This window comes from Kineococcus gypseus (assembly GCF_050871305.1).
GTDB classification, from domain to species: Bacteria; Actinomycetota; Actinomycetes; order Actinomycetales; family Kineococcaceae; genus Kineococcus; species Kineococcus gypseus.
Genome location: NZ_JBJLRD010000039.1, coordinates 1 through 42,547 on the forward strand (window position 1 = coordinate 1; position 42,547 = coordinate 42,547).

Below are 42,547 nucleotides of genomic sequence, written 5' to 3' on the forward strand. Positions count from 1 at the left end.
GCGGCGGCCGGGGCCGCCGCACCGCGCGGTTCACCGGGAGCTCACTCGCCCTTCAGGCGCCCGGCGATCGTCACGACGCGGGTGGCCATGTGGTCCAGCGCGTTCAGCTCGGCCTCGCCCAGCGGGATGTCGTTGCCGCCGCCGGTGACGTGGCTGACGCCGTAGGGGTTGCCGTCGACGAACTTCAGCCCGTCGGTGTACCCGGGCGGGACGATGATCCCGCCGAAGTGGTAGATCGTGTTGTACAGCGCGGTGAGGGTCGTCTCCTGCCCGCCGTGGGCGGTCTGGGAGGTGGTGAAGCCGGCGTAGACCTTGTCGGCGAGCAGGCCCTGGGCCCACTGCGCGCCGAGGGAGTCGATGAAGATCTTCAGCTGGCCGGCGACGTTGCCGTAGCGGGTGGGGGAGCCGAACAGGACCGCGTCGGCCCACACGACGTCGTCGGCGGTGGCGCCGGGCGCGCCCTTGGCCGCCTCGGCCTCGGCGGCCTGCGCGTCGGTGGCCGCCTTCTCGCCGCCGGTGGACTGGCGCTCGACCTGGCGCAGCCGGACCTCGGCGCCGGCCTTCTCGCCGGCCGCGGCCAGGCGCTCGGCCATGGCGCGGGTGGTGCCGGTGGCCGAGTAGTAGACGATGGCGAGCTTCACGCTCACGGTGACCCTCCTGAGTGGTTGAATCGGCAACTAGCCGGTGGTGACAACGTAGCCGTCAGGACCCCGTCCCGTCGAGCACCCGCCCGCCGGGTGGGGTATGACGGGCGCGTGGCCCACCGCAGCAGGATCGGCGACGCGCAGCCTCCCGCCAAGGACTGCGCCGTGTGCGGGCGCACCATCACCTGGCGCCGCGCGTGGGCGCGCGACTGGGAGCAGGTGCGGTACTGCTCCGACGCGTGCCGGCGCCGCGCCCGCGGCGCCGGCGCGGCGGTGGACGCGCGCCTGGACGCCGCCCTGGCCGAGCTGCTGGCGGCGCGGCCCGCCGCGGCGGGGGTGGACCCGGACGAGGTGGCCCGCGCGGTCGGCGGGGAGGAGTGGCGCGCCCTGGCCCAGCCGGCCCGCGCCGCGGCCCGCCGCCTGGTCGCCGCCGGCCGCGCCGACCTCGTGCAGGGCGGGCGCGTCGTGGACCCCTCCACCGCGCGCGGTCCGCTGCGGGTGCGCGCGCGCTGAACCGCGCGGTGGCCGGGCGGATCCCCTCCGCCCGCCCGGCCCCTCCGCGCCGCCGGTGCGCGCGCCCGCCGCGGCGGCGCCGGGCCTCAGGCCGCGATCGCCGCCACGGGGGGCGTGCGCGCCGCGCGCCGCGCCGGGAGGACGGAGGCCAGCACCCCGGCGAGGGCGGCGACCACGATGATCCCGGCGATCCGCGCCCACGGCACGTCGAGCACGACCGGGCCCGCCGCCGCGAGCACCGCGGCGGTGCCCGCCAGCCCGTAGGCGGTGCCCAGCGCCACGCCCAGCGCACCGGCCACGCCGGCCACCAGCAGCGCCTCCCACGCCAGCAGCGCGCGCAGCTGCCCGCGGGTCAGGCCCAGCGCCCGCAGCAGGCCCGACTCCTGCCGGCGCTCGAGCACCGACAGCGCCAGGGTGTTGCCCACCCCGAGCAGGGCGATGACGACCGCCACCGCCAGCAGGCCGGTGACCACGAGCAGCATGGTGGTCAGCACCTGGTCGAAGGACTCGCGCACCGCCACCACGCCGCTGACGTCGCTGCTGGGCAGCGCGGCGGTGACGACCGCGGTCACCGCGTCGACCGCCCGGCCCTGCCCGGCCGCGTCCAGGGAGTCGTCCAGGCGCAGCCACGCGGCGCGCACCGCCGCCGCCGGGTCCGCGCGGCGCAGGTCCGCGGCCGTGGCCAGCAGCCCCTGCTCCGAGTCCGGCGCCACGACGACCCGCAGCGGCACCGGCGAGCCGCCCCCGGCCGAGGCGGTCACCTCGTCGCCGTCCGCCAGGCCGAGGACCTCCGCGGCGTGCCCGGGGACCACCAGCTCGCCGGGGCCGGGCACGGGGGCGCGCTGCTGCGAGCGCACCACGGTGCCCGCCTCGGCCGGCTCGACCCCGCGCACGCCCGTCGTGCCCAGCGCGCCGAGGGACACCTCGCCCTCGAGCACCGGCACCGCGCGCGCCACCCCCGGCACCTCGCCGAGGCGCTGCAGCAGCGCGTCGTCCAGGGGCTCCTCCCAGGAGGAGACGACGACGTCGGTGGGGTAGCCGGCCTCCAGCAGGTCCCCGGCGGTGGCGCGCGTGGAGGAGGCCCCCACCACCATCGCGGTGGTCAGCGTGACGCCGATGAGCAGCGCGGTCGCGGTCGCCGCCGTGCGGCGCGGGTTGCGCACCGCGTTGCCGGCGGCCAGCCGGGCCGGCACGCCCGCCCCGCGCACCAGGAGCCCGGCCAGCCCCACGACGGCGGGCACCGCGCGCCGGGCGAGCAGGACCACGCCCACGAAGCTGACCGCGCCGGCGAGCACCGCCGGCTGCAGCAGGCCCCGCGAGGCGCACCAGGCCAGGGCCGCCGCCGAGGGGACGGTGAGCACCGCGCCCGCCACCAGGCGCAGCACCCCGCCGCGCGAGCGCACCGGTGCCGGCGCCAGCGGGCGCAGCGCGGCCAGCGGCGCCACGCGGGTCGCCGCGCGGGCCGGGGCCAGCGCCGCCAGCACCGTCACGGCGCTGCCGAGCACCACCCCGACCGCGAGGGCGTGCGCGGGCACGTCCAGCGTCCCCAGGGGGATCGGCGAGCCCGCGTCCGCCGCGACGCGCGAGACGACCGCGGCCAGCCCCACCCCGGCGGCGGCCCCGGCCAGCGAGGCCAGCACGCCCACCGCGGCCGCCTCCAGCAGCACCGAGCGGGCGCTCTGCCCGCGCGTGGCGCCCACGCAGCGCAGCAGCGCCAGCTCGCGGGTGCGCTGGGCCAGCAGCACGGCGAAGGTGTTGGCGATGACCAGGCCGGCCACCAGCACCGCCACCGCCCCGAAGACCAGCAGCACCGCCGTCAGCGCGGCCGCGTCCCCGGTGAAGGACGAGGCGACGTCCTCGGCGGCCTCCTCGCCGGTGCGCACGACGAGCTCGCCGGGCGCGCCGCTCAGGGCGGCGGCCACCGCGCCGGTCAGCTCCGCGCCGTCCGCGCCCGGCGCCGCCGCCACGCGCAGCCGCGCGGGGTCCAGCGCGCCCCAGGTGCGCAGCTGCCCGTCGGTGGCGAACACGCGCCCGTGCAGCCCCGCGGTGGGGTCGCCGGCCAGGTCCACCACGCCGACCACGCGCACGGTCCCGGTCAGCTCGGCGCCCTCCTCCCCGCCGGGCGGGTACCAGGAGACGTCGAGCACGTCGCCGACCGCCGCGTCGAGGCGCTCGCTGACGGCCACCTCGCCGGGCGCCTCGGGCAGCCGCCCGGCGTCGACGCGCTCCCAGCGCAGCGGACCGGGCGCGGTGACGGCGCCGGCCTGCGCGTACGAGGAGCCGGTGCGCCCGGGCAGGCGCACCTGCACGCCGCTCTCGCGGTCGGCGGAGACCTGGGCGGCGCCGGGCAGGGCGCGCACCCGCTCCTCGGCGGCGCCCAGCGCCGGGCCCGCCACCGCGGGGTCGAGGTCCTCGCCGGCGGTGACCACGGCCGTGCTGGCGACGAAGGGGGCGCCGACGGCCCGCAGCAGGCTGGCGCCGGCGGAGGAGTTCAGCACGAGGGTCGCCACCACGAACGCCACGGCGATGACGACGGCCAGGCAGGAGGCGAGCACCCGCCCGGCGTGGGCGCGCAGCTGCGCCAGGGTGGTCCGCAGCACGGTTCAGTCCCCCAGGGTGCGCAGCGCGCCGAGGACGTCGTCCGCGGTGGGGGCGCTCAGCCCGCCCGCCAGCCGGCCGTCGGCCAGCAGCACCACGCGGTCCGCGTAGCCGGCCGCGACCGGGTCGTGGGTCACCATCACGACGGTCTGCCCGAACTCGCGCACCGCCGAGCGCAGCAGGCCCAGCACCTCCGCGCCCGCGCGCGAGTCGAGGTTGCCCGTCGGCTCGTCCGCGAAGACCACCTCCGGGCGCGGCAGCAGCGCCCGCCCCACCGCGACGCGCTGCTGCTGCCCGCCGGAGAGCTCCGAGGGCTTGTGCCGCAGGCGCTCGCGCAGCCCCAGCCGGGTGACGACCTCGTCGTGCCAGGCCCGGTCCGGCGCCCGGCCCGCCAGCTGCAGCGGCAGCACGAGGTTCTCCCCGGCGCTCAGCACCGGCAGCAGGTTGAAGGACTGGAACACGAAACCCACGCGGTCGCGGCGCAGGCGGGTCAGCTCGCGGTCGCGCAGCGCGGTCAGCTCCGTCCCGCCGAGGAACACCCGCCCGGCGGTGGCGGTGTCCAGGCCGGCCAGGCAGTGCATGAGCGTGGACTTGCCGGAACCGGAGGGGCCCGTGATGGCCGTGAACTCCCCGCGGGCGAACTCGACGTCCACCCCGGCCAGGGCGTGCACGGCGGCGTCGCCGCGCCCGTACGTCTTGCGCAGCCCCTCGGCGCGCACGGCCGGGACGCCGGCGCGCAGCACCTCCGGGGAACGGGTGGGGCGTGGTGCGGGCACGGGGGTCTCCTCGCGGGTCGGGGCGCGCCGGCACCGCCGGCGTCGCAGCGACCGTAGGGAGCCGGTCCGCACCGCCGCGTCGCGCGCGGAGGTGATCCCGCGGTGGCCCCGGGGTGGGACCACGGGTGGACGCGCCCGCCCCGCGTCCGCCCGTGGTCCCACCCCGGGCGGGGCGCCGGCGGCGCGCTCAGCCGGTGCCGGTGCCGAAGAGCAGGCCCAGCCCGTAGGTGACCGCGGCCGCGGCGAACCCGATGGCGAGCTGGCGCAGCGCCCTGCGCAGCGGCGGCGCCCCGGAGAGCACCCCGACGACGGCGCCGGTGGCCAGCAGCGCCAGGCCCACGAGCCCGGCCGCCACGGCGACGGCGAGCGGCCCGCTCAGCCCCAGCAGGTACGGCAGCACCGGCACGACCGCGCCGGAGGCGAAGAACGCGAAGCTGGAGGTGGCCGCGCCCAGCCCGGTGCCCACCGCCTCGTGCTCGTCGCCGTCGCCGGGAGCGGCGCCGGCCGGCGCGCGGTGCACCGGGCGCAGCCCGCGCAGGACCTCCGCGGCGTGGGCCTCGGCCTGCTCCTGCGGCACCCCGCGCGCCCGGTACACCAGGGAGAGCTCGTTGGCGTCGACGTCGAGGGCGGCGACGGCCTCGTGCGCGTCCGGGTCCGGCGTGGAGGCCTCCAGCAGCTCGCGCTGCGAGCGCACCGAGACGTACTCGCCCGCGCCCATCGACAGCGCCCCCGCCAGCAGGCCGGCGATCCCGGCCAGCAGCACCGTGCGGGTGCCCGCGCCGGAGGCGGCGAACCCCAGCACGAGCGAGAGGTTGGAGACCAGCCCGTCGTTGGCGCCGAAGACCGCGGCGCGGAAGGTGCCCGACAGCCGCGCGCGCCCCCGCGTGGCCAGCGCGCGCACCACCTCCCCGTGGATGCGCTCGTCGGCGGCCATGGCCGCGGTCGCGTCGGCGTCGCGCGCGTAGGGCGAGCGGGCCTCGGCGCGCTGGACCAGCGCCAGGACGAACACCGAGCCGAAGTGGCGCGCCAGGAACCCCAGCACCCGGGTGCGCGCGTCCCCGCGCACCGGCGGGCCCGCCTCCTCGCCCAGCAGCGCCTCCCAGTGCGCCGCGTGCCGCTCCTCGGCCTCGACCAGCCCGAGCAGCACCTCGCGCTCCTCGCCGCGGCGGCGCCCGGCCAGGTCGCGGTACACCGCCGCCTCGGCGCGCTCGTCGGCCAGGTGCCGGCGCCAGCGGCGCAGCGTGCGGGGGTCGCGGGTCCCGGGGGTCCCGGGCGGTGCGTCGCTCACGCGGCGAGTGTGCTCCGGCGCCCCGCCCGCCGCCCTCCCCGGCGCGCCCGGGCCGGCGCCGGGTCCAGCGCCGGGATCAGCGCGCGTCGCGCAGCACGTCGCCGGGCTGCACCAGCCCGGCGGTGTAGGCCAGCACGACGGCCTGCACCCGGTCGCGCGAGCCGGTCTTGGCCAGCACCCGGCCCACGTGCGTCTTGACGGTGGCCTCCGAGACGACGAACCGCGCGGCGATCTCGGAGTTCGTCAGGCCGTGCGCCATGCACTCCAGCACCTCGCGCTCGCGCGGGGTCAGGTCCGGCGGCAGCTCGCGGTGCGCGGCGGGGGCGGCGGCCGCGTCCCGGCGCAGCATCGGGCCGACGTGCTGCAGCAGCCGGCGGGTGGAGCTGGCCGCGATGACCGCGTCGCCGGAGTGCACGGTGCGCACGGCCGCGAGCATCTCCTCCGGCGGCGCGTCCTTGAGCAGGAAGCCGCTGGCGCCGGCGCCGATGGCGGCCACGACGTACTCGTCCAGGTCGAACGTCGTCAGCACCACCACCCGGGGCGCCTCGCGCCCCTCGGGCCGGGGCGCGGCGGTGATGCGGCGGGTGGCCTCGATGCCGTCGACGCCGGGCATGCGCACGTCCATGAGCACCACGTCGCACGGCGTGCCGAGCACGAGCTGCACGGCCGCGAGGCCGTCGGAGGCCTCGCCGACCACCTCCAGGTCGGGCTGGGAGTCGATGACCATGCGGAAGCCCGCGCGGACGAGCTGCTGGTCGTCGACGAGGACGACGCGGACGGCGGGCACGGGGACCTCCGGGGGTTCGGGCGGGACGGTTCGGTTCGGGCGGGCGGTCCGGGGGAGCCGTCACGGCGCGCGCGGCAGCGTGGCGCGCACGCGGAAGCCGCCGCCGGGCCGGGGCCCGGCGGTGACCGAGCCGCCGTGCAGGCGGGCGCGCTCGGCCATGCCCACCAGCCCCTGCCCGCCGGCGCCGGCGTCGGGCACCAGGGCGGCGGCGCCGCGGCCGTCGTCCTCGACGCCCAGGCGCAGCGCGTCGGGGTCCCAGCGCACCTCCACGCGCGCCCGGGCGGCCGGGCCGGCGTGCTTGAGGACGTTCGTCAGCGACTCCTGCACGATGCGGTAGGCGGCCAGGCCCACGGCGCGGGGCAGCTCGCGCGGCTGGCCGACGACCTCCAGCGCGACGTCGAGGCCGCTGGCGCGCACCTGCTCGACCAGGTCCAGCACCTGCGAGGCGTCCGGCTGGGGCGCGCGCTCGTCGCCGGGGCCCTGGCGCAGCACGCCCAGCAGGTCGCGCATGTCGGCCAGCGCCTGCCGGCCGGTGGCGGAGATCGTGCCCAGCGCCTGCGCCGCCGCGCCCGGGTCCGCCGCCGCGGCGTAGCGGCCGCCGTCGGCCTGCGCGATGATCACCGAGAGGGAGTGCGCCACCACGTCGTGCATCTCGCGGGCGATGCGCTGGCGCTCGGCGGTGGCCGCCAGGCGGGACTCGTTCTCCCGCTCCACCTCCAGCAGGCGGGCGCGCTCGACGAGCGCCAGCTCCGTCTGGCGCGAGGCGCGCCGCAACCGGCCCAGCAGCCAGGTCGCCACGACCAGGACGGCGATGAAGAGCGCCGCGGCGAACGTGGTGACCGGGTCGGCGTGCTCCAGCAGGTAGTAGCGCACCGGGGCGACCAGCGCGCCGAAGAGCCCCAGCAGCAGCCCGCCGCGCGAGGCCCACGGGGCGGCGTAGGCGGCCAGGGAGTACAGGGCCACGAGCACCGCGACGTTGGCGAACTGCGGCACGTCCGTCAGCACCGTCTGCAGCAGCCCCGCGGCGGCGACGAGCCCGCCGCTCAGCTCCGGCTGCGCGCGCCGCAGCGCCAGCGGCGCGCACATGAGCACGTTGACCAGCACGGCCCCCGAGCCGCCGACCACGGCGCCGGCGGAGACCGCGGCGCACACCAGGGTCAGGGCCGCGGCGGCGAGCGCGTCCACGAGCAGCACGTGGGCGCGGGGCCAGGCCACGATCCGGTCGAACACGTTCTCCTGCGGCACCGCTCGAGCGTAGGAGCCGGTGCGCGCGCGCGTCGTCCGACCGCGGGAGCAGCCGCGCCTCCACCCCGGGGCGGAGGGCGCCGTCCACCCCGTGAGACGCCGGTCCCGGATGCCGGACGCGCCGGCCGACGGCTCCGCTAGCCTCGCGGGCATGGCGGACACCCTGCGGCTCGCGGTCATCCCCGGCGACGGCATCGGCCAGGAGGTGACGGCCGAGGCGCTGAAGGTGCTGCACGCCGTCCTGGACGGCACCGGCGCGAAGGCCGAGACCACCGAGTACGACCTCGGCGCGCGGCTGTACCACCGCACCGGCGAGACCCTGCCGGACTCCGTGCTGCAGGAGGTGCGCGGCCACGACGCGATCCTGCTCGGCGCGGTGGGCGACCCCGGCGTGCCCAGCGGCGTGCTCGAGCGCGGGCTGCTGCTGGAGCTGCGCTTCGCGCTGGACCACTACGTGAACCTGCGCCCCTCCAAGCTGTACCCGGGGGTGCCCTCGCCGCTGGCCGCGCCAGGCGAGGTCGACTTCGTCGTGGTGCGCGAGGGCACCGAGGGCCCCTACGTCGGCAACGGCGGCGCCCTGCGGGTGGGCACCCCGCACGAGATCGCCACCGAGGTCAGCGTGAACACCGCCTTCGGCGTCGAGCGCGTCGTGCGCGACGCCTTCGCCCGCGCCGCCGCCCGCCCGCGCCGCAAGCTGACCCTGGTGCACAAGCACAACGTCCTCGTGCACGCCGGGCACCTGTGGCGGCGCACCGTCGAGGCCGTGCACGAGCAGTTCCCCGAGGTGGCCGTGGACTACCTGCACGTCGACGCCGCGACCATCTTCCTGGTCACCGACCCGTCCCGCTTCGACGTGGTCGTCACCGACAACCTCTTCGGCGACATCCTCACCGACCTCGCCGCCGCCGTCACCGGCGGCATCGGCCTGGCCGCCTCCGGCAACGTCAACCCCGACCGCACCGCGCCGAGCATGTTCGAGCCGGTGCACGGCTCGGCCCCCGACATCGCCGGGCGGCAGCTGGCCGACCCCACCGCGGCCGTCCTCAGCGTCGCGATGCTGCTGGAGCACCTGGGCCTGGCCGACGCCGCCGCCCGCGTGGACGCGGCCGTCACCGCCGACCTGGCCCGCCGCGCCTCCGGGGAGGTGGCCGGCCCGCGCAGCACCGCGGCCACCGGCGACGCCCTCGCGGCGCTGGCCGCCGGCTGACCCGCCCCGCCCCCCGGGCGCCACCCGCCCGGAGTACCGTCGACCGCACCGTCCCACCGCCTGCGAGGAGCCGAGCGTGAGCGCCCCCACGACCGAGACCCCGACGAGCTTCCCCGTCCACGCCTCGGCCGCCCCGGTGGACCCCGCGCGCCGCGCGGAGATCCTCGCCGACCCCGGGTTCGGCCGGTACTTCACCGACCACATGGTCACCGCCACGTGGACGCGCGGCACCGGCTGGCACGACACCGCCGTGGTGCCCTACGGCCCCCTGCAGCTGGACCCGGCCGCGGCCGTCCTGCACTACGCGCAGGAGGTCTTCGAGGGCATGAAGGTCTACCGGCACGCCGACGGCGGCGTGTGGTCGTTCCGCCCCGGGGCCAACGCCGCGCGCCTGGCCCGCTCCGCGCGCCGGCTGGCCCTGCCGGAGGTGCCCGAGGCGATGTTCCTCGACGCCGTCACCGCCCTGGTGCGCACCGACGAGGCGTGGGTGCCCGGCGGCGGGGAGTCCTCGCTGTACCTGCGCCCCTTCATGGTGGCCACCGAGGCGTTCCTGGGGGTGCGCTCGGCGCACGAGGTGAAGTTCCTGGTCATCGCCTCCCCGGCCGGCAGCTACTTCAAGGGCGGGGTCACGCCCGTGTCGATCTGGCTGTCGGAGGACTACACCCGCGCCGCCTTCGGCGGCACCGGCTCGGCCAAGTGCGGCGGCAACTACGCCGCCAGCCTGGCCGCGCAGGACGAGGCGCACGCCAACGGCTGCGACCAGGTCTGCTTCCTCGATGCCACCGAGCGCCGCTACGTCGAGGAGCTCGGCGGCATGAACCTCTTCTTCGTCCACGACGACGGCACGATCGTCACCCCGGAGCTGACCGGCACGATCCTGGAGGGCATCACCCGCTCGTCCATCCTGCAGCTCGCGCAGGACCTCGGCCACGGGGTCGCCGAGCGCCGCGTGAGCATCGAGGAGTGGCGCGAGGGCGTGGCCTCCGGGCGCATCACCGAGGTCTTCGCCTGCGGCACGGCGGCCGTGGTCACCCCCGTCGGCCGGCTGGTCTCGCGCGACGGCGAGCTCGTGCACGGCACGGGCACCACGGGCGAGGTCACCTCGACGATCCGCCGGCAGCTGCTGGACGTGCAGTACGGGCGCGCGCAGGACCCGCACGGCTGGATGCGGCGCCTGGCCTGAGCGGCCCGGCCCCGGTGGCGCGCCCCGGCGCGCGGGCGCGCTCCGGGGCGGTCACTAGGGTGGCCGCATGCGCATCGCCAGGTTCTCCTCCGCCGGTTCCGACCCGCGCTACGCCGTCGTGGAGGGCGCGCCGGGGCGGGAGGAGCTGCTCGTCGTCTCCGGCGACCCGCTGTTCACGCCGCTGAGCCCGACCGGCGAGCGGGTGCCGCTGGCCGACGCGCGCCTGCTCGCGCCGGTCATCCCGCGCAGCAAGGTGCTGGGCATCGGGCGCAACTACGCCGCCCACGCCGCGGAGCTGGGCAACGAGGTGCCCGCCGAGCCGCTGGTCTTCACGGTGCCCAACACCTCCGTGGCCGGGCCGGGCGACCCGCTGCCGATCCCGGAGTGGGCCGGCGAGGAGCTGCACTACGAGGGCGAGCTGGCGGTGGTGGTGCGCCGGCTGTGCAAGGACGTGCCCCGCGAGCGGGTGGGCGAGGTCGTCTACGGCTACACCGTCGCCAACGACGTCACCGCGCGCGGCCTGCAGGAGGTGGACAAGCAGTGGTGGCGCGCCAAGGGCGCCGACGGCTTCACCCCGCTGGGCCCGTGGATCGAGACGGAGCTGGACCCCTCGGACGTGCGCATCGTCACCCGGCTGGCCGAGGGCCCCGGCGAGGAGGGGCGCGTCGTGCAGGACGGGCGCACCTCGCTGATGGTCCACGACGTCGCCGCGATCGTCGCGCACGTCTCGCGCGCCATGACGCTGCTGCCGGGCGACGTCATCCTCACCGGCACCCCCGCCGGGGTCGGCCCGGTGCGCGCCGGGCAGCGCGTGGACGTCGAGGTCGAGGGCATCGGCACCCTGTCCACGCCCTTCACCGCGCCGCAGGCCTGAGCGGCCTCACTAGGCTGGCGGTGCCATGACTGAGACCGCTCCCGCCCCCGCCGCCCCGGCGCCCGGCTCCTCCGGCGTCCGGGTCCGCTTCTGCCCCTCGCCGACGGGCACGCCGCACGTCGGCCTGATCCGCACGGCCCTGTTCAACTGGGCCCACGCCCGCCACACCGGCGGCACGCTCGTCTTCCGCATCGAGGACACCGACTCGGCGCGCGACAGCGAGGAGAGCTACGAGCAGCTGCTCGAGGCGCTGCGCTGGCTGGGCCTGGACTGGGACGAGGGCGTCGAGGTCGGCGGGCCCCACGAGCCGTACCGGCAGAGCAGGCGCCGCGGGATCTACGACGACGTGGTGCGCCGGCTGCGCGAGGCCGGGCACCTGTACGAGTCGTACTCCACCGCCGAGGAGGTCGAGGCGCGCCACGAGGCCGCCGGGCGCTCGAAGGCGCTCGGCTACGACAACGCCGACCGCGACCTGACCGGGGAGCAGGTGGCGGCGTTCCGCGCGCAGGGCCGGCAGCCCACGCTGCGCCTGCGCGTGCCGGACGAGCGCGACTACTCCTTCGACGACCTCGTGCGCGGGCGCATCGAGTTCAAGGCCGGCTCCTTCCCCGACCCCGTCCTCGTGCGCGCCAACGGCGAGCCGCTGTACACGCTGGTCAACCCGGTCGACGACGCCCTCATGGGCATCACGCACGTGCTGCGCGGGGAGGACCTGCTCAGCTCCACCGCCCGCCAGATCGCCCTGTACGAGGCGCTCATCGACATCGGCGTCGCGCGCTCCGTGCCCCGCTTCGGGCACCTGCCGTACGTCACGGGCGAGGGCAACAAGAAGCTGTCCAAGCGCGACCCGGAGTCGAACCTCTTCCACCACCGCGAGCGCGGCTTCGTGCGCGAGGGCCTGCTGAACTACCTGGCGCTGCTGGGCTGGGGCATCGCCGAGGACCGCGACGTCTTCTCGCTGGAGGAGATGGTCGCCGCCTTCGACGTGGCCGACGTCAACGCCTCCCCGGCCCGCTTCGACCTGGCCAAGGCCGAGGCGATCAACGCCACCCACCTGCGCATGCTGGAGCCGGAGGACTTCCGCGAGCGCCTGGTGCCCTACCTGCGCGCCGGCGGGGTGCTGCCGCAGGCGCCGAGCGAGGAGCAGCTGGCCCGGCTGGCCGCCGCGGCGCCGCTGGTGCAGGAGCGCATGACCCTGCTGGGGCAGGCCCCCGGCATGCTCGGCTTCCTCTTCACCGCCGACGAGGACCTCGTGCCCGAGGAGGACGCGCTGGCGGCGCTGCGCCCGGAGGCGGCGGACGTGCTCGACGCGGCCCGCGCGGCGCTGGAGGAGCTGGGGGAGTGGACCACCGCGGCGATCGAGGCCGCGCTGCGCGCCGCCGTCGTCGAGGGCCTGGGCGTCAAGCCGAAGTTCGCCTTCGCCCCGGTGCGCACGGCCGTGACCGGCCGGCGCGTGTCGCCGCCGCTGTTCGAGTCGATGGAGATCCTCGGGCGCGCCTCGTCCCTGGCCCGGCTGGGGGCGCTGCGCGCGCGGCTGTGAGGTGCGCCGGGCCCGCCCGCGGCGCGACGGGCGGGCCCGGAGGGCTCAGGAGCGGGGCGCGCCGGCCGATTTGGGCGGGGGCGTCGCGACCCGGTAGAGTCTGCGACGCACCCGGGCGGCCCGCCGGCCGGGAGATCGCCATGGGGTATGGTGTAATTGGCAGCACGACTGATTCTGGTTCAGTTAGTCTAGGTTCGAGTCCTGGTACCCCAGCGCGCAGCACGGTCGGTGACGAGCAGGGGTTCGACACCGGGCTGCTGAGCGAGCTAGGGCCCCGTTGTGTAGCGGCCTAGCACGCCGCCCTCTCAAGGCGGTAGCGCGGGTTCGAATCCCGTCGGGGCTACTCCAGCAGATCACGGCTCGCGCCGTCGGTCCGTGCTGGTCGTGCCCGCCCCCTCGGGGCGGGTGAGCTGGGGCCCCGTTGTGTAGCGGCCTAGCACGCCGCCCTCTCAAGGCGGTAGCGCGGGTTCGAATCCCGTCGGGGCTACTCCCGGAGGCCCCCGGTCGACGACCGGGGGCCTCCTGCCGTTCCCGGGGGCGATCGGCGCCCCTCAGCAGGCGGCGCAGTGCCCGTCTAAGCCGTGCGCCGCCGGCTCGTCGGTGACCGACCACTGCACCGTCGGGCGCCCCGCCGTCCTGAACTGCCCGCCGCGCACGTCCACGTCGCGCGGCCACCCGGCGGGGGAGTCCTCCCAGCCCTCCTGGCGCCCGTAGAGGGTGCGGTCGAGCAGGTGGAAGCTCCAGGACATCGCCTCGGTGCCCCGGCCGGTGGTCCACCAGGTCTCGTAGACCTCCTCGCCCCGGCGCACGTAGCACGCCAGCAGGCCGAAGCCGCGGCCGTCCACGAGGGCGTCGCTGCCGCCCGCGGAGTACCAGGGCAGGCGGTTGCCCACGAAGTCCGCGTACCGCCTGCTCTCCTCGTAGCCGCCCTCGCACACCACCGCGAGGGTGACGTCGCGGGCGTGCAGGTGCTGGGGGCGCTGCACCTCGGCGGTGAGGAACGTGCAGCCCTCGCACTGCCCCTCCGGCGGCCGGCCCTCGTGCCACATGTGGAAGTAGACGACCAGCTGGCGCCGGCCCTCGAAGACGTCGAGGAAGGGCACCGGCCCGTCGGGGCCGACCACGCGGGCGTCGTCGGGCACGCGGGTGACGGGCAGGCGCCGGCGGGCGGCGGCGATCGCGTCGCCCTCGCGGGTGTGGGCCTTCTCGCGCACGAGGAGCTCCTCGCAGGCGGCGAGCCAGGTGTCGCGGTCGACGACCTCGGGCAGGGCGGTGGTGGTGAGCGGTTCCAGCGGCAGGCGGACGGCGGGCACGGCGGTCTCCTCTCGGGCGGTGCGACCCGGGCGGTTCGGCTCGGTCGTCCCTGGTGACCGCCCGCACCGCCCGGACTCATCGCCCACCGCGCCGGGACCTCCCGCACCGGCGGGCTCAGCCCCCGGCGGGCGCCGGCTGCGCGGGCAGCTCGGCGGGGCGCAGCGCGGCGGTGAAGGCCTCGGCGGTGGCGAGCACCGCGTCGGCGTGCCGACGCCCCGGGTGGCGCCCGAAGCGCTCGGCCGGGCCGGAGACGGACACGGCGGCCACCACGCGCCCGGAGGGCCCGCGCACCGGGGCGCTGACCGAGGCCAGCCCCGGCTCGCGCTCGCCGCTGGAGTGCGCCCAGCCGCGCCGGCGCACCCCGGAGAGGGTGGCGGCGTCGAAGCGGGCGCCCAGCAGCTCCACCGAGAGCCGCTCGGGGTCGTCCCAGGCCAGCAGCACCTGCGCGGCGGAGCCGGCCGCCATGGTCATGGACGCGCCCACGGGGACGGTGTCGCGCAGGCCGTGCGGGCGGTCGGCGGCGGCGATGCACACGCGGTGCTCGCCGTGGCGGCGGTACAGCTGCGCGCTCTCGCCGGTGCCGTCGCGCAGGGCGCCCAGCAGCGGGCCGGCCGCGGCCACCAGGCGGTCCTCGCCGGCGGCGGCGGCCAGCTCGGCGTGGCGGTCGCCGAGCACGAAGCGGCCCTGCAGGTCGCGCCCGACGAGGCGGTGGTGCTCCAGGGCGACGGCCAGGCGGTGGGCGGTGGGCCGGGCCAGGCCGGTGGCGGTGACCAGCTGCGCCAGGCTGGCCGGGCCGGCCTCCAGGGCGGCGAGCACCTGCACGGCCTTGTCGAGCACGCCGACTCCGCTACTCTTGTCCACGGAGCGATACTGGCGTCTCAAGCTCTGAGACGCAAGGACCGGTGGACCTCCTGCTGCCGGCGATCCCGGCGCGGTGGTCCGGTGCGGACGAGGGGGGAGCGACGTGGGACGCACGCTGGCGGAGAAGGTGTGGGACGAGCACGTCGTGCGCCGCGGGCGGGACGGCGAGCCGGACCTGCTCTACATCGACCTGCACCTCGTGCACGAGGTCACCAGCCCGCAGGCCTTCGACGGGCTGCGCCTGGCCGGGCGCGGTGTGCGCAGGCTGGACCTGACCATCGCCACCGAGGACCACAACACCCCCACGGCCGGCATCGACCTGCCCATCGCGGACGCCACCTCGCGCACCCAGATCGAGACGCTGCGGAGGAACTGCGCCGAGTTCGGCGTGCGGCTGCACTCCCTGGGCGACGCCGAGCAGGGCATCGTGCACGTCGTCGGGCCGCAGCTGGGCCTGACCCAGCCCGGCATGACGGTGGTGTGCGGCGACTCGCACACCTCCACCCACGGCGCCTTCGGCTCCCTGGGCATGGGCATCGGCACCAGCGAGGTCGAGCACGTGCTGGCCACCCAGACGCTGCCGCTGAAGCCGTTCAAGACCATGGCGATCACCGTCAACGGCACCCTGCGGCCCGGCACGACCGCCAAGGACGTCATCCTCGCGGTCATCGCGGAGATCGGCACCGGCGGCGGGCAGGGCTACGTCCTGGAGTACCGCGGCGAGGCGATCCGCTCCCTGTCGATGGAGGGGCGGATGACCATCTGCAACATGTCCATCGAGGCCGGCGCCCGCGCCGGCATGGTGGCCCCCGACGAGACCACCTTCGCGTACCTGGAGGGCCGCCCGCACGCGCCCACCGGCGCCGACTGGGACGCCGCCGTGGCGCACTGGCGCACCCTGCGCACCGACGACGACGCCGTCTTCGACGCCGAGGTCGTCCTGGACGCCGCCGACCTCGAGCCCTTCGTCACGTGGGGGACCAACCCCGGCCAGGGCGTGCCGCTGTCCGGGTCCGTGCCCGTCCCCGAGCGCATCGGCGACGACGAGGTGCGCGTGGGCGTCGAGCGCGCCCTGGAGTACATGGGCCTGGCCGGCGGCACGCCCATGCGCGAGATCGCCGTGGACACCGTCTTCATCGGCTCGTGCACGAACAGCCGCATCGAGGACCTGCGCGCGGCCGCCGACGTGGTGCGCGGGCGCACCAAGGCCGAGGGGGTGCGCGTGATGGTCGTGCCCGGCTCGGCGAGGGTGCGCCTGCAGGCCGAGGCCGAGGGCCTGCACGAGGTCTTCCGCGAGTTCGGCGCCGACTGGCGCCACGCGGGCTGCTCGATGTGCCTGGGGATGAACCCCGACCAGCTCGCCCCCGGCGAGCGCTGCGCCTCCACCTCCAACCGCAACTTCGAGGGCCGGCAGGGCAAGGGCGGGCGCACGCACCTGGTCAGCCCGCTGGTGGCCGCCGCCACCGCCGTGCGCGGCACCCTGTCCTCGCCCGCGGACCTCGAGCCCGTGGCGGGCGCCGGCGCCCCCGCCGGCGCGCTGGCCTGAGACCCGACCCGACCGCAGGAGGAACCCGTGGAGAAGTTCACCGTCCACCGCGGCGTCGGCGTCCCGCTGCGCCGCACCGACGTCGACACCGACCAGATCATCCCCGCCGTCTACCTCAAGCGGGTCACCAAGACCGGCTTCGAGGACGCGCTGTTCGCCGCCTGGCGCGGCGACCCCTCGTTCGTGCTGAACCAGGAGGCTTACCGGGCCGGGTCGGTCCTCGTGGCCGGGCGCGACTTCGGCACCGGCTCCAGCCGCGAGCACGCCGTGTGGGCGCTGCGCGACTACGGCTTCAAGGTGGTCATCGCCCCGAGGTTCGCCGACATCTTCCGCGGCAACGCCGGCAAGCAGGGCCTGCTGGCCGCCGTCGTCGGGCAGAGCGACGTCGAGCTCATCTGGAAGGCCCTGGAGGCCCACCCCGGCACCGAGGTGACCGTCGACCTGCTCGAGCGGGTCGTGCGGGTCGACGACTTCACCGCCCCTTTCGAGGTCGACGAGTACGTGCGCTGGCGCCTGCTCGAGGGCCTGGACGACATCAGCCTGACCCTGCGCCACGCCGACGACATCACCGCCTTCGAGGCGGCGCGCCCCTCCTTCAAGCCGACCACGCTGCCCGCGCGCACCGGCGCCTGAGCGCTCCCACCGCCGGCCCCGGTCCCGCTGCGCCGCAGCCGGGCCGGGGCCGCGGTGCGCCGGAGGCGTTGCGGCGCAACGGCTCCCACCGCGAGCGCCCGGTGCCGCCCCGGGGCGCCGGCACCGGGCGCGGGCGCGCGCGCCGGGGGCGGCGGGACCGCCTGCGGCCGAGGGCCGCCGGGGGCTGCGGCCGCCGAGTCGGTTGCGGCGCAACGACTCGCCGCAGCGCGCCTGGTGGACTGCGGTGATCGCGGGTCGTACCGTCGTACCCGTCGGGCTCCAGCTCGGCCGCGCGCGGACCCTCGCGCGAGGAGTGTCAGCACGACGCACCGGAGGCCCTTCGTGAACAAGTCGGAACTGGTCGAGGCGCTCGAGACCCGCCTCGGCGGCAGGAAGCAGGCGACGGCGGCGGTCGAGGCGCTCGTCGAGACCATCACCGTGGCCGTGGCCAAGGGCGAGAAGGTCGCCATCAGCGGCTTCGGCACCTTCGAGAAGCAGGCCCGCAACGCGCGCACCGGCCGCAACCCCCGCACCGGCGAGGCCGTGAAGATCAAGAAGACGTCCGTGCCGCGCTTCCGGCCGGGCACCTCCTTCAAGGAGGTCGTCTCCGACGCCAAGGCCCTGCGCGCCTACAGCGCCGCGCTGAAGGAGAAGAACGGCGCGCCCGTCCCGGCGAAGAAGGCCGCCCCGGCGAGGAGCGCCGCCCCGGCGTCCACGGCCGCCCCGGCCCCGGCCACCACCACCGCGCGCGGCACCGCCCGCGGGGCCGCGAACCCCACCGCCACCGCCCGCGCGACGACCGGGCGCACCTCCCCGGCCGCGCGCCCGGCCACCGCGGCGGCGAAGAAGGCGGCACCGGCGAAGACCGCGCCGGCGCGCACCACCGCCGCGAGGAGCACCGCCGCCAAGACCGCCGCGAGCGGGACCACCGCGGCCGGGACCACCACGGCCCGCCGCGCCGCCAAGAAGGCCTGACACCGCCCGGCCGGCGCCGCGCAGCGCCGGGCCCGCACGCACGACGCCCCCGTCCCGGGTCCACCGGGCGGGGGCGTCGTGCGTGCGGGTCAGTCGCGGAACGTCTCGATCCGCGCGCCCAGCGGGGTCAGCCGCTCGGCCAGCTGCTCGTACCCGCGGGCGATGATGTCCACGTTGCGCAGCACCGAGGTGCCCTTGGCCGCCAGCATCGCCAGCAGCACCACCACCGCCGGGCGCAGCGCCGGCGGGCACAGCACCTCCGCGCCGGACCAGCGCGTCGGGCCCTCCACCAGCACGCGGTGCGGGTCGAGCAGCTTCACGCGCGCGCCCAGCCGGTTCAGCTCGGTCAGGTAGATGGCGCGGTTGTCGTAGACCCAGTCGTGCACCGTCGTGGAACCCTCGGCGCCGGCGGCGATGACCGCGAAGAACGGCAGGTTGTCGATGTTCAGGCCCGGGAACGGCATGGGGTGGACCTTGTCGATGGGCGCCTTCAGGTGCGAGGGGTGCACCGTGATGTCGACCAGCCGGGTGCGGCCGTTGGCGGCGCGGTACTCCTCCGACAGGTCGTAGCGCAGCCCCATCTCCTCCAGGATCGCCAGCTCGATCTCGAGGAACTCGATGGGCGCGCGCGTCACCGTCAGCTCGGAGTGGGTGACGATGGCGGCGGTCAGCAGGCTCATCGCCTCCACCGGGTCCTCGGAGGGGGAGTAGTCCACGTCCACGGCGATGTCCGGCACGCCGTGCACGACGAGCGTGGTGGTGCCGATGCCGTCGATGCGCACGCCCAGCTGCTCGAGGAAGAAGCACAGGTCCTGGACCATGTAGTTCGGGCTGGCGTTGCGGATCGTGGTGACGCCGTCGACGCGGGCCGCGGCCATGAGGGCGTTCTCGGTGACGGTGTCGCCGCGCTCGGTCAGCACGATGGGGCGCCGCGGGCGCACCGCGTCGTCGACCGTGGCGTGGTAGTGCCCCGTGGTGGCCGTCACCGACAGCCCGAAGGGGCGCAGCGCCACCATGTGCGGCTCGACGGTGCGGGTGCCCAGGTCGCAGCCGCCGGCGTAGGGCAGCTGGAACTCGTCGTACCGGTGCAGCAGCGGGCCGAGCATCATGATGATGCTGCGGGTGCGCTTGGCCGTCTCGGAGTCCATCGCGGCCAGGTCCAGCGCCTGCGGCACGTCGAGGACGAGGTCGGCCTCGTTGACCCACTCGTAGCGCACGCCGATGCTGGCGAGCACGTCGAGGATGCGGTGGATCTCCAGGATGCGGGCCACCCCGCGCAGCGTGGTGCGCCCGCGGTTGAGCAGCGCCGCGCACAGCAGCGCCACGCCGGCGTTCTTGCTGGACTTCACGGCGATGCTGCCGGAGAGCTGGGTGCCGCCGTGCACGCGCAGGTGGGTAGGGGCCGGGCGCCCGATGGAGACGAAGTCGTCCTGCAGCGCGTGCCCGACGCGCTGGAGCATCTCGATCGTGACGTTCTGCTGACCCTGCTCCATGCGGTGCACCGCGCTCTGCGAGGTGCCCAGGCGCTCGGCCAGCTGCACCTGGGTCAGGCCCCGGTGCTTGCGCGCGTCGCGGATGAGCGTGCCGATCTGGGTGAGGTGGTCACCCGTCGGCGGGGTCATCGGCTCGGTGGAGATCGCCATGCGCGCCACCGTATCTCACATGTGAGATAAAGCCGCGCACAGGTGGTCCGTCGGTGTGTCGCGCGTGTCCTAGCGTGTCACGCGTGCCGACCCACCCCCGCTCCTCCCGCCCGCGTGTCGCCGCACCCGGGTCCGCCGTCCCCCGCGCCGCCGTCCCCCGCGCCGCCGCCCCGCGGGTCGCCGTCCTGGGGGCCGGTGCCTGGGGCAGCGCCTTCGCGCTGGTGCTCGCCGACGCCGGGTGCCGCGTGGCGCTGTGGGCGCGCCGCCCGCAGGTGGCCGAGGAGCTCGCCCGCCGCGGCACCAACAGCGCCTACCTCGGCGACGTCGTGCTGCCCGGGGCCGTGGCCGGCACCGCCGACGTGGCCCGCGCGCTGGACGGCGCCGACCTCGTGGTGCTGGCCGTGCCCCTGCAGCGCCTGCGCGAGCGGCTGGGCGAGTGGCGCCCGCTGCTGCCGCGGGTGCCCCTGCTGTGCCTGGCCAAGGGCGTGGAGGCCGGCACGGGCCTGTTCGGCACCGAGGTCGTCGCCGACGTCACCGGCGCCGGCCCCGAGCGGCTGGTGGCCGTCTCCGGCCCCAACCTCGCCGCCGAGGTCGCCCGGCGCGAGCCGGCCGCCACCGTCGTCGCCTGCGCCGACCCGCAGGTGGCCCGGCGCGTCGCGGCCGCCTGCACCTCCCCGGCCTTCCAGGCCGAGCCCAGCTCCGACGTCGTCGGCGTGGACGTGGCCGGGGCGGTGAAGAACGTCGTCGCCCTGGCCGTGGGCATCGCCGAGGGCTCCGGGCACGGCGCCAACGCCCGCGCCGCCGTGCTGACCCGCGGGCTGGCCGAGGCCACCGGCCTGGGGCTGGCGCTGGGCGCCCGCTCGGCCACCTTCGCCGGCCTGGCCGGCGTCGGCGACCTCGTCGCCACCTGCGGCTCGCCGCTCTCGCGCAACCACCGCGCCGGCGTCGCGCTCGGGCGCGGCGCGGGCCTGGCCGAGGCGCTCGCGGCCGCCGGCGGCACCGTCGAGGGCGTCACCTCCGCCCCCGCGGTGCTCCAGCGCGCGGCCGCCGCCGGCGTCGAGGTGCCCCTGACCGCGCAGGTCGCCGCCGCCGTCAGCGCCGGGGCCGCCCCCGCCGGGCTCGCCGCCCTCCTGGCCGGCTGCGCCGCCACGGCCGCCTGAGCCGCCCGGGCGAGCCGGGCGGGCGCGCGGGGTCAGCGCGCGGCGGCGTCCAGGGCCTGCGAGAGGTCCTCCCACAGGTCCTCGAGGTCCTCCACGCCCACCGACAGCCGCAGCAGCTGCTGCGGCACGACGTCCGGCTCGCCGGCGTGCCGGCGGCGCCGCTCGACGAGCGACTCCACCCCGCCCAGGCTGGTGGCCGGCACCCACAGGCACACCGCGCCGACCACGGCGTCGGCCGCCGTCGCGCCGCCGGCCACCTCCACGGAGACGATCGCGCCGAAGCCGCGCATCTGCGTGCGCGCCAGCTCGTGGCCGGGGTCGTCCGGCAGCGAGGGGTGGCGCACCCGCGCCACCGCCCGGTGCCCGCGCAGGCGCAGCGCCAGCTCGGCCGCGCTGCGCTGGGAGCGCTCCAGGCGCAGCGGCAGCGTGCGCAGCCCGCGCAGCGCCAGGAAGGCCTCCATGGGCCCGGGGATCGCCCCGTGCAGGGTGCGGTGGCGCCCCAGCCGGGCCCGCAGGTCCTCCGAGCGGGTCACCACCGCGCCCAGCAGCACGTCGGAGTGGCCCGAGAGGTACTTCGTGACCGCGTGCACGACCACGTCGGCGCCCAGGTCCAGTGGCCGCTGCAGCAGCGGGGTGGCGAAGGTGTTGTCCACCACGACCAGGGCGCCGCGCTCGCGGCCGGCCGCCGCCAGCGCGGCCAGGTCGGCCACCTCCAGCAGCGGGTTCGTCGGCGACTCCAGCCACAGCACCGCCGGCCCCCCCACCGCGGCCAGGCCCGCGCGCACGGCGGCGACGTCCGTGACGTCGACCGGGTGCACCCGCAGCCGCCGCTGCTCGGCCAGCAGCGCCAGCAGCGCGTGCGTGCCGTTGTAGGCCCCGCGCGGCACCAGCACCGTCGCGCCCGCCGGCGCCAGGTGCAGCGCGGCGGCCACCGCCGCCATCCCCGAGGCGAAGGTCAGCGCGCCGCCGCCCTCCAGCGCGCCCAGCGCCTCCTCCAGCGCCTCCCACGTGGGGTTGCCGAAGCGGCCGTACCCCAGCCCGCCCTCGCCCAGCGCGTCGCCGCCGCCGACGTACGTCGCGCTCAGCGAGACGGGGGTGTTCAGCTCGCTGCCGGCCGCGCGCGGCGGCCGGCCGGCCACCACGGCCAGCGTCTCGGGGGACAGGGCGCGCGGGGCGCCGGCGGGGGAGCCGCCCCGGGAGCCGGGGGCGGGGGTCGGCGCGTCGTTGACAGGCACGGACGAACCCAACCACACCGCCGGTAGGGTGCCCGCCGATGAGCACCCAGGTCACCGGCAAGCCGCGCGTCGCCGTCCTCTTCGGCGGGCGCTCCTCCGAGCACGCCATCAGCTGCGTGACGGCCGCCGGCGTGCTCGCGGCCATCGACCGCGAGCGCTACGACGTCGTCCCCGTGGGCATCACCCGCTCCGGGCGCTGGGTGCTCGTGCCCGACGACCCGGCCGCGCTCGCCCCCGCCGACGGCGCGCTGCCCGAGGTGCCGGCGGCCGGCACCCGTGTCGCGCTGACCCAGGAGGTCTCCGAGCGCGGCCTGCAGACCCTCGGCGAGCCGCCCACCGGCGTCGCGGCCCTGCAGCACGTCGACGTCGTCCTGCCGCTGCTGCACGGCCCCTTCGGCGAGGACGGCACCCTGCAGGGGCTGCTGGAGCTCTCCGACACCCGCTACGTCGGCTCCGGGGTGCTCGCCTCGGCCGCCAGCATGGACAAGCAGGTCATGAAGGTCCTGCTCGAGGGCGCCGGGCTGCGGGTGGGCCCGTGGACCAGCTTCCACGCCCGCCGCTGGGCCGCGGACGAGGCCGGCTGCCGCGCCGACGTCGAGGCGCTGGGCTACCCCGTCTTCGTCAAGCCCGCCCGCGCCGGCTCCAGCATCGGCATCTCCAAGGTCGACGGCCCGCACGCCCTGGCGGCCGCCGTGGCCGCCGCCGCCGCCCACGACCCGAAGGTCGTCGTCGAGGCCGCCGTGCACGGCCGCGAGATCGAGTGCGGCGTCCTGGAGGACGCCGACGGCGGCGAGCCGCTGACGAGCCTGCCCGGGGAGGTCGAGGTCGTCTCCGGCCACGACTTCTACGACTTCGAGGCCAAGTACCTCGACGAGGACGGCGTGCGCCTGACCTGCCCGGCCGACCTGCCCGAGGACGTCGTGGCGGCCGTGCGGCGCACCGCCGTGCGCGTCTTCGAGGCGATGGGCGCCGAGGGCTTGGCCCGCGTGGACCTCTTCGTCGACGTCGAGCGCGGCGAGGAGGGCGTGGTGGTCAACGAGATCAACACCATGCCCGGCTTCACGCCGCGCTCGATGTTCCCGCGCGCCTGGGCGGCCACCGGGGTGGGCTACCCGGAGCTGGTCGACCGCCTGCTGCAGCTGGCGCTGCGCCGGCCCACCGGGCTGCGCTGACGCCCGCGCCCGCCGGCCCGCGGGCGCCTCACACGCAGCGGCGGGTCTGCTCGATCGCCGAGACCGGCGCGGCCAGGTCCACCAGCACCCCCGCCGCGCTGGTGGCCGCCAGCCCGTCGCCGTAGCGCACGGTCACCTCCACCGCCGGGTCGCGCCCGTACGTCAGGAAGCGCACCGCTCGCTCGCTCGCGGCGTCCTGCACCCAGTCCACGGACGTCGCCTCGTCCGGGCCCACCGGCAGGCACGGCTTCGTCGTCGGGCCGATCACCGCCGCCCCGCAGCGCAGCACCACCCGCTCCCCGCCCCACGCGGCCACGCCCGCGGCGCCCTGCGCGGTGGCGGTGAAGCCCTCCAGCTGCCGCGGCAGCGCCGCCAGCAGCCGGGCGCACGCCGGGTCGCCCGCCGCGGGGGCCGCCTCGACCCCGCCGCGCCCGGAGGCGAACGCCCACGCCGAGGCGGCCACCAGCAGCACCACGGCGCCCGCCACGGCCACCCGGCCCGGGCGCGGGGCACCGTCGCGCGCCCCCGGCTCGGCGCGGGGCCGGCCCGGCGGCTGCGCGGGCGGCTCGGTGGGCGGCTCGGTGGGCGGCTCGGTGGGCGGCTCGGTGGGCGGCTGCGGGGTCCCGGCGGTCATCGCCGCTAGTGTGACCGGGCCGCGCGGCCCGGTGCCGCGCGGGTGCCGGGCGCCGCGGCGCGGACCGGCGCGGGAGCGGGGGAGCCGTGCGGGCCGGGGACGCGGGTCGGGGCGCGGGCGGCGACGCGCGCCTGCGGGACCTGGACGAGGCGCGGCTGCTGGCGCGCCTGCTGCCCGTGCTGCCCGTGCGGGCGCTGCTGGGGCCCGGCGACGACGCCGCCGTGGTCGCCGCTCCCGACGGGCGCGTCGTGGCCACCACCGACACCCTCGTCGAGGGCTTGGACTTCCGCCGGGGGTGGTCCACCGGCGCCGACGTCGGCTGGAAGGCCGTGGCGCAGAACGTCGCCGACGTGGCCGCGATGGGCGCCACCTGCACCGGGCTGCTGATCGCCCTGGGCCTGCCCGGCGACCTGCCGGTGGCGTGGGTGGACGACTTCGCCGCGGGGGTCGCCGCCGCCTGCGCGGCGCTGGGCGCCGTCGTCGTCGGCGGGGACCTGTCCGGCGCCTCCGAGGTCGTCGTGGCCGTCACCGCCCTGGGCGACCTGGGCGGGCGCGCGCCGGTGCTGCGCTCGGGGGCGCGCCCGGGCGACGTGGTGGCGCTGGCCGGCGGCGCGCCGGGGCGCTCGGCGGCCGGGCTGGACCTGCTGCGCGCCGGCCGCGGCGGGGAGGGCGGGGACGACGGCGCGGTGGCGGAGCTGCTGACCGCGCACCGGCGCCCCGTGCCGCCGGTGCAGCTGGGCCCGGCCGCGGCCCGGGCGGGGGCCAGCGCCCTCATGGACGTCAGCGACGGGCTGCTGCGCGACGCCGGGCGCATCGCCGCCGCCAGCGGCGCCGCGCTGGAGCTGCACCTGGCCGGCACCGCGCTGGGCGGGTCGGCGGCCGCCCTGGCGGCGGCCACGGGGGTGGGCGCGCCCGCGGCGCTGGCGTGGGTGCTCACCGGCGGCGAGGACCACGGGCTGCTGGCCTGCTTCCCGCCGGGCGCGCGAGCGCCCGAGGGGTTCCACCCGGTGGGGCGGGTGCTGGCGCCCGGGCAGCACCCGGTGCTCGTCGACGGCGCGCCCTGGGCGGGCGCCGGCGCCGGCTGGGACCACTTCGACGGGCGCTGACCCGGGCGGGCGCTGACCCGGCGGGCGCTCACCCGGCGGGCGCTCACCCGGCGGGCGCTCGAGGGCCCCGGACGCACCGCGGGGCCGGTCGGTCCGGACCGGCCCCGCGGGGTGGAACTCGTGCTGCGCCGAGGGTCAGCGCGTGACCTTGCCCGCCTTCAGGCAGGAGGTGCACACGTTGAGCCGCTTCGGGGAGCCGTTGACCGTGGCCCGCACGCGCTGGACGTTCGGGAGCCACATGCGGTTGGTCCGCCGGTGCGAGTGCGAGACGCTCTTGCCGAAGCCAGGGCCCTTGGCGCAGATGTCGCAGGTGGCAGCCACGGGGTACTCCTGGTGATCGTGAGGGTGGAGGGCGGCGGCCCCGACGGGCGCCGACCGGTGGCGGGTCGTGCCCGGACACCGGCATCCACCATAGCCGAGCCGCGGGGGTGCGGGCGAACCGGCCGCGCGGGCGGTGCTGCTCCCTCCGGGCGGTCCGCGCCCGCAGCGCTCCAGGTGGCCCGGCCGCCGCCCGATGGGGAGGCGTGCGAGCAGCCCGCCGGACGGCGCGTCCCCGCAGCCCCTGGTGGGCGCCGCGGGACGGCGTGGCGAGCACCCGCGCCGCCGGCGTGCTCGCCCTGGTCGGCGCGCTCTACATGCTGCTGACCGGCCTGCTCGTGCCGCAGGCGCTCGGCGACGCGCCCGGCGCGCTGGCCGCGGTGGTGGCCGCCGCGTGCGCGCTGGCGCTGGTCAGCGCGGTGCCGACCCTCCTGCCGCACCGCGCTCCGGCCTCGAGCGCGGCGGTCCTCGGGCTCCTCGGCCTGGCGGAGATCGTCGTCCTCAACCTGCACACCCGCGACGTGTCCTTCAGCGGGCAGGTCTTCCTCGGCTGGCCGGCCCTGTACGCCGCCTACCACCTGCGCCGCGGCGCCGCCTGGACCACCACGGCGCTGTGCCTGGTGGCGCAGGTCGGCGTGCTGCTCACCCTCGACGGCTGGGACCGCGTGCAGCAGGACAGCCCCGCCTGGGCCACCACCTTCGCCGCGGTGACGTGGCTGACCTCCACCTGGCGCGACCGGCACGAGGCGCTGCTGGCCCGGCTGCGCGCCGAGGCCGCCGAGGACGCGCTCACCGGCCTGGCCAGCCGCCGCGCCTTCGACCGGGCGCTGGCGCGGCACCTGCAGCGCGGCACCGTCGGCGCCCTGCTGCTCGTCGACGTCGACCGCTTCAAGCAGGTCAACGACGAGCACGGGCACGCCGCCGGCGACGCGGTGCTGCGGGTGGTCGCCGACGAGCTGCGCGCCGTCTGCCGCCCCGGGGACGTCGTCGCGCGCCTGGGGGGCGACGAGCTGGCCGCCCTCCTCCTGGACGACGCGCCGCGCGCGCCGGGGACGGCGTGCCCGCTGGCCCGCGAGGCGGCCGAGCGCTTCCGCGCCGCCGTCGCCGGCCTGCGCGCCCCGACCGCCGACGGGCGCCCCGGCCCGCGCCTGAGCGTCAGCGTCGGCCTGGCAGGGCCCGGCGCGCCCGGCGAGGGCCCCGCGGCGCTGCTGGCGCGCGCCGACGCCGCCCTCTACGCCGCCAAGCGCGGCGGTCGCGACCGCGTCGTGGCCGGTCCCGCGCAGCCGTCCGCGCAGCCGTCCGCGCGCCCGTCCGCGCAGCCGTCCGCGTTGCTCCGGGGCGGCGTCGGGGGCGCGCAGTAGCCTGCCGCCGTGGACGAGCTGGACGCACCGCTGTCCGGCCGGCTGACGGCGCCCGCCGCGGCGCTGCTGGCCAAGGAGCTGGGCCTGGAGACCGTCCGCGACCTGCTGTGGCACCTGCCGCGCCGCTACGCCGAGCGCGGGCAGCTCACGCCCATCCGGCAGCTGACCGCGGGCGACGACGTGACGATCGTGGCGCGGGTCGTGCGCACCTCCCCGCCGCGGCGCATGCGCAACCGCGACGGGGCCCTGCTGCAGGTCGTCCTCGGCGACGGCCGCGACACCGTGGGGCTGACCTTCTTCGCGCGCAGCGTGCGCCAGTTCGCCCACCACGAGCGGCAGCTGCGCGAGGGCCGCACCGTGCTGGCCTCCGGGCGCGTGGAGGTCTTCAACGGCGCCTGGCAGCTGGCCCGGCCCGACTACCAGCCCCTCGACGACCACTCCGAGGACGCCGCCGCGCTGGCCGACCGCCCCGTGCCGCTGTACCCGGCCACCGGCAGGGCGCCGAGCTGGAAGGTCGCCAAGGCCGTGCAGACGGTGCTGGACGGCACGAGCGCGGTCCCCGACGTCCTGCCGCCCGAGGTCGTCGCCGCGGCCGGGCTGGCCGGCCCGCTGGAGGCGCTGCGCGCGGTGCACGCCCCGCGCGACCGCGCCGACGTCGCCCGCGGGCAGCGCCGGCTGCGCTACGAGGAGGCGTTCGTGCTGCAGACCGCGCTGGCGCAGCGGCGCGCCGGCGCCGCCCGCGAGCCGGCGGTGCCGCGCGTGCGCCGCGCGGACGGCCTGGCCGCCGCCTTCGACGGGCGCCTGCCGTTCCCGCTGACCGGCGCGCAGGTGCGCGTGGGCGAGGAGATCGCCGCCGACCTGGCCCGCGAGCACCCCATGCAGCGCCTGCTGCAGGGCGACGTCGGCTCCGGCAAGACGCTCGTGGCGCTGCGCGCGATGCTCACCGTCGTCGACGGCGGCGGGCAGGCCGCGCTGCTGGCGCCCACCGAGGTGCTCGCCTCCCAGCACCTGCGCTCGACCACCGCGGCCCTGGGCGACCTGGCCGCCGGGGGCCTGCTGGGCGGGCACGCCCCGGCCACGCGCGTGGTGCTGCTGACCGGCTCGATGGGCGCGGCCGCGCGCCGCGAGGCGCTGCTGGCCGCGGCGAGCGGGGAGGCCGGCATCGTCATCGGCACCCACGCCCTGCTCGAGGAGCACGTGCGCTTCGCCGACCTCGGCCTCGTCGTCGTCGACGAGCAGCACCGCTTCGGCGTCGAGCAGCGCGACGCGCTGCGCGCGAAGGCCACCAGCGTCCCGCACCTGCTCGTCATGACCGCCACGCCCATCCCGCGCACCGTGGCCATGACCGTCTTCGGCGACCTGGAGACCTCCGTGCTCGACGAGATGCCGCCCGGGCGCGCGGAGGTGACCACCGTGGCGGTGCCCATGCAGAACGAGGCGTGGGTGGACCGCGTGTGGCGGCGCGTGGCCGAGGAGGCGGCCCTGGGCCGGCAGGCCTACGTGGTGTGCGCGCGCATCGACGGCTCCGACGACGGCGCGCGCTCCGACGACGGCGGCGAGGGCCCCGGCGACGGCGACGGGCCCCCGCCCGAGGACGGCGAGAAGCGCCGCCCCCCCATGGCCGTCTCCGAGGTCGTCGAGGTCGTGCGCCACCACCCGGCCACCGCGCACCTGCGCACCGAGGTGCTGCACGGGCGCCTGGCCCCGGTGGAGAAGGACGACGTCATGCGCCGCTTCGCCGCCGGCGAGGTCGACGTCGTGGTCTCCACCACGGTCGTCGAGGTGGGCGTGGACGTGCCCAACGCCAGCGTCATGGTCGTCGTGGACGCCGACCGCTTCGGCGTCTCGCAGCTGCACCAGCTGCGCGGGCGCATCGGCCGCGGCGGGCTGCCGGGCACCTGCCTGCTCATGACGGAGGTCGAGGAGGCCTCCCCGGCCGGGCAGCGACTGTCGGCGCTGGTCGCCACGCGCGACGGCTTCGAGCTGGCCCGCCTGGACCTCGAGCAGCGCCGCGAGGGCGACGTGCTGGGCGCGGCGCAGTCCGGCAAGCGCTCCTCGCTGCGGCTGCTGGGCGTGCTCAAGGACGCCGACGTCATCGCCGACGCCCGCGCCGCCGCCTCGGCCCTGGTCGCCGCGGACCCCGCCCTCGCCCGGCACCCGGCGCTCGCGGCGGCCGTCGCCGACCGCGTCAGCGGCGAGACCGAGCGCTTCCTGGAGCGCGCGTGACGCGCATCGTGGCCGGCGCCGCGGGCGGGCGGCGGCTGGCGGTGCCGCCGGGGGGCACCACCCGGCCCACCAGCGACCGCGTGCGCGAGGCGCTGTTCTCCGCCCTGGAGGCGGCCGGGGCGGTGGACGGCGCGCGCGTGCTGGACCTGTACGCCGGCTCCGGCGCGCTGGGCCTGGAGGCCGCCAGCCGCGGCGCGCGCGAGGTGGTGCTGGTCGAGGCGGCCCGCGCCGCCGCGCGGACCGCCCGCGCCAACGCCGCCGCGCTGGGCCTGCCGGGGGTGCGGGTCGAGCACGAGCGCGTCGAGCGCTTCCTCGCGGGCGCGGGCGCGGGCACCGGCGGCGGCTGGGACCTGGTGCTGCTGGACCCGCCGTACGCGGTGGACGAGGACGCCCTGGCCGCGGTGCTGGCCGCCGTGGACCCGCTGCTGGCCGAGGGCGCCGACGTCGTCGTGGAGCGCTCCGCGCGCAGCCCCGAGCCGCGCTGGCCGGCCGGCTGGCCGCCGGCCCGGCTGCGCCGCTACGGCGAGACGGGCGTGTGGACGGTGCGCCGGTAGCGTGCGCGCCGTGACCGAGGCCACCGACGCGACCCCCCCGCCCGCGACGGCCCCGCCCGCGACGGCCCCGCGCCGCTGCGTGTGCCCCGGCAGCTTCGACCCGGTGACCCTCGGCCACGTCGACGTCGTGCTGCGCGCCGCGGACGTCTTCGACGTCGTGCACGTCGGCGTGGCCGTCAACCCCGCCAAGCAGGGCCTGTTCGACGGCCCCGAGCGGGTGCGGCTGGTGCGCGCGGCGCTGGAGGCCACCGGCGACGAGCGCGCCGGGCGGGTGGTGGTGGAGGAGTTCGCCGGCGGCCTGCTCGTCGAGCACTGCCGCCGCCTGGGCGCGCGGGTGGTCGTCAAGGGCCTGCGCGGGGGCACCGACTACGCCTACGAGCTGCCCATGGCGCTGATGAACCGGCACCTGGCGGACGTCGAGACGCTCTTCCTCGTCGGCGACCCGCGCTTCGGCCACGTCTCCTCCAGCCTGGTCAAGGAGGTCGCCCGCCACGGCGGCGACGTGGCCGACCTGCTGCCCGCGCCCGTGCACGAGGCGCTGCTGCGCCGCCTGGGCCGGCCGGTGGGGGAGGATGGTCCGCGGCCGCCGCGTGGGGCGGCCGCTGGACCCTCTGGAGGCAGGTAGTCGTGGAAGTGCACGAGAAGCTCGGCGAGCTCGCCGCGCTCGTGTCGGGGGCGCGCGCGGTGCCCCTGTCGTCGTCCGTCGTCGTGGACCGCGAGCAGCTGCTGCGCCTCGTCGCCGAGGTGCGCCGCCTGCTGCCGGCGGAGGTCCAGCAGGCCGGCGACGTCCTCGCCCAGCGCGACGAGGTCCTCGAGGCCGCCCGCGCCGAGGCCGACGAGCTGCTCTCGCGCGCCCGCGCGCGCGCCGAGGAGCTCACCGAGGCCCAGGCCGTCACCCGCGCCGCCCGCGAGCGCGCCGAGCACGTCGTGGCCACCGCCCGCGAGGAGGCCCGCCGCCTGCGCCTGGACGCCGACGCCTGGTGCGACGGCAAGCTCGGCGACTTCGAGGAGGAGCTGGAGCGCCTGCAGCAGCAGGCCCGGCGCGGGCGCGACCGGCTGAAGGTGCGCGCCCCCGAGCAGGACCAGGAGCAGCAGGAGCTGCAGGAGCGCGAGCAGGCCGGCGAGCGGGCGGGCGCCGGCACCGGTGCCCCGGACGGGGCGCGTGCCGGCGACGAGCCGGCGGCCGCCGGCGCCCACCCGGCCCCGCGGCCCGGCGCGCGCGGCTGAGCCCCGCCCGGCTGAGCCCCGCCCGGCCGGGCCCCGCGCGGGTGCGCGGCGCCGCGATTGGGTCCGCGGGCGTCCCTCGGCTACCCTGGTACCGGCCTCGACGCCGGTGAGCGTGGCCACCCCCGGTACGGCGTACCGCGCGGGTGGGGACGACCACGGGCGGCGGGGCCGTGTGGTGCTGCGCAGGCGTGGGAGGCAGGGGCAAGTGGTCAAGGTGCACGAGGGTCGACTGGACCCCAACGCCCCGCTCGTGCTGTCCACCCACGAGCTGGGCCGCCGACCGGGCACGATGCGCACGCTGCGGCGCACGGTCCCGGCCCCGGCAGACCTCGGCATCGCCGTCATCGGCGTGCCCGAGGGCAGCGACTTGGAGCTGGACCTGCGCCTCGAGGCCGTCATGGAGGGCGTGCTGGTCTCCGGCACGGTCCGCGGCCGGGCGGTCGGCGAGTGCGTGCGCTGCCTCACCGAGGTGACCGAAGACGTCGAGGTCGAGGTGCAGGAGCTGTTCGCCTACCCCGGCAAGACGCCCGCCGAGGTCGGCGAGGACGACGACGAGGTCCGCGAGGTCGCCCCCGGCGAGCTCATCGACCTCGAGCCGACGGTGCGCGACGCGGTCGTGCTGGAGCTGCCGTTCCAGCCCGAGTGCGACGGCCCCTGCCAGCAGGACTACGAGATCGGTGTCTCCGAGCGCACGCCCGGCGACGAGGGCACCGAGGAGCCGGCGGACCCGCGGTGGTCCGCCCTGCAGGGCCTGCTCGAGCAGCAGCCCGGCCAGACCCCGTCCGACACGAGAGAGAAGAGCTGACCGTGGCCGTCCCGAAGCGGAAGATGTCCCGCAGCAACACGCGGTCGCGCCGCGCCCAGTGGAAGGCGTCCGAGGAGACGCTGACCCGCACCGTGCAGCGCGGCCAGGTCGCCTACCAGCGCCCGCACACCGCGCGCGTCGTCACCGACTCCGCCGGCACCCCCCTGTACCTGGAGTACAAGGGCCGCAAGGTCAAGGACCTCTGAGCTGACCGCTGAGCAGGGCCGTGCCACCGGGCCGGGCGACGTCGCGGACGTCGCCCGGCTCGTGGCCGCCCTCGGCGTCGACATCGACGCCGGCCTGCTGCAGCAGGCCCTGACCCACCGCTCGTACGCCTACGAGCACGGCGGTCTGCCCACCAACGAGCGCCTGGAGTTCCTCGGGGACTCCGTGCTCGGGCTGGTGGTGACCGACAGCCTCTACCACCGCCACCCGGACGTCTCCGAGGGCCGGCTGGCCAAGCTGCGCGCCGCGGTGGTCAACTCCCGCGCGCTGGCGGAGATCGCGCGCGGCCTGGACCTGGGTGCGCACGTGCGCCTGGGCAAGGGCGAGGAGAGCACCGGCGGGCGCGACAAGTCCTCCATCCTGGCCGACACCACCGAGGCGGTCATCGGCGCCGCGTACCTCTCGGCGGGCCTGGAGGCCACCCGCGCGCTCGTGCTGCGCCTGACCGCCGACGTGCTGGAGTCCTCCGAGCGCCTCGGCGCGGGCACCGACTGGAAGACGGCGCTGCAGGAGCTGACGGCCGCCTCCGGCCTGGGCGTGCCCTCCTACCTCATCACCGACTCCGGCCCCGACCACGCCAAGAGCTTCACCGCCGACGCCGTCGTCGGCGGCACCGCGCTGGGCCACGGCGAGGGGCGCAGCAAGAAGGAGGCCGAGCAGAAGGCCGCCGCCGCCGCCGTGGAGTCGCTGGAGCGGGCCCGCACCGCCCGGGCCGTGCGCACCGGCGGCTGAGAGCGCGTGCCGGAGCTGCCCGAGGTCGAGGTGGTGCGCCGGGGCCTGGCCCGCTGGGTCGCCGGCCGCCGCGTGCGCGAGACGCACCTGCTGCACCCGCGCGTGGCCCGGCGCCACCTCGCCGGCCACGACGACGCCGTCGCCCGCCTGGACGGGCTCGTGCTCGCCGACGCCGTGCGCCGCGGCAAGTACCTGTGGATGCCCCTGGCGCAGGCCCCCGGCGAGGACGTCCCCGCCGACGAGGCGCTGGTGGTGCACCTGGGCATGAGCGGGCAGCTGCTCGTGGAGGCCGAGGACGCCCCGCAGGAGAAGCACCTGCGCGCCCGCTGGCGCTTCCACGACGAGCCGCTGCCCGCCGAGCCCGCCGGCACCGCCGGCACCGAGCTGCGGTTCGTGGACCAGCGCACCTTCGGCGGCGTGGCCGTCGTGCCGCTCGTGCCCGTCCCCGACGGCGGGCCCGGCGGCCTAGGCGAGCACCCGGGCGCGCCGTGGGCGGCCACGCTGCCCGAGCCGGTCGCGCACATCGCCCGCGACCCCCTCGACCCCGCCTTCGACGACGCCGCCTTCACCCGCCGGCTGCGCGCGCGCAGCACCGGGGTCAAGCGCGCCCTGCTGGACCAGGCGCTCATCTCCGGGGTGGGCAACATCTACGCCGACGAGGCGCTGTGGCGCGCCCGGCTGCACTGGGCCCGGCCCACCGCCTCGCTGCGCCCGGCGCAGGTGGCGCTGCTGCTGGCGGGGCTGCGCGAGGTCGTGACGGCCGCCCTGGACGCCGGCGGCACGAGCTTCGACTCCCTGTACGTGAACGTCAACGGCGCCAGCGGCTACTTCGACCGCTCGCTGGCGGTGTACGGGCAGGCCGGTCGGCCGTGCCCGCGCTGCGGCACCCCGGTGCGCCGCGACGCCTTCATGAACCGCTCGTCGTTCAGCTGCCCGTCGTGCCAGCCGAGGCCGCGCACCCCGGCCCCCTGAGCACCCGCGCCCGCCGGCGCGGCCGGGCGCTGCGCTCGCAGCGCCGTCAGCGCGGTCCGGCCAGGCCGACCAGGTTCCCCGCAGAGTCGCGGACGTGGGCCACGACCAGGCCTGACGGGGACGTCTCGGGGCCCACGACCCGCGTCCCGCCGAGGCGCTGCGCCCGCTGCACCGCGGCCGCGACGTCGGGGACGCCCACGTAGAACAGCACCCGCGGACCGTGGCCGGCGCCACCGCCCACGCCCCCGGGGATCCCCACCCCCTCCCGCGTGCGACCGGGATCGGTGAAGCCGTAGTCGTCCGGCACGGACACCGCAGCCGCCACGAGGCCGGACGTGTCGAAGGTCCACCCGAACAGGTGGCCGTAGTAGTCGCGCAGTCCTCGCGCGTCCTCGCCGACGACCTCGAAGTGGACGACGGGGTCGGGCGCGCGGTCGGGCGCGCGGTCGGTCGGGCGGTCGGTCGGGTCGGGCACGTGAGCTCCTCGGGTGGTCGCTGCACCGCTGACCCGGCAGCGCCGGGGAACTCATCGCCGCCACAGGGGTCACCACCCCGGGAGGTCGACACCGGTGGCACGGCCCGGCCGGGCGGGGCACCCCTCGGGGGGCCGGGCGCAGCTCCCGCAGCGGGTCGCCGCCGTCGACGAGGACCCGCCCGCCGGGGGCCGGGGCGGCGCGGATCAGCTCCAGCGCGCGCCGGGCAGCCCGCGCTCGCGCACCGCAGCGGCCACGGGGAAGCCCTCGAACACCTGCGAGGTGCGGCCCGTCGCGCTGAACCCGGGCGGCAGCGAGCCCAGGCCCCCGGTGGCGAACAGGTCGGCTCCGTTCCAGCTCACGCGAGGCGGCCTGCCCGCCGCCGCGCCCCTACGCTGCCCGCCGTGGACGACGCGACCGCGGCGGGCGCGACGCCCCCGGTGCCCGAGCGGCTGACCGCCTTCGTCTCCGGCCGGGTGCAGGGCGTGGGCTTCCGCTGGTGGACGCGCTCGCAGGCGCTGGAGCTCGGCCTGACCGGGCGGGCGGTGAACAAGACCGACGGGCGGGTGGAGGTCGTCGCCGAGGGCCCGCGCCCGGCCCTGGAGCAGCTGCTGGCCCGGCTGGGCGAGCAGCCCGGCCCGCCCGGGCGCCCCGGGAGCGTCGGCGCCGTCGTGGGGCACTGGTCCGCCGCCCGCGGCGCGACGGGCTTCACCACGGGCTGAGCCCCCGCGCCGGTGCGCCCGTGCGGGTCCGGCCGTGCGGGTCGGTGCGCGGCTGCCGGGCGCGGCGGCCCGGCAGCGTCCCCGCCGCTGGTTAGGCTCGCTGACCGTGCACCTGAAGACCCTCACCCTCAAGGGGTTCAAGTCGTTCGCGTCCGCCACGACGCTGCGGCTGGAACCGGGGATCACGTGCGTGGTCGGCCCGAACGGCTCGGGCAAGTCCAACGTCGTGGACGCCCTGACCTGGGTGATGGGCGAGCACAGCGCCAAGAGCCTGCGCGGCGGCAAGATGGAGGACGTCATCTTCGCCGGCACCACCGGCCCGTCCGGGCGCGCGCAGCTGGGCCGCGCCGAGGTGAGCCTGACCATCGACAACACCGACGGCGCCCTGCCCATCGAGTACGCCGAGGTGACGATCACCCGGACGATGTTCCGCACCGGCGGCTCGGAGTACGCCATCAACGGCGCGCAGTGCCGGCTGCTGGACGTGCAGGAGCTGCTCTCGGACTCCGGCATCGGCCGCGAGATGCACGTCGTCGTCGGCCAGGGGCAGATCGACGCCGTGCTGCACGCCTCCCCGGAGGAGCGCCGCGCGTTCGTCGAGGAGGCCGCCGGCGTCCTGAAGCACCGCCGCCGCAAGGAGAAGGCGCTGCGCAAGCTCGACGCGATGGAGGGCAACCTCACGCGCGTGGCCGACCTGGTCACCGAGATCCGCCGCCAGCTCAAGCCGCTGGGCCGGCAGGCCGAGGCCGCCCGCCGCGCGCAGGTGGTGCAGGCGGACCTGCGCGACGCGCGGCTGCGGCTGCTGGCCGACGACCTCGTGCAGGCCCAGAGCACCCTGCAGCGCGAGGAGGCCGACGAGGCGGCGCTGCGCCGGCGCCAGGAGCGCGTGGAGGCCGACCTGGCCGAGGCCACCACCCGGCTGGCCGCCGCCGAGGCCGCCGCCGCCGCGGCCGCGCCCGACCTGGCCCGCGCCGTGGAGACGCACCACCGGCTGCAGGCGCTGGCCGAGCGGCTGCGCGGGGTGCGGGCCCTGGCCGCGGAGCGGCTGCGCCTGCTGGCCGCCGAGCCGGACGAGCGCACCGGCCGCGACCCGGGGGAGCTGTCGGCGGCCGCCGAGCGCGTGCGCGCGGAGGAGGCGCAGCTGACCGCTCTGGTGGCGCAGCACCGCGCCGCCCTCGACGACGTGCTCGCCCGCCGCGCCGAGGCCGACCGCGCCGCCGCCGAGGAGGACCGGCGCGTGGCCGCCGCCCTGCGCGCGGCCGCGGACCGCCGCGAGGGCCTGGCGCGCCTCGGCGGGCAGGTCGCCGCCGCCCGCAGCCGCGTGGAGGTCGGCGAGGCGGAGCTGGAGCGCCTCTCCGGCGCGCTGGCCGACGCCGAGCAGCGCCGCGCGCGCGCCCAGGCCGACTTCGCCGCCCTGGAGACGCAGGTCGCCGGCGTGGAGGAGGGCGAGGAGGGCCTGGACGCCGAGCACGAGGAGGCTGCCGCGGCCCTGGCCGCCGCCGGGGCCGCGCACGAGGCCGCCCGCGCCGAGGAGCGCACCGCCGCGCAGGAGCGCGCGCGCTGGGCCGCGCGCAAGGAGGCCCTGGAGATCGGCCTGGAGCGCGGCGACGGCGCCGGGGCGCTGCTGGCCGCCGGCGAGGCGCTCTCGGGCGTGCTGGGCTCGGTGGCCGCGCTGCTCGACGTCGAGCCGGGCTGGGAGCAGGCCGTGGCCGCCGCCCTGGGCGCGGCCGCCGACGCGGTCGCGGTGGCCGGCCCGGGCGCGGCCGCCGAGGCGCTGGAGCACCTCAAGCGCGAGGACGCCGGTCGCGCGCAACTGCTCGTCGCCGGTCCGGGCACCTCCGACTGGAGCCTGGTGGCCCCCGAGGGCAGCCGGCCGGCGCTGGAGCTCGTGCGCGCGCCCGAGGACCTGCGCCCCGCGCTGGTGCGCCTGCTCGGCGACGTCGTCGTCGTCGAGGACCTCGACGCGGCCCGGCGCGCGGTCGGCCGCGGCCTGGTGGCCGTCACCCGCGACGGCGACCTGCTCGGCGAGCACCGCGCCGCCGGCGGCTCGGCCTCCGCGCCCAGCCTGCTGCAGGTGCAGGCCGCCGTCGACGAGGCCGCCGACGCGCTCTCGGCCGCCGAGCACCGCCTGCAGCGCGCCCAGTTCGCCCTGACCGCCGCCGGGCACGAGCGCGCGCGCGCCGCGGACCGCGTCGAGGCGGCCCTGGAGCGCCTGCACGAGAACGACGCGCGCATGAACGCCGTGGCCGAGCAGCTGGCCCACCTGGGCGCGGCGGTGCGCGCCGCCGCCGCCGAGGCCGAGCGCGCCGCCGCCACCCGCACGCAGGTCGCCGCCCGCCTGGAGTCCGACCGCGCCCAGCACGCCGAGCTGGGCGAGCGCTTCGAGGCCGCCTCCGCCGCGCCCGCCGACGACGGCGCGGGCACCTCCACCGACGAGCGCGACCGCCTGGCCGAGCACGCCCGCGCCCTGGGGCGCGCCGAGACCGAGGCGCGCCTGGCGCTGCGCACCACCGAGGAGCGCGCCCGCGCCCTGGCCGGGCGCGCCGACGCCCTGGAGCGCCAGGCCGGCGAGGAGCTGCGCGCCCGCGAGCGCGCCGCGGCCCGCCGCGCCCGCCGCGCCGAGCAGCAGCGCGTGGCCACCGGTGTGCGCGAGGGCGCCGAGCGGGCCCTGGCGCGCTGGGAGTCCTCCGCCGCCGAGGCCGCCCGCCTGCGCGCGGCCGCCGAGAGCGCCCGCGCCCGCCTCGACGAGGAGGTCGGCGCCGCCCGCAGCGCGGTCGCCTCCCTGGGCGCCGAGCAGCAGCGCCTGGGCGACTCCCGCCACGCGGACGAGGTCGCCCGCGCCCAGCAGCGCTGGCGCGTCGAGCAGCTGCGCACCCGCTCCCTGGAGGAGCTGGGCACCGACCCGGACGTGCTGGTCGCCGAGTTCGGCCCGGACCGGCCGGTGCCGCCGTCACCGCCGGCGCCGGGGGACCCCGAGCCCGACGAGCCGGCGCAGCCGCGCCCGTACGTGCGCGCCGAGCAGGAGCGGCGCCGCCGCGCCGCCGAGCGGGCCCTGGCCCAGCTGGGCACCGTCAACCCGCTGGCGCTGGAGGAGTACGCGGCCATGGAGGAGCGCCACGCGTTCCTCGTCACGCAGTCCGAGGACCTCAAGAAGTCCCGCGGCGACCTGCTGGCCATCGTCAAGGAGGTCGACGAGCGCGTCGAGCGCGTCTTCGCCGAGGCCTTCGCCGACGTCGCCGCGCAGTTCGAGGAGGTCTTCCCGCGCCTGTTCCCCGGCGGCGAGGGCCGCCTGGTCCTCACCGACCCCTCCGACATGCTCGCCACCGGCATCGAGGTGGAGGCGCGCCCGGCGGGCAAGAAGGTCAAGCGCCTGTCGCTGCTGTCCGGCGGGGAGCGCTCGCTGGCCGCCGTGGCGATGCTCGTGGCCATCTTCCGCGCCCGCCCCAGCCCCTTCTACGTCCTCGACGAGGTCGAGGCGGCCCTCGACGACGCGAACCTCTCGCGCCTGATCACCCTGTTCGAGGAGCTGCGCGCCTCCAGCCAGCTCATCGTCATCACCCACCAGAAGCGCACGATGCAGATCGCCGACGCGCTCTACGGGGTGACGATGCGCGGCGACGGCGTGAGCACCGTCGTCAGCCAGCGCCTGCGGCAGGTGGCGCTGGCCTGACCGGCGGCCGGACGGCCGGCGGCCCGGTGGTGACGTCGCGGCGACCCCTTGGTCACGGAGCAGCAACACCACCGTGGCGCGGTGGTGCGGGCGGGGAGCGCGGGGCAGTGTGGGTCCCGTGGTGCTGACGACCCTGATCGTGACGTTCTCCCTCGTGGTGGGACTCGCGCTGGCGGTCCTGCTGTCCGTCGCCGCCCCGCCGATGCGCGCCCGCGGCAGCCGGCTGGTGGCGCGCCTGGACGCGCTGGCCGAGCGCTGGGGCCCGGTGGCGGCCCGCTCGGCCGCCCGCGCCCGCGAGCGCGCCCAGCACGCCGCCGAGCACGCCGCCGACCAGCTGGGCCAGCGCGCCGCGGCGCGCCGCACCCGCTCCGCCGAGGAGCCCGGGGCCGCGCGCGCCCGCTGAGGCCCGCGCCCGCTGAGCCCCGCGCCCGCTGAGGCCCGCGCCCGCTGAGCCCCGGCACCGCCCGGGACCGCCGGGCGGTGCGGGCGGCGGGGTCTGGGAGGATCGGCGTCCGTGGAGACCCTCGACATCGTCATCGGCGTCGCCGTCCTGATCGCCCTGGCGGGGGTCGGCGCCCTGGCCGGTCTGGTGCGCCCGCGGCGCCGGCGCGGCTCCGCGCTGCCGCGCACGCCGCACCAGGCCGACAGCCCGCTGCTCGGCTCGCGCCCGGACACCGACCCGCTGCCCGGCGTGGGCGACGACGCCGAGGTGCCGCGCGACTCGCCCAGCCGGGCCGTGGACGTCGTCGAGCTGCCGGAGGAGGCGCCCGGGCCGCTCACCGAGCGCCCCGCCTCGGCCGCCGGGCGCCTGGTGCGCCTGCGCGAGCGCCTGGCGCGCTCGAACTCCGCCCTGGGCCAGGGGCTGCTGGCGCTGCTCTCGCGCGACACCCTCGACGAGTCCACCTGGGAGGAGGTCGAGGAGACGCTGCTGCTGGCCGACGTCGGCGTCGGCCCGACCACCGAGATCGTCGACCACCTGCGCGAGCGCGTGCGGGTGCTGGGCACCCGCGAGCCGGCGCAGCTGCGCGAGCTGCTGCGCGAGGAGCTGCTGGCGGCGGTCGGCCCGGACGCCGGCCGCGCCCTGGCCACCGAGCGCCACGAGGACCGCCCCGCCGTGGTCCTCGTCGTCGGCGTCAACGGCACCGGCAAGACCACCACCGTCGGCAAGCTGGCCCGCGTGCTCGTCGCGCAGGACAAGGACGTCGTGCTGGGCGCGGCCGACACCTTCCGCGCCGCCGCCGCCGAGCAGCTGGCCACCTGGGGCGAGCGCGTGGGCGTGCCCACGGTGCGCTCCGAGCGCGACGGCGCCGACCCCGCCGCCGTCGCCTTCGACTCCGTCAAGGCCGGGATCGAGGCCGACGCCGACGTGGTGCTGGTCGACACCGCCGGGCGCCTGCAGAACAAGGCCGGCCTCATGGACGAGCTGGGCAAGGTCAAGCGCGTGCTGGAGCGGCACGGCCCCGTGGACGAGGTGCTGCTGGTGCTGGACGCCACCACCGGGCAGAACGGGCTGCGCCAGGCCGCGGTCTTCTCCGAGGTCGTGGCCGTCACCGGCATCGTGCTGACGAAGCTGGACGGCACCGCCAAGGGCGGCATCGTCGTGGCCGTGCAGCGCCAGCTGGGGGTGCCGGTGAAGCTGATCGGGCTGGGGGAGGGGCCGGACGACCTGGCGCCCTTCGAGGCCGCGGCGTTCGTGGACGCGCTGCTGTCCTGAGCGCGGCGCCCCGCGCCGACCGCGCCGTCCGCGCCGTCCGTGCGGAGCAGCGCGCGCAGCCGGGTGGGCACGCACGGTGAGGTCGCGGCGGCGCGCTGCTGCGGACGGGTGACACGCCGGGAGGCGTAACGCGATGTTCACACCGCGGGGGTCGCCGTCACCGACACGAAACACGCCGCGCCGACGGGCGTAACACGCCGGCGCCACGGTGGAGCCGCTCCACGCCGCACCCGCGGCTCCCCCGTCCCCCGCCGGCGCGCGCCGGCCTCGCGGAAGGCCCCTGTTGCCCATGGACACCGGTGACACCGCCTGGGTCCTCACCAGCGCTGCTCTCGTGCTGCTGATGACCCCCGGCCTGGCGCTCTTCTACGGCGGCATGGTCCGCGCCAAGAGCGTCCTGAACATGATGATGATGAGCTTCGGAGCCCTCGCGCTGATCAGCGTGCTGTGGGTGCTCTGGGGCTACTCGATGGCCTTCGGGGACGACGTCGGCGGCGGTCTGCTCGGCGACCCGTTCGAGTTCTTCGGCCTCTCGGGCCTGATGGGCACCAACGGCCTCGAGGGCGGGTTCCAGTCCAACAGCCTCGTCTTCACGATCCCCTCGATGGCGTTCGTGGCGTTCCAGGCCGTCTTCGCCATCATCACCGTGGCCCTGATCTCCGGTGCCGTCGCCGATCGCGCCCGCTTCGGCCCGTGGATGCTCTTCGCCGGCGTGTGGGCCACCGTCGTGTACTTCCCCGTGGCGCACTGGGTCTTCGCCTTCGACGGCGCCGAGTCCGAGACCGGCGGCTGGATCGCCAACCAGCTGCTGGCCATCGACTTCGCCGGCGGCACCGCGGTGCACATCAACGCCGGCGCGGCGGGCCTGGCCCTGGCGCTGGTGCTGGGCAAGCGCCGCGGCTTCGGCCGCGAGCCGATGCGCCCGCACAACCTGCCGCTCGTGATGCTCGGCGCGGGCCTGCTGTGGTTCGGCTGGTTCGGCTTCAACTCCGGCTCGGCGCTGTCGGCCAACGGCCAGGCCGCGACCGTCTGGGTCACCACGGTGGCCGCCACCGGCGCCGCGATCCTCGGCTGGCTGGTCACCGAGCGCTTCCGCGACGGGCACGCGACCTCCCTGGGCGCCGCCTCCGGCGCGGTCGCCGGCCTGGTGGCCATCACCCCGGCCTGCTCCGCGGTCAACCCGGTCGGCGCGCTCGTCATCGGCCTGGTCGCCGGCGTGCTGTGCGCCCTGGCCGTGGGCCTGAAGTACAAGCTGGGCTACGACGACTCCCTCGACGTCGTCGGCGTGCACCTCGTCGGCGGCCTGTGGGGCACCCTGGCCGTGGGCCTGTTCGCCACCAGCACCGCCACCGCCGGCGTGGACGGCCTCTTCTTCGGCGGCGGCGTGGACCAGCTGTGGCGCCAGGCGGTCGGCGCGCTGGCCGTCCTGGTCTTCTCCTTCGTCCTGACCTGGGTCATCGCCACCGCCATCCAGAGGACGGTCGGCTTCCGCCTGGACGTCGAGGACGAGGTCACCGGCATCGACCAGGTCGAGCACGCCGAGACCGGCTACGACCTGGGCACCCTCGGCGGCGGCGGCCTGGTCGGCGGTGGCGCCCCGCGCCCCGACGCCCGCACCAGCACCGCCCACGGCACCTCGGAGGTCTCCGCGTGAAGCTCCTCACCGCCATCATCAAGCCGCACAAGCTCGACGACGTGAAGGCCGCCCTGGAGGCCTACGGCGTGCAGGGCCTGACCGTCTCGGAGGCCTCCGGCTACGGCCGCCAGCGCGGGCACACCGAGGTCTACCGCGGCGCCGAGTACACCGTGGACATGGTCCCGAAGGTGCGCGTGGAGGTCCTCGTCGACGACGTGGACGTCGACGACATCGTCGAGGTGGTCGTCAAGAGCGCCCAGACCGGTCGCATCGGCGACGGCAAGGTCTGGACGCAGCCGGTGGACGACGTGGTGCGCGTGCGCACCGGCGAGCACGGGCCGGACGCCCTGTGAGCCGCTCCACCCCCGCGGTGCGAGGTCGCGCTGGGCGCTGACCTGCGCACCGAGCGACTCGCGCTGGCGGTGCGGGCCGGGCGTCCCGGCCCGCACCGCCGCGCCGAGCTGGTGCAGCTCGTGGAGTCGCGGCTGCGCGACGTGTGGGACCGGGCGGTCGCACCGCTGCCCGGGCTGCTGGCCGACCCCGACGGCCCGCCGGGGGCCACCTCCGGCGTGGCGCTGGCCTGCGTGGGCTCCCTGGCCCGCGGGGACTGCGGGCCGGCCAGCGACGTGGACCTGGTGCTCCTGCACGACGGCCGGCGCCTGAGCGCGCCCGACGTGGCCGCGCTGGCCGACCGCGTCTGGTACCCGCTGTGGGACGCCGGGCTGCGCCTGGACCACTCCGTGCGCACCGCGAAGGAGTGCCGCGAGGTCGCCGCCCACGACCTCGCCGCCGCCACCGGGCTGCTGGACCTGCGCGTGGTCGCCGGGGACGGCGGCCTGGTCGCGCGCACCCGCGGGCACCTGCTGGACGACTGGCGGGGGGGGGGGGGGGGGGGGCGGGCGGAGGGGCTGGTCTGCCTCTCCGAGCTCGACCTCCGCCGCGGCGAGGACGTCTACCTCGACGTGAAGTTACTAAATA

The 42,547-nt window shown here is 77.7% G+C and carries 41 protein-coding genes and 3 tRNA genes; 30 read left to right on the forward strand and 14 right to left on the reverse strand.

Annotated elements, in window-relative coordinates; translation table 11 throughout:
- Positions 1–41 precede the first annotated feature (41 nt).
- Entirely contained in the window at positions 42–593 is a 552-nt protein-coding gene (locus ACRYMN_RS14535) for a flavodoxin family protein (protein WP_432496528.1), read from the reverse strand.
- A 162-nt stretch (positions 594–755) separates the two neighbouring features.
- On the opposite strand from ACRYMN_RS14535, the gene ACRYMN_RS14540 reads away from it, so the two are divergent.
- Entirely contained in the window at positions 756–1,157 is a 402-nt protein-coding gene (locus ACRYMN_RS14540) for a DUF3253 domain-containing protein (RefSeq protein WP_432496448.1), read from the forward strand.
- A gap of 86 nt (positions 1,158–1,243) precedes the next feature.
- Here ACRYMN_RS14540 and ACRYMN_RS14545 read toward each other — a convergent pair whose 3' ends face one another.
- From ACRYMN_RS14545 to ACRYMN_RS14565, 5 genes are all read right to left on the reverse strand, one after another.
- Positions 1,244–3,757: an ABC transporter permease gene (locus tag ACRYMN_RS14545; protein ID WP_432496450.1), complete on the reverse strand. Its 2,514-nt coding sequence runs from the start codon at positions 3,755–3,757 to the stop codon at positions 1,244–1,246.
- 3 nt (positions 3,758–3,760) lie between these two features.
- A complete protein-coding gene (locus ACRYMN_RS14550) occupies positions 3,761–4,531 on the reverse strand; it encodes an ABC transporter ATP-binding protein (protein ID WP_432496452.1) in 771 nt (256 codons plus the stop codon).
- Between the two features lie 187 nt (positions 4,532–4,718).
- On the reverse strand, positions 4,719–5,819 hold the full coding sequence (locus tag ACRYMN_RS14555) for a VIT1/CCC1 transporter family protein (protein ID WP_432496455.1): 1,101 nt from the start codon (positions 5,817–5,819) through the stop codon (positions 4,719–4,721).
- A 76-nt stretch (positions 5,820–5,895) separates the two neighbouring features.
- Complete coding sequence (locus ACRYMN_RS14560) at positions 5,896–6,606, reverse strand: response regulator transcription factor (protein WP_432496457.1); 711 nt, start codon at positions 6,604–6,606, stop codon at positions 5,896–5,898.
- Between the two features lie 60 nt (positions 6,607–6,666).
- The gene (locus ACRYMN_RS14565) at positions 6,667–7,851 is read right to left on the reverse strand and encodes a sensor histidine kinase (RefSeq protein WP_432496459.1); all 1,185 of its coding nucleotides are present in this window, start codon (positions 7,849–7,851) and stop codon (positions 6,667–6,669) included.
- 151 nt (positions 7,852–8,002) lie between these two features.
- On the opposite strand from ACRYMN_RS14565, the gene ACRYMN_RS14570 reads away from it, so the two are divergent.
- The 7 genes from ACRYMN_RS14570 to ACRYMN_RS14600 all read left to right on the forward strand — a co-directional run bounded on the left by ACRYMN_RS14570 (position 8,003) and on the right by ACRYMN_RS14600 (position 13,142).
- Positions 8,003–9,058 carry a 3-isopropylmalate dehydrogenase gene (locus tag ACRYMN_RS14570; protein ID WP_432496461.1) on the forward strand — a complete coding sequence of 352 codons (1,056 nt, stop codon included), beginning with the start codon at positions 8,003–8,005 and terminating at the stop codon, positions 9,056–9,058.
- A 76-nt stretch (positions 9,059–9,134) separates the two neighbouring features.
- Entirely contained in the window at positions 9,135–10,241 is a 1,107-nt protein-coding gene (locus tag ACRYMN_RS14575; protein ID WP_432496463.1) for a branched-chain amino acid aminotransferase, read from the forward strand.
- 67 nt (positions 10,242–10,308) lie between these two features.
- Positions 10,309–11,115, forward strand: a complete 807-nt coding sequence (locus ACRYMN_RS14580; RefSeq protein ID WP_432496466.1) for a fumarylacetoacetate hydrolase family protein — start codon at positions 10,309–10,311, stop codon at positions 11,113–11,115.
- Between the two features lie 25 nt (positions 11,116–11,140).
- Positions 11,141–12,655 (forward strand): glutamate--tRNA ligase, encoded by a 1,515-nt coding sequence (gltX, locus tag ACRYMN_RS14585; RefSeq protein ID WP_432496468.1) that lies wholly within the window; start codon positions 11,141–11,143, stop codon positions 12,653–12,655.
- A gap of 141 nt (positions 12,656–12,796) precedes the next feature.
- Positions 12,797–12,868: transfer RNA gene (locus ACRYMN_RS14590), tRNA-Gln, on the forward strand.
- 57 nt (positions 12,869–12,925) lie between these two features.
- A tRNA-Glu gene (locus ACRYMN_RS14595) sits at positions 12,926–12,998 on the forward strand.
- 71 nt (positions 12,999–13,069) lie between these two features.
- A tRNA-Glu gene (locus ACRYMN_RS14600) sits at positions 13,070–13,142 on the forward strand.
- A gap of 64 nt (positions 13,143–13,206) precedes the next feature.
- On the opposite strand, the gene ACRYMN_RS14605 is transcribed toward ACRYMN_RS14600, so the two are convergent.
- Positions 13,207–13,968, reverse strand: a complete 762-nt coding sequence (locus ACRYMN_RS14605) for a DUF899 family protein (RefSeq protein ID WP_432496470.1) — start codon at positions 13,966–13,968, stop codon at positions 13,207–13,209.
- Between the two features lie 115 nt (positions 13,969–14,083).
- Positions 14,084–14,830 carry an IclR family transcriptional regulator gene (locus ACRYMN_RS14610; protein ID WP_432496473.1) on the reverse strand — a complete coding sequence of 249 codons (747 nt, stop codon included), beginning with the start codon at positions 14,828–14,830 and terminating at the stop codon, positions 14,084–14,086.
- Positions 14,831–14,933: 103 nt separating this feature from the next.
- Between ACRYMN_RS14610 and leuC the strand changes: the two genes are divergently transcribed.
- From leuC to ACRYMN_RS14625, 3 genes are all read left to right on the forward strand, one after another.
- Positions 14,934–16,376: a 3-isopropylmalate dehydratase large subunit gene (gene leuC / locus ACRYMN_RS14615; protein ID WP_432496475.1), complete on the forward strand. Its 1,443-nt coding sequence runs from the start codon at positions 14,934–14,936 to the stop codon at positions 16,374–16,376.
- A 27-nt stretch (positions 16,377–16,403) separates the two neighbouring features.
- Complete coding sequence (leuD, locus tag ACRYMN_RS14620) at positions 16,404–17,009, forward strand: 3-isopropylmalate dehydratase small subunit (RefSeq protein ID WP_432496476.1); 606 nt, start codon at positions 16,404–16,406, stop codon at positions 17,007–17,009.
- A gap of 342 nt (positions 17,010–17,351) precedes the next feature.
- Positions 17,352–17,984, forward strand: coding sequence for an HU family DNA-binding protein (locus ACRYMN_RS14625; protein WP_432496478.1), 633 nt, complete (start codon positions 17,352–17,354; stop codon positions 17,982–17,984).
- 89 nt (positions 17,985–18,073) lie between these two features.
- Here the strand turns inward: ACRYMN_RS14625 and ACRYMN_RS14630 are convergent, their stop codons facing one another.
- The gene (locus tag ACRYMN_RS14630; protein WP_432496530.1) at positions 18,074–19,606 is read right to left on the reverse strand and encodes a helix-turn-helix domain-containing protein; all 1,533 of its coding nucleotides are present in this window, start codon (positions 19,604–19,606) and stop codon (positions 18,074–18,076) included.
- Between the two features lie 104 nt (positions 19,607–19,710).
- Here ACRYMN_RS14630 and ACRYMN_RS14635 point away from each other — a divergent pair, with 104 nt between their 5' ends.
- Positions 19,711–20,787: an NAD(P)H-dependent glycerol-3-phosphate dehydrogenase gene (locus ACRYMN_RS14635; RefSeq protein WP_432496481.1), complete on the forward strand. Its 1,077-nt coding sequence runs from the start codon at positions 19,711–19,713 to the stop codon at positions 20,785–20,787.
- A 32-nt stretch (positions 20,788–20,819) separates the two neighbouring features.
- Here the strand turns inward: ACRYMN_RS14635 and ACRYMN_RS14640 are convergent, their stop codons facing one another.
- The gene (locus ACRYMN_RS14640; protein WP_432496483.1) at positions 20,820–22,022 is read right to left on the reverse strand and encodes a trans-sulfuration enzyme family protein; all 1,203 of its coding nucleotides are present in this window, start codon (positions 22,020–22,022) and stop codon (positions 20,820–20,822) included.
- 38 nt (positions 22,023–22,060) lie between these two features.
- Between ACRYMN_RS14640 and ACRYMN_RS14645 the strand changes: the two genes are divergently transcribed.
- Positions 22,061–23,194 carry a D-alanine--D-alanine ligase family protein gene (locus ACRYMN_RS14645; RefSeq protein WP_432496485.1) on the forward strand — a complete coding sequence of 378 codons (1,134 nt, stop codon included), beginning with the start codon at positions 22,061–22,063 and terminating at the stop codon, positions 23,192–23,194.
- Positions 23,195–23,222: 28 nt separating this feature from the next.
- Here the strand turns inward: ACRYMN_RS14645 and ACRYMN_RS14650 are convergent, their stop codons facing one another.
- On the reverse strand, positions 23,223–23,828 hold the full coding sequence (locus ACRYMN_RS14650) for a DUF3515 family protein (RefSeq protein ID WP_432496488.1): 606 nt from the start codon (positions 23,826–23,828) through the stop codon (positions 23,223–23,225).
- A gap of 86 nt (positions 23,829–23,914) precedes the next feature.
- On the opposite strand from ACRYMN_RS14650, the gene ACRYMN_RS14655 reads away from it, so the two are divergent.
- Positions 23,915–24,934 carry a thiamine-phosphate kinase gene (locus ACRYMN_RS14655; RefSeq protein ID WP_432496489.1) on the forward strand — a complete coding sequence of 340 codons (1,020 nt, stop codon included), beginning with the start codon at positions 23,915–23,917 and terminating at the stop codon, positions 24,932–24,934.
- A 135-nt stretch (positions 24,935–25,069) separates the two neighbouring features.
- On the opposite strand, the gene rpmB is transcribed toward ACRYMN_RS14655, so the two are convergent.
- Positions 25,070–25,255, reverse strand: coding sequence for a 50S ribosomal protein L28 (gene rpmB / locus ACRYMN_RS14660; protein WP_432496491.1), 186 nt, complete (start codon positions 25,253–25,255; stop codon positions 25,070–25,072).
- Between the two features lie 263 nt (positions 25,256–25,518).
- On the opposite strand from rpmB, the gene ACRYMN_RS14665 reads away from it, so the two are divergent.
- The 9 genes from ACRYMN_RS14665 to mutM all read left to right on the forward strand — a co-directional run bounded on the left by ACRYMN_RS14665 (position 25,519) and on the right by mutM (position 33,354).
- Complete coding sequence (locus ACRYMN_RS14665; RefSeq protein WP_432496493.1) at positions 25,519–26,613, forward strand: GGDEF domain-containing protein; 1,095 nt, start codon at positions 25,519–25,521, stop codon at positions 26,611–26,613.
- A gap of 9 nt (positions 26,614–26,622) precedes the next feature.
- On the forward strand, positions 26,623–28,839 hold the full coding sequence (locus ACRYMN_RS14670; RefSeq protein ID WP_432496495.1) for an ATP-dependent DNA helicase RecG: 2,217 nt from the start codon (positions 26,623–26,625) through the stop codon (positions 28,837–28,839).
- Entirely contained in the window at positions 28,836–29,393 is a 558-nt protein-coding gene (gene rsmD / locus ACRYMN_RS14675) for a 16S rRNA (guanine(966)-N(2))-methyltransferase RsmD (protein ID WP_432496497.1), read from the forward strand. Before ACRYMN_RS14670 ends, rsmD begins: the two co-directional genes overlap by 4 nt.
- Positions 29,394–29,472: 79 nt before the next feature.
- Positions 29,473–30,018, forward strand: a complete 546-nt coding sequence (coaD, locus tag ACRYMN_RS14680) for a pantetheine-phosphate adenylyltransferase (RefSeq protein WP_432496532.1) — start codon at positions 29,473–29,475, stop codon at positions 30,016–30,018.
- 2 nt (positions 30,019–30,020) lie between these two features.
- Complete coding sequence (locus tag ACRYMN_RS14685; RefSeq protein ID WP_432496499.1) at positions 30,021–30,620, forward strand: ATP synthase subunit B family protein; 600 nt, start codon at positions 30,021–30,023, stop codon at positions 30,618–30,620.
- 214 nt (positions 30,621–30,834) lie between these two features.
- Positions 30,835–31,425, forward strand: a complete 591-nt coding sequence (locus ACRYMN_RS14690; RefSeq protein ID WP_432496501.1) for a YceD family protein — start codon at positions 30,835–30,837, stop codon at positions 31,423–31,425.
- A gap of 2 nt (positions 31,426–31,427) precedes the next feature.
- Complete coding sequence (gene rpmF, locus ACRYMN_RS14695; RefSeq protein ID WP_166611797.1) at positions 31,428–31,631, forward strand: 50S ribosomal protein L32; 204 nt, start codon at positions 31,428–31,430, stop codon at positions 31,629–31,631.
- 61 nt (positions 31,632–31,692) lie between these two features.
- Complete coding sequence (rnc, locus tag ACRYMN_RS14700) at positions 31,693–32,382, forward strand: ribonuclease III (protein ID WP_432496504.1); 690 nt, start codon at positions 31,693–31,695, stop codon at positions 32,380–32,382.
- 6 nt (positions 32,383–32,388) lie between these two features.
- Positions 32,389–33,354 carry a bifunctional DNA-formamidopyrimidine glycosylase/DNA-(apurinic or apyrimidinic site) lyase gene (gene mutM, locus ACRYMN_RS14705; protein WP_432496507.1) on the forward strand — a complete coding sequence of 322 codons (966 nt, stop codon included), beginning with the start codon at positions 32,389–32,391 and terminating at the stop codon, positions 33,352–33,354.
- A gap of 46 nt (positions 33,355–33,400) precedes the next feature.
- On the opposite strand, the gene ACRYMN_RS14710 is transcribed toward mutM, so the two are convergent.
- Positions 33,401–33,829, reverse strand: coding sequence for a VOC family protein (locus ACRYMN_RS14710; RefSeq protein WP_432496510.1), 429 nt, complete (start codon positions 33,827–33,829; stop codon positions 33,401–33,403).
- 204 nt (positions 33,830–34,033) lie between these two features.
- Positions 34,034–34,189: a hypothetical protein gene (locus ACRYMN_RS14715; RefSeq protein WP_432496512.1), complete on the reverse strand. Its 156-nt coding sequence runs from the start codon at positions 34,187–34,189 to the stop codon at positions 34,034–34,036.
- A 78-nt stretch (positions 34,190–34,267) separates the two neighbouring features.
- Between ACRYMN_RS14715 and ACRYMN_RS14720 the strand changes: the two genes are divergently transcribed.
- From ACRYMN_RS14720 to ACRYMN_RS14750, 7 genes are all read left to right on the forward strand, one after another.
- Positions 34,268–34,549 (forward strand): acylphosphatase, encoded by a 282-nt coding sequence (locus ACRYMN_RS14720; protein WP_432496534.1) that lies wholly within the window; start codon positions 34,268–34,270, stop codon positions 34,547–34,549.
- 106 nt (positions 34,550–34,655) lie between these two features.
- Positions 34,656–38,219: a chromosome segregation protein SMC gene (gene smc / locus ACRYMN_RS14725; protein WP_432496514.1), complete on the forward strand. Its 3,564-nt coding sequence runs from the start codon at positions 34,656–34,658 to the stop codon at positions 38,217–38,219.
- A 118-nt stretch (positions 38,220–38,337) separates the two neighbouring features.
- Positions 38,338–38,622, forward strand: a complete 285-nt coding sequence (locus ACRYMN_RS14730; protein ID WP_432496516.1) for a hypothetical protein — start codon at positions 38,338–38,340, stop codon at positions 38,620–38,622.
- Positions 38,623–38,733: 111 nt separating this feature from the next.
- Complete coding sequence (gene ftsY / locus ACRYMN_RS14735; protein ID WP_432496519.1) at positions 38,734–39,933, forward strand: signal recognition particle-docking protein FtsY; 1,200 nt, start codon at positions 38,734–38,736, stop codon at positions 39,931–39,933.
- A gap of 289 nt (positions 39,934–40,222) precedes the next feature.
- Positions 40,223–41,587, forward strand: a complete 1,365-nt coding sequence (locus ACRYMN_RS14740; protein WP_432496521.1) for an ammonium transporter — start codon at positions 40,223–40,225, stop codon at positions 41,585–41,587.
- Complete coding sequence (locus tag ACRYMN_RS14745; RefSeq protein WP_432496524.1) at positions 41,584–41,922, forward strand: P-II family nitrogen regulator; 339 nt, start codon at positions 41,584–41,586, stop codon at positions 41,920–41,922. Before ACRYMN_RS14740 ends, ACRYMN_RS14745 begins: the two co-directional genes overlap by 4 nt.
- Before the next feature lie 69 nt (positions 41,923–41,991).
- Positions 41,992–42,547 (forward strand): nucleotidyltransferase domain-containing protein (locus ACRYMN_RS14750; protein WP_432496526.1); only part of this gene is annotated, 556 nt, incomplete at its 3' end.

What these genes read in the sequence shown, in the direction of transcription:
- ACRYMN_RS14535 (WP_432496528.1), bottom strand. Translation starts at nt 593, where the DNA reads ATGGCCGAGCGCCTGGCCGCGGCCGGCGAGAAGGCCGGCGCCGAGGTC.
- ACRYMN_RS14570 (WP_432496461.1), top strand. Translation starts at nt 8,003, where the DNA reads ATGGCGGACACCCTGCGGCTCGCGGTCATCCCCGGCGACGGCATCGGC.
- ACRYMN_RS14580 (WP_432496466.1), top strand. Translation starts at nt 10,309, where the DNA reads ATGCGCATCGCCAGGTTCTCCTCCGCCGGTTCCGACCCGCGCTACGCC.
- gltX (WP_432496468.1), top strand. Translation starts at nt 11,141, where the DNA reads ATGACTGAGACCGCTCCCGCCCCCGCCGCCCCGGCGCCCGGCTCCTCC.
- ACRYMN_RS14630 (WP_432496530.1), bottom strand. Translation starts at nt 19,606, where the DNA reads ATGACCCCGCCGACGGGTGACCACCTCACCCAGATCGGCACGCTCATC.
- ACRYMN_RS14645 (WP_432496485.1), top strand. Translation starts at nt 22,061, where the DNA reads ATGAGCACCCAGGTCACCGGCAAGCCGCGCGTCGCCGTCCTCTTCGGC.
- ACRYMN_RS14650 (WP_432496488.1), bottom strand. Translation starts at nt 23,828, where the DNA reads ATGACCGCCGGGACCCCGCAGCCGCCCACCGAGCCGCCCACCGAGCCG.
- ACRYMN_RS14740 (WP_432496521.1), top strand. Translation starts at nt 40,223, where the DNA reads ATGGACACCGGTGACACCGCCTGGGTCCTCACCAGCGCTGCTCTCGTG.